This window comes from Nitrospirota bacterium (assembly GCA_040752355.1).
GTDB lineage: Bacteria > Nitrospirota > Thermodesulfovibrionia > Thermodesulfovibrionales > Dissulfurispiraceae > JBFMCP01.
The window spans coordinates 1-44,984 of sequence record JBFMHE010000027.1 but is presented as its reverse complement, the minus strand read 5'-3'; the positions used below and the strand labels follow the sequence as shown (position 1 = coordinate 44,984).

38 protein-coding genes are annotated in these 44,984 nt (G+C 59.6%); 15 read left to right on the top strand and 23 right to left on the bottom strand.

Annotation, left to right across the window (positions count from 1 at the left end):
• The 5 genes from AB1805_15735 to AB1805_15715 all read left to right on the top strand — a co-directional run.
• Positions 1-443, top strand: a 443-nt coding sequence (locus AB1805_15735) for a chemotaxis protein (GenBank protein ID MEW5746882.1), incomplete at its 5' end; no start/stop codon positions are given.
• A gap of 18 nt (positions 444-461) precedes the next feature.
• Positions 462-1,337 carry a protein-glutamate O-methyltransferase gene (locus tag AB1805_15730; GenBank protein ID MEW5746881.1) on the top strand — a complete coding sequence of 292 codons (876 nt, stop codon included), beginning with the start codon at positions 462-464 and terminating at the stop codon, positions 1,335-1,337.
• The gene (locus tag AB1805_15725) at positions 1,334-1,855 is read left to right on the top strand and encodes a chemotaxis protein CheD (GenBank protein ID MEW5746880.1); all 522 of its coding nucleotides are present in this window, start codon (positions 1,334-1,336) and stop codon (positions 1,853-1,855) included. Before AB1805_15730 ends, AB1805_15725 begins: the two co-directional genes overlap by 4 nt.
• A gap of 2 nt (positions 1,856-1,857) precedes the next feature.
• Positions 1,858-2,934, top strand: coding sequence for a chemotaxis response regulator protein-glutamate methylesterase (locus AB1805_15720; GenBank protein MEW5746879.1), 1,077 nt, complete (start codon positions 1,858-1,860; stop codon positions 2,932-2,934).
• Between the two features lie 88 nt (positions 2,935-3,022).
• Positions 3,023-4,156 carry an HD domain-containing phosphohydrolase gene (locus AB1805_15715; protein MEW5746878.1) on the top strand — a complete coding sequence of 378 codons (1,134 nt, stop codon included), beginning with the start codon at positions 3,023-3,025 and terminating at the stop codon, positions 4,154-4,156.
• Between the two features lie 10 nt (positions 4,157-4,166).
• Here AB1805_15715 and AB1805_15710 read toward each other — a convergent pair whose 3' ends face one another.
• The 8 genes from AB1805_15710 to AB1805_15675 form a co-directional block, all read right to left on the bottom strand.
• Entirely contained in the window at positions 4,167-4,868 is a 702-nt protein-coding gene (locus AB1805_15710; GenBank protein MEW5746877.1) for a hypothetical protein, read from the bottom strand.
• A gap of 77 nt (positions 4,869-4,945) precedes the next feature.
• A complete protein-coding gene (locus AB1805_15705; protein MEW5746876.1) occupies positions 4,946-6,208 on the bottom strand; it encodes a glycosyltransferase in 1,263 nt (420 codons plus the stop codon).
• Between the two features lie 36 nt (positions 6,209-6,244).
• Positions 6,245-7,471 (bottom strand): glucose-1-phosphate adenylyltransferase, encoded by a 1,227-nt coding sequence (locus AB1805_15700; protein MEW5746875.1) that lies wholly within the window; start codon positions 7,469-7,471, stop codon positions 6,245-6,247.
• Between the two features lie 157 nt (positions 7,472-7,628).
• Positions 7,629-10,640 carry a malto-oligosyltrehalose synthase gene (gene treY, locus AB1805_15695; protein ID MEW5746874.1) on the bottom strand — a complete coding sequence of 1,004 codons (3,012 nt, stop codon included), beginning with the start codon at positions 10,638-10,640 and terminating at the stop codon, positions 7,629-7,631.
• A 34-nt stretch (positions 10,641-10,674) separates the two neighbouring features.
• Entirely contained in the window at positions 10,675-11,886 is a 1,212-nt protein-coding gene (locus tag AB1805_15690) for a glycosyltransferase (protein ID MEW5746873.1), read from the bottom strand.
• A gap of 36 nt (positions 11,887-11,922) precedes the next feature.
• Positions 11,923-12,615 (bottom strand): DUF5752 family protein, encoded by a 693-nt coding sequence (locus AB1805_15685; protein MEW5746872.1) that lies wholly within the window; start codon positions 12,613-12,615, stop codon positions 11,923-11,925.
• Positions 12,616-12,618: 3 nt separating this feature from the next.
• Positions 12,619-13,866 (bottom strand): glycosyl transferase, encoded by a 1,248-nt coding sequence (locus tag AB1805_15680; protein ID MEW5746871.1) that lies wholly within the window; start codon positions 13,864-13,866, stop codon positions 12,619-12,621.
• A gap of 42 nt (positions 13,867-13,908) precedes the next feature.
• Complete coding sequence (locus AB1805_15675) at positions 13,909-15,312, bottom strand: radical SAM protein (protein ID MEW5746870.1); 1,404 nt, start codon at positions 15,310-15,312, stop codon at positions 13,909-13,911.
• Positions 15,313-15,390: 78 nt separating this feature from the next.
• Between AB1805_15675 and AB1805_15670 the strand changes: the two genes are divergently transcribed.
• Positions 15,391-16,773, top strand: coding sequence for a glycerate kinase (locus AB1805_15670; GenBank protein MEW5746869.1), 1,383 nt, complete (start codon positions 15,391-15,393; stop codon positions 16,771-16,773).
• 202 nt (positions 16,774-16,975) lie between these two features.
• On the top strand, positions 16,976-17,176 hold the full coding sequence (locus tag AB1805_15665; protein MEW5746868.1) for a cold-shock protein: 201 nt from the start codon (positions 16,976-16,978) through the stop codon (positions 17,174-17,176).
• A 122-nt stretch (positions 17,177-17,298) separates the two neighbouring features.
• Here the strand turns inward: AB1805_15665 and AB1805_15660 are convergent, their stop codons facing one another.
• From AB1805_15660 to AB1805_15610, 11 genes are all read right to left on the bottom strand, one after another.
• Entirely contained in the window at positions 17,299-18,207 is a 909-nt protein-coding gene (locus tag AB1805_15660) for a cysteine synthase family protein (protein MEW5746867.1), read from the bottom strand.
• Between the two features lie 75 nt (positions 18,208-18,282).
• Entirely contained in the window at positions 18,283-19,266 is a 984-nt protein-coding gene (locus tag AB1805_15655) for a hypothetical protein (GenBank protein ID MEW5746866.1), read from the bottom strand.
• Positions 19,267-19,277: 11 nt separating this feature from the next.
• The gene (locus AB1805_15650; GenBank protein ID MEW5746865.1) at positions 19,278-19,934 is read right to left on the bottom strand and encodes a molecular chaperone TorD family protein; all 657 of its coding nucleotides are present in this window, start codon (positions 19,932-19,934) and stop codon (positions 19,278-19,280) included.
• A 95-nt stretch (positions 19,935-20,029) separates the two neighbouring features.
• Positions 20,030-20,827, bottom strand: a complete 798-nt coding sequence (locus AB1805_15645) for a 4Fe-4S dicluster domain-containing protein (protein ID MEW5746864.1) — start codon at positions 20,825-20,827, stop codon at positions 20,030-20,032.
• 18 nt (positions 20,828-20,845) lie between these two features.
• Positions 20,846-23,425 (bottom strand): molybdopterin-dependent oxidoreductase, encoded by a 2,580-nt coding sequence (locus AB1805_15640; protein ID MEW5746863.1) that lies wholly within the window; start codon positions 23,423-23,425, stop codon positions 20,846-20,848.
• A gap of 400 nt (positions 23,426-23,825) precedes the next feature.
• Positions 23,826-25,163 (bottom strand): sigma-54 dependent transcriptional regulator, encoded by a 1,338-nt coding sequence (locus AB1805_15635; protein ID MEW5746862.1) that lies wholly within the window; start codon positions 25,161-25,163, stop codon positions 23,826-23,828.
• Positions 25,160-26,662, bottom strand: a complete 1,503-nt coding sequence (locus AB1805_15630) for an ATP-binding protein (protein ID MEW5746861.1) — start codon at positions 26,660-26,662, stop codon at positions 25,160-25,162. Before AB1805_15630 ends, AB1805_15635 begins: the two co-directional genes overlap by 4 nt.
• The gene (phnD, locus tag AB1805_15625) at positions 26,659-28,365 is read right to left on the bottom strand and encodes a phosphate/phosphite/phosphonate ABC transporter substrate-binding protein (protein MEW5746860.1); all 1,707 of its coding nucleotides are present in this window, start codon (positions 28,363-28,365) and stop codon (positions 26,659-26,661) included. Before phnD ends, AB1805_15630 begins: the two co-directional genes overlap by 4 nt.
• A 186-nt stretch (positions 28,366-28,551) precedes the next feature.
• Positions 28,552-29,493, bottom strand: coding sequence for a sulfurtransferase (locus AB1805_15620; GenBank protein ID MEW5746859.1), 942 nt, complete (start codon positions 29,491-29,493; stop codon positions 28,552-28,554).
• Between the two features lie 71 nt (positions 29,494-29,564).
• The gene (locus AB1805_15615) at positions 29,565-32,042 is read right to left on the bottom strand and encodes a methyl-accepting chemotaxis protein (GenBank protein MEW5746858.1); all 2,478 of its coding nucleotides are present in this window, start codon (positions 32,040-32,042) and stop codon (positions 29,565-29,567) included.
• Positions 32,043-32,129: 87 nt separating this feature from the next.
• Complete coding sequence (locus AB1805_15610; GenBank protein ID MEW5746857.1) at positions 32,130-32,933, bottom strand: substrate-binding domain-containing protein; 804 nt, start codon at positions 32,931-32,933, stop codon at positions 32,130-32,132.
• 358 nt (positions 32,934-33,291) lie between these two features.
• Between AB1805_15610 and AB1805_15605 the strand changes: the two genes are divergently transcribed.
• From AB1805_15605 to hgcB, 5 genes are all read left to right on the top strand, one after another.
• A complete protein-coding gene (locus tag AB1805_15605) occupies positions 33,292-33,672 on the top strand; it encodes a metalloregulator ArsR/SmtB family transcription factor (protein MEW5746856.1) in 381 nt (126 codons plus the stop codon).
• Positions 33,673-33,699: 27 nt separating this feature from the next.
• Positions 33,700-34,779, top strand: coding sequence for an ACR3 family arsenite efflux transporter (arsB, locus tag AB1805_15600; protein ID MEW5746855.1), 1,080 nt, complete (start codon positions 33,700-33,702; stop codon positions 34,777-34,779).
• A gap of 68 nt (positions 34,780-34,847) precedes the next feature.
• Positions 34,848-35,570: a YfcE family phosphodiesterase gene (locus tag AB1805_15595; GenBank protein ID MEW5746854.1), complete on the top strand. Its 723-nt coding sequence runs from the start codon at positions 34,848-34,850 to the stop codon at positions 35,568-35,570.
• Positions 35,571-35,688: 118 nt separating this feature from the next.
• Positions 35,689-36,732 (top strand): mercury methylation corrinoid protein HgcA, encoded by a 1,044-nt coding sequence (gene hgcA / locus AB1805_15590; protein MEW5746853.1) that lies wholly within the window; start codon positions 35,689-35,691, stop codon positions 36,730-36,732.
• Entirely contained in the window at positions 36,729-37,031 is a 303-nt protein-coding gene (gene hgcB / locus AB1805_15585; protein MEW5746852.1) for a mercury methylation ferredoxin HgcB, read from the top strand. The genes hgcA and hgcB overlap by 4 nt, the downstream gene beginning before the upstream one ends.
• A gap of 32 nt (positions 37,032-37,063) precedes the next feature.
• On the opposite strand, the gene AB1805_15580 is transcribed toward hgcB, so the two are convergent.
• Positions 37,064-37,627, bottom strand: a complete 564-nt coding sequence (locus AB1805_15580; protein ID MEW5746851.1) for a PEP-CTERM sorting domain-containing protein — start codon at positions 37,625-37,627, stop codon at positions 37,064-37,066.
• Positions 37,628-37,968: 341 nt separating this feature from the next.
• Here AB1805_15580 and AB1805_15575 point away from each other — a divergent pair, with 341 nt between their 5' ends.
• Positions 37,969-39,387 (top strand): phospholipase D-like domain-containing protein, encoded by a 1,419-nt coding sequence (locus AB1805_15575; protein ID MEW5746850.1) that lies wholly within the window; start codon positions 37,969-37,971, stop codon positions 39,385-39,387.
• Here the strand turns inward: AB1805_15575 and AB1805_15570 are convergent.
• Positions 39,384-39,563, bottom strand: coding sequence for a hypothetical protein (locus tag AB1805_15570; GenBank protein MEW5746849.1), 180 nt, complete (start codon positions 39,561-39,563; stop codon positions 39,384-39,386). The genes AB1805_15575 and AB1805_15570 overlap by 4 nt on opposite strands.
• 19 nt (positions 39,564-39,582) lie before the next feature.
• Between AB1805_15570 and AB1805_15565 the strand changes: the two genes are divergently transcribed.
• Positions 39,583-40,434, top strand: coding sequence for an endonuclease/exonuclease/phosphatase family protein (locus AB1805_15565; protein ID MEW5746848.1), 852 nt, complete (start codon positions 39,583-39,585; stop codon positions 40,432-40,434).
• A gap of 52 nt (positions 40,435-40,486) precedes the next feature.
• Here the strand turns inward: AB1805_15565 and AB1805_15560 are convergent, their stop codons facing one another.
• Positions 40,487-42,202, bottom strand: coding sequence for a metallophosphoesterase (locus tag AB1805_15560; protein ID MEW5746847.1), 1,716 nt, complete (start codon positions 42,200-42,202; stop codon positions 40,487-40,489).
• Positions 42,203-42,660: 458 nt separating this feature from the next.
• Here AB1805_15560 and AB1805_15555 point away from each other — a divergent pair, with 458 nt between their 5' ends.
• On the top strand, positions 42,661-44,559 hold the full coding sequence (locus tag AB1805_15555; GenBank protein MEW5746846.1) for a GGDEF domain-containing protein: 1,899 nt from the start codon (positions 42,661-42,663) through the stop codon (positions 44,557-44,559).
• Between the two features lie 24 nt (positions 44,560-44,583).
• Here the strand turns inward: AB1805_15555 and AB1805_15550 are convergent.
• Positions 44,584-44,984, bottom strand: a 401-nt coding sequence (locus AB1805_15550; protein MEW5746845.1) for a PhoU domain-containing protein, incomplete at its 5' end; no start/stop codon positions are given.

The window sequence follows — 44,984 nt, the reverse complement described above, 5'->3', positions numbered from 1 at the left end:
TGGCGGAGGCAGCCGGCGAGATGCTCCAGAAGCTGGTCCCCGACATCCAGAAGACGGCGGAGCTGGTGCAGGAGATCACGGCGGCAAGCAGCGAACAGAACGCCGGGGCCGAGCAGATCAACAAGGCGATCCAGCAGCTCGATCAGGTCATCCAGCAGAATGCAGGGGCGTCCGAGGAGATGGCCTCGACCTCGGAAGAGCTCGCCTCCCAGGCCGAGCAGCTCCAGAGCGCCATCGCCTTCTTCAAAGTCAGTGATAGCAGCAGGGGTGCGGCACAGCTCCGTACTGTTGAGGGTGCACCGGCAAAGAGGGCTGCTGCCAGGGCTAAGATTGCCTCTACGGGATACACCGTGAGGCCGGTGAAAAACTCCGGAGTAGCACTGAGCCTTGGAAACGGCAACGGCTCAGGCGCCGCACAGGACGACGAGTTCGAACGGTTCTGAAGGATAACGGCGAGGACCATGGAAACAGAGAGCACTCATCCCGTGCGGGGCATCGGTACGGCAGCCATGTCCGAAAAGGACTTCAAGCGGCTCAGCGAGTTCATTTATGGCGAGTGCGGCATCAAGATGCCGCCGTCGAAGAAGACCATGCTGGAGGCCCGCCTCCAGAAGCGGCTGCGCAGCCTGGGCCTGCGCAGTTTTGCCGAATATTGCGACTACCTCTTCAGTCCCGAAGGAGTCGAGCGCGAGATGGTCTCCATGATCGATATGGTCACCACGAACAAGACCGACTTCTTTCGCGAGCCCACCCACTTCGACTATCTCACCAGGACGGCCCTCCCCCAGTTGATCCGCTCCGAGGGCGCCGGCACGGAGCGCACGCTCACGGTCTGGTCCGCCGGATGCTCCAGCGGTGAAGAGCCCTATACCCTCGCCATCGTGCTGAGCGAGTTCGCCGAGCAGTACCGCGGATTCTCCTTCACGATCCTCGCCACCGATATCTCGACCCGGGTGCTCGAGAAGGCAAAGACCGGCATCTACGAGGCAGACCGCGTCGAGCCCGTTGCGCCCGCCCTGCTCCAGAAGTACTTCCTCAGGAGCAAGGACAGGAGCAAGGGGCTGGTGCGCGTGGTACCCGAGCTGAGAGAGACGGTGAAGTTCCGGAGACTGAACTTCATGGACGAGGACTTCGGGTTCCGCGAGCCTATCGATGTCATCTTCTGCAGGAACGTAATAATCTATTTCGACCGGCCCACCCAGGAGCGGCTCCTGAACAAGTTCTGCCGCCACCTGGGGCCACGGGGGTATCTGTTCATGGGCCACTCGGAGACGCTGAACGGCCTCAACGTGCCGCTCGTCTCGGCGGCGCCGACTGTCTACCGGAGGCAGGGATGAGCCCCCGCCCCGAGCCTCCGGCAGCGGTCTACCTCAAGCCAGGCGAGGTGCATATCGCCCAGACGCCGACGGTGGTGACGACCGTCCTCGGGTCCTGCGTATCGGTGACGATGTTCGCTCCGGCCGCCGGGATCGGCGCCATCTGCCACGGGCTGCTGCCCGCGTGCAGGGAGAAGCGGAGCTGTGACGGCAGCTGCACCGAGGGATTCAAGTATGTCGAATGCTCCATCCAGCGCATGGCGGAGCGGTTCAAGAAGCTCGGCATCCCCCCTCACGAGATCGAGGTGAAGCTCTTCGGCGGCGCCGATATGATCTCCGCAAAAGGAAGGGGCAATGCAACAAACGTAGGCAGGCAGAATATAGATATCGCTTTGCAGGCCCTCGAGGGAGAGGGGCTGACCCTCGCCACCTACGATGTCGGGGGGAACGGCGGCAGGAAGATCCACTTCTACACGCATACGGGCGAGGTCCTGCTGAAGCGGCTGCAGCAGACCGACCTCCCTGACGCCGCCTCGTGATTATGCATAAGGGTGCGCGAAAGATAAAAGTATTGATTGTAGACGATTCGGCGGTAGTGCGCCAGACGATGGAGGATGTCCTGTCGTCGGACCCGCAGATAGAGGTAATGGGCACCGCCGGCGATCCCTTCATCGCCGCGGACAAGATCCGCGCCGCCGTGCCCGATGTCATTACTCTGGACGTAGAGATGCCCCGCATGGACGGCCTCACCTTCCTGCAGAAGATCATGAGCCAGCACCCCATCCCCGTGGTCATGTGCTCGAGCCTTACCGAGAAGGGCTCGGAGACCATGATACGGGCCCTCGAGTACGGTGCAGTGGACATCATCCAGAAGCCCCGGATGGGCACCAAGCAGTTTCTCGAGGAGTCGCGCATTGCCATCTGCGATGCGGTGAAGGCCGCTGCAATGGCCCATGTGAAAAAGATTTCGGAGACCGCCCATCAGGTCACCCCCAAGCTGACGGCCGACGCCGTGCTGGCGAAGCCGACCTCGAAGGCGATGATCCAGACCACGGAGAAGGTGGTGGTGGTCGGGGCCTCGACCGGGGGCACGGAGGCCCTCAGGGCGTTCCTTGAGGCCATGCCCCCCGATGCACCGGGAATCGTCATCGTACAGCATATGCCGGAGCGGTTCACCGCCTCCTTTGCCCAGCGCCTCGATACGCTCTGCAGCATTACGGTCAAGGAGGCCGAAGACAACGACACGGTGCTGCGGGGCCGGGCACTGATCGCGCCGGGCAACCGCCATATGCTGCTGAAGCGGAGCGGGGCGCGGTATTTCGTCGAGATCAAGGAAGGCCCCCTCGTCTGCCGCCACCGGCCCTCGGTGGATGTCCTGTTCCGGTCCGCGGCCCGGTATGCGGGGAGCAATGCCGTAGGGGTGATCATGACCGGCATGGGGGATGACGGGGCGCGGGGAATGCTCGAGATGAAAGAGGCGGGGGCCTACACGATTGCCCAGGACGAGGCCTCCTGCGTGGTCTTCGGCATGCCGAAAGAGGCGATCAAGCTCGGCGCCGTCGATAAAGTCGCCGGACTCGACGAGATCCCCCGGGAGGTCATCAGGCGAGGCGCCTGAAGCGCTGCGGCGAAGCAAGGCGACGACGCCTCACCGGAGACAGGGCCGACCCGGCAGGCGGGGCGGCGTATTTATTAAAGAGCCGGTTATGGTATATAGTATAGGGGATGTCATGGAAGGAGAGGTCGTTCGGATGTCATCGCATAGCGCGGGAACGGTACTGGTCGTCGATGACGACCCCTACGTCCTCAGCACCGTAGCAACGCTCATCGAAGCACACTGCTATACCGCTATCGCCTGTATCAATCCCAGGCAGGCGCTCACCCTCTGCAAAGACCATCCGGTCAATGTCGTCCTGACCGACATCAGGATGCCGGTCATGTCGGGGCTCGACCTCCTCGAACAGCTCCACCGCGTCTACCCGGATATCCCCGTGATCCTCATGACGGGATATGCCGAGCTCAATACCGCCGTCGACGCCATACGGAAAGGCGCCTTCGATTTCATCATCAAGCCCTTTGCGACCGAGTACCTCATGCATACCATAGGAAAGGCCCTCGAATACGGCCGCCTCGTACAAATCGAGAGGAACTACACGCTGCAGCTCGAAAACATGGTGGAACAGAAGACCCAGGAGCTGGCGAGGGCGCTCACCGAAGTCCGCGCCCTCAACAAGGAGATCATCCAGCGCCTGACCGCGGTAGCGGAGTACCGTGATACCGACACGGGCACCCACATTTCGAGAATAGGGCTCTACTCGAACAAACTGGCCGAGGCCCTCGGCATGACGCTGAACTTTGTCGAGACCATCTCCTTCGCCAGCGCGATGCACGATCTCGGCAAGATCGGCATCCCGGACAGCATTCTCCTGAAGCCGGACAAGCTGACGAAGGAGGAGTTCGAGCTCATGAAGTCCCATACCACCATCGGGCATGACATGCTCGCCAACTCGTCCCACGACAATATCAGGATGGCGGCCTCCATCGCCCTGAACCACCACGAGCGGTGGGACGGCACCGGATATCCGCGGGGGTTGAAGGGAGAGGATATCCCGGTCGAAGGGAGGATCATCATGCTCGTCGATCAGTACGACGCGCTGCGGAGCAAGCGTCCCTACAAGGCGCCCCTCAGCCACGGTGAGGCCTTCGGCATCATCACGGAAGGCGACGGCAGGACCCTGCCCTGCCACTTCGACCCCGCCGTGCTCAGGGCGTTCACCGAGGTCGCCCCTGTCTTCGACGACATCTATCGCCTCTCCGAGGGAAGTATCCAGGAGCAGTAACCGGTCCGGCTTACATATGCTCGATATCGTCGTCCTCCCGCTCCTCCCTGAACACTTTGCTCTCGAGGTAGGATTTGGCCAGCTCTTTGCCCCCCAGGCCGAAGGCGAGCGCAAGGGCGAAGACGACGCCGCCGAAGAGCACGGCAAAGGCTATGGCGACGGTGGTCCGCCCGATCCCCAGCTGCTCGAGGGCTACGGCGAGCGAGAAGAGGAGGATCGCCATCCTGACCAGCCTCCCGATCATCCCCGCTGTCCGCACCCCTGCATTGACCGAGGCGATCAGCGCGGCGCGTCCGAAGAAGTTGCTGAACAGGTATCCGAAAAGGATCAGGAGGAAGGCGACGAAGATGTTCGGGAGATAGAGAAAGAACTTCTGGAGCACCGTCTCTATCGCCGGGACATTCAGGGTCCCCATCGCCACGATGGCGAAGGCGAGGAGCACGAGGCTGCCGACGAACTGCGCCAGGATGAGCGAGAAGGGCTCCCGTATGCCGCTCCTGACGATGATCCTGTTCACGCCCGACCGCTCCGAAAACTTGTCGATATTGAGCGTCCTGAACAGCCGGGCAAGGAGGAACTGCGCCGCCCAGGCCGCAAGAAACCCGATGATCAGGATGAAGAGCGCAGAGAAAAGGTTAGGAAGGAACTGCATGATCTTGGCGCCGAAGGCCCTGACCGGCTCGATGAGCACTCTCTCAACCACGTCTCCCATTATCGCCTCCTCTCCCTGCTATCGACGTATCGGTACGTCCCGCTCTGCTGAGCGGTGCCGCGCCCCCGCGTGCCCCGTCAGCCCCACCCCCTCGCGAACGCCTCTTTCTTCTGCTCGAACACTGCGCGCAGGGCCTCGATCTTCGCCTCTACCGCCCGTGCATCGCTCTCGAGCGTCTCGAGCACGAAGGATGCCGTCCTCCCGATGTAGAGGGGGGTGAGCGACTTGAGCAGATGACCCTTGTTTATGACATTGCGGTGCTCGGCGAGGGCGAAACTGTAGACGATATCCGCCCAGAGCTCATCGGGGATGTGGAACCGGTCTCTGGACGAGGTGTCGACCTCCGTGAGAAACTGCATGATACGCCCGCTGAGCACCCCTCTCCATACCCCCGCAAGCTCCTCGACGCCGAGGCGGAACTTGTCGATCATCCGGTCGACATTGACCGCAATGGGTTCGAGCCCCACCGTATACTGGAACCCGAAGGTCGGCACCGGCTCCGAGCCGGTCACCCGGGACCAGACAGAAGCGTAGGTCTCCATGAGGTCGAAGGCAGAGCCGACCACCTGGTAGAGCATGGCGCTCAAATCGGCGCCGGGGTCTTTCGGGTCGTGTATCTTTGCGCCCAGGAAGGACTGGCAGACCCGGAACCCGTTGGCGATGGCGGTCGTGGTCATCCAGATGTCGATACCGTACCGCGCCACATCGCTCTCCCACACCTCTTTGGAGAGATAGAAATCGACGAGCCGGCCGGACATGCCGAAATCCCCTCCGATGGGCTGCCGCACCCGTTTTCCGTAGAGGGCGCTGGTAAGAGGGTAGACGATGCTGTTCGTGATGGTGCCGTCGTACTTGTGGCGGTGGTAGAGGGGAGCCACGTAGTCGAACTCTCCCTCGATCATCGGCTTGAGCAGGAGCTCGATCCACTCGGGGGCGATGCTCCTCAGATCGGAGTCCATGACCGCACAGGCCTTCACCTTGAGCGCGCTCGCGATTTCGAAGATCGTCCGGAACGCGCTCCCTTTGCCGGGGACTCCATGGTACGGGGTTGCTATCTTCAGCACCGGTTCGACGCGGTGAGCCAGGAGAATGGACTGGAGGTCTTCGATCGTCGTCTCCTCGACGATCTCCATGGTCCCGTCCGTGGAGCCTCCGTCCGAGTTGATCAGCACCGCCCTCCTCGTCGGAAAGTACTTGGCCAGCCCCGCCTGCACCGCCCGCACCACATGTCCGATGGTATGGGCGTTATTGTAGCTCGGGATGCCGACGGCGATCTCCGCCTCGCCGATCTCCCGTATCCGCTCCTTGATCTCCTTTCTCAGTAAGGCGCTGTCTGCCATGGATCGTTCCTGTGCGGCATGATGGTGCAGGAGGAGCTACTTTCGCGGCGACTTTATCAGCAGGCCGCCTTTGGGGACGACAGCGATGCCCGAGGGGTCGATATGACAATGGAACCGGTCTTTATCGCGGTCGAAGCCGATTTGCTCGTGCTCTTTGATGACATTCAACTTATCGACAATGACCCGGTGCAGACGGCACCCTTCCTTGAGCACCACATCATCCATGATAATGCAGTCCTCGATGCTGACATTGTTCTCGATGATGACGCCGCTCCGGATGACGGAGTTGCGTATCTTAGCCTTGTGGATGATCACCCCCTCCGCGACGACGCTGTTCCGTATATCGCCCCGGAGGATACGCGATGCTGGCCCTTCGTGGATGATGGGGTGAATCGGCCAGCGCCTGTTGTAGAGCTGGAAGGTCGGCGTCTCGCCCAGCATGTCCATATGGGCGTCGAAAAAGGCGGGGATGGTCCCGACATCGCGCCAGTAGCCCTTCTCCTCGTAGGGCATGGTCCCGGGGATGGTGTTCGTAGCGAAATCATAGGCGAAGACCCTTCCTGTCTCGAGGAGGCCGGGGATCACGTGAGCCCCGAAATCGTGCTGCTTCTTTCGCTGCGCCTTGGCGAGCGAGTCGAGCAGCACCTCGGTGCGGAAGATATAATTGCCCATCGAGGCGTATGCCCTGCCGGGGTCGCCGGGCATGGGGGTCGCTTTCTTCGGCTTCTCCTCGAAGCCGGTGATGCGGCGGTCGGCGTCCGCCTTGATGATGCCGAAGGAGGAGGCCTGATCGAGCGGCACCGGCCGGGCCGCCACGGTGACGACCGCATCGTTCGCGAGGTGGAAGTCGATCATCTGGCGTATGTCCATCCGGTAGATATGGTCCGCCCCGAAGACGACCACCAGCTCCGGGTTATGCTCGCGGATGAGGTTGATGTTCTGGAAGACCGCATCCGCAGTCCCCTGGAACCACTCGGGCCCCATCCGCATCTGCGGAGGAACGACGGTGACGAAGTGGCTGCCGATGATCGAGGACAGGACCCAGTTCTGCCGCACATGCTCGATGAGCGACTGCGACTTGTACTGCACGAGGAGGTAGAGCGAATAGATATGGGAATTGATGAAATTGCTGAGGGCGAAATCGACGATGCGATAGCGGCCGCCGAACGGCACCGACGGCTTGGAGCGAAAGGCGGTGAGCGGGAAGAGCCGCTCTCCCTTGCCGCCGGCCAGAACAAAAGCGAGAATCTTCGGATGGGCCATATGATCCACCATGGGGGTTAAGAGCGTCTAACGGAATGAGCAGAGGGAGTCGGATGAGGCACAGTATGCTCGCTCAACTCCAAACCTTTAATTTATCAGGGGCTCTCAGGCATTGACGTTCAGGATGTCCCGGAGTTTCCCCTGCGCGTTACTTAAATTATACACTCCTTTCCAGGAGGGCCACAGGGAAATGTGCGAGCACGTCGCGCAGGAGCAGCGCTGCGGCGCCGTTGTGCTCGCGGGCGCGCACGATCTCGCCGGTGAACAGGTTCCGGTACGGCGTCTCCCCCTTGTCGAAGGGGAGCACGACCGCGGTCTCCCCCCACACCCTCTCGCCGAGGGGCGGGCCTTTCCCGGGGGCCGCCAGCCGGGTGACAAAGCGCGGGACTATGGTAAGGGCGGTCAGCGTCTCGAGCCGTCGGGCAAAGGCGCAGAGGTGGTCCGCCCTCTCCCCTACGGCATGGAGGGCGACATACTCACCCCGTGCGAAGAGGTCACTCCGGTCCCGCCGGTAGGTGAGCGCCTTGCGGGTGACGAAGAGCTTCACCCGCCCGTCCTCGACAGAAGCGAGCAACTCCCCGAGCAGCCCGGGGATATCCTCCTCCTCTCTCGCTTTCAGCTCCGCGAGCATGCGCGCCCGCACCCCGTAGTCGACCGGCCGGCGGTTGTCGGGGTCGACGAGGCTGAGGGCCCAGAGCTCGGTGCCCTGATAGAAATCGGGCACGCCGGGGGAGGTTATCTTCAGCACGGTCTGTGAAAGGGAGTTGAATATGCCGTATGCGGCAATCACCTTCTGGAACGCCTCGATATCCCTCCTGAATTCGTTGTCCGGGGCATTGTCCATCGTGGCGTCGACGAACGTCATCAGGGCGTCCTCGTAGGGTCCGTTCATGTTGATCCAGCTCGAATTGACCTTTCCCTCCCGCACCGCCTTGAGCATGTATTCCTTGATGCGCGCCGTGAACGCCCCGTAGCCGGCCTCATCCAGCGTGCCGAAGGGCCAGGCCCCGACGAGGGTCTGGTAATACAGGTACTCATCGTTGGGGTCCGGTACCGGTCTGCCCTCGGCGACGGGCTTCCTCTTTCTGTTGAAGCGCTTCCACCTCACGAGCGCTGCCCGCCACTCGGCGGGGATCTCCGAAAGCACGTTGATGCGCGCCCGCACGTCCTCGCTCCGCTTCGCGTCGTGCGTCGACGACGCGATCAGCGCATGGGGCCAGTACTTGATACGCTCCAGGTTCTGACCGTGAAAGGTCTCGAGGGGGATCCCGAAGCGGTCCGGGCTGCCGCCCACCTCGTTAAGGGAGACGAGGCGATTGTAGACATAGAACGACGTATCCTCGAGCCCCTTCGCCATGACCGGGCCGGTCAGCTGCTGGAACTTCGTGACGAAGTAGAGCCATTCCTGCTTCTGCTGCTCGGTGAAGTCTTCGGGAAACCTGAGCAGGAGGACATCCCTGAGAAAATCGTAGATGTATTCGCTGATCGCACGGTTCTTCCGCTTCGCCTTGGCTGCCGCGATCTCGATGTACCGCCGGTCCGTTTCGTTCACCTCGCAGGTGTTCGTATAGGTCCGGTAAACGGGAAAGAACGCGATCACCTCCACGATGGCGCCGATGAGGCTGTTGAGGGTGAAATCCCTGGTGTGGCGGTCGCTTTCCGCAAGGGAGTTGAGGCGATAGCCGAGCGTGTTCACCTCGCTCGACATCGCGACCTGCATGATCAGTTTCTTCTTTTCGTAGACGATATCGGGAAACGATTTCCGTTCCTTGATGAACCGCTCATACAGGAGATCGAAATCCCGCGCGTGCTCGGTCGCGACGAAGATGCCGTTGAGCGAGTTCATGAAGACATATCCCGTGGTGCTGAAGATCGGCCAGTCCTCGGGCATGCGCTCTCCCTTGGTCAGGATCTTCTCTCCGACGATGTAGAACGGCTTGTAATCGGGGCGCTCGCGCAGGATCTCCTCGTAGCGGCGCAGGGGCTCGTTCGCGGGGCCGGCCTCGTGATTATCGAGCGAGAGCGGGAGCGGAGCTTTCGGGTCTCCCAGCAGCGCGCCCCTCATATTTATGAAGCAGCCTTTCTGGAGCCAGCGGAAATATTCCGAAGGGTTATAGAGCCCGTCGGGGTGATCGACGCGGAGCCCCGTCACCTTCCCGCTCCCCACGAGCGCGAGGGTGAGCCGGTGGGTCTCGTTGAACACCCGGATGCTCTCCATTCTCACCCCGGCGATCTGGTTGATGTCGAAAAAGCGGCGGTAGTTGATCTCGTCGGTCGCCACGCGCCAATGGGTAAGGCGGTACGGCTGCTGTTCGAGCAGCGCGTGAAGCGGGTCGAAGCTCGACGGGTCGCCCTTCTGTCCGTTGAAGAGCCGGACCGTCTCATCGATGAAGCGCCGGATCGCTTCGCTCCGGGAGTAGAGAGTCCAGAGCCGCTTCTTGACGATCTCTTTCTCCCGGTAGAGCTCGTCCACCTTCTCGTCGCTCTTCTCGTCGTACGAGGGGAGGTGCTGCAGGGCGGTCGCGATGCTGAGGAGCTCGATGAGGTCTTCGTCGTCCTCCGCGAGCCGCTGCTTCAGGTCGTCGAGGCGATAACTGATAATGAAGAGACAGGTCCTGGTGTTGAGCGGAAACTTGTTTTCGTAGTAGGTGACGAAGAAGGCGCCGTGGTCGAAATGGAGCAGCAGCTCCTGCCGTTCGAGGACCCTCCCGTACTGATCTCCCAGGAAGGGCAGGAGGACCTTGCGGTAAAGCTCCTTTTTTACGGGGTTCCAGTCGATATCGTAGAACTCCGCATAGCGCGAGCTCGGGCCGTTCTCGAGGATATCCATCCACCATGCGTTCTCCTCGCCGGTGACGCACATGTGATTGGGAACGATGTCGAGGAGTTGGCCCATCCCGCGCTCCTGCAGGGCCCGGACGAGCTCGTCGTACTCCTCCCCGGTGCCGATCTCGGGATTCAGCGTATTGGGATCGACGATATCGTAGCCGTGGAGGCTCCCCTTCTTCGCTTTGAAGTAAGGAGAGGCGTAGATATCGCTGATGCCGAGGTCGTAGAGGTACCCGACGATCTTCCGCGCGTCGGCGAACGTGAATTGATAGTTGAACTGGAGCCGATAGGTTGAGACGGGTATTCTCGTTTCGTACGGATCCGGCGTAGCGATAGTCATCCCTCCCGTATGATGAGACGGAAACGCGCGGATGTCAGACCTCGATGACCGTCTTTCTTCCCGCTTCGAGCGTATACCACACCGAAAGATAGTCCCGTGTCTGGCGCGTTATGAGGAAATTCTCGCGCACATACTCCCTGCTCCGCTCGCCCATGCGCCGCGCCATTGCCGGGTTGTTCAGGAACTGCCGTATCCGGAAAGCGGCGCCTTCGACCGAATGGACGAGGAACCCGGTGACGCCGTGGACGATCTGGAGCGGAATGCCGCCCACCGCGCCGCCGATGATCGGCTTCCCCTTCCACATCGCTTCCGAGACCGTCAGGCCGAACCCCTCCTTGAGCGACTTCTGGAGGATGACGGTGGCGCTGCGCTGCAGCGCGTTGATATCGAGGTCGCTGAAGGGAGGCAGGAGCAGGATATAAATGTCCGGGTCGTCCGCAGCATACTCCCTCACCTCGTTGAGCACCACCTCTCCTTCGGGGTCGTCCGTGGCGGGGCTGCCGGCGAGGACGAGGATGCAGTCGTTGTATTTCTTGACCATGCGGTAGGCCTGAATCACGCCGATCGGGTCCTTGAACCTGTCGAAGCGGGAGACCTGCAGGACGATCGGACGGTCCGTGGGTATCCCGAGCCGGTCGAGGACCAGGCGGATCTCGGTGGCGTCCATCTCCCTGTTCTTATCGCTGAGAGGGTCGATGGACGGCGGAATGATGAACTCATCGGTGCCCATCGCCCATGCGAACCGCGCGACCGAAAAGACCGCGGCGTCGTACCGCCGCGCGTAGCGGACGATGCCGTCCACAACCTCGCGCACCGGGTTCGACACATCGATATGGCACCGCCAGATCCACCACCCCTCCCGCTTGAAATCGATGAATGCCGCCGGTTGCGGATCGTGGATGATGACGGCATCGGCGTCGAGGTCGAGCCGTTCCGCGTTCCTCCTGTTGACATCGGCGTAGTGCTCCCACATGGTCCCCGTTATCGTCTCGGGGGTGCCCTGAAGGGCGTTATGCATCTTCTTGGTCATATCGAAGAAGCTCGCGTCGCCCTCGATCACCTCCCAGCGGGCGTCGATGCCGATGGCAGTGAGGATCGGGAGCATCCGCTGCAGTATCTCGGCGACGCCGCCGCCGGCGCGGGTCGAGTTGACATGCAGGAACGACCTGCCCTGCAGCTCCTCCCCGAGCTGCTCGAGGAGCATCAGGTCAGCCTTGGGCGCTATGCCGGCATACTGGTCAAGCATGGTAATCCCTCCTTTGTCGTGCCCCCTATCCCGCGCTTACCGGGCAAGCGCAGGGGTCTCCTTCAGCGCTCCGTACATGCCTCTCCTGACCTCTTCCTCGACCGCCTCGATGATGTGCTCCCGTATCCCCTCGATGGAGTGCATGAAGAGGTCGACGGAGCGCAGCCGCTGCGCGAGTTCCTGCTTGCCCAGGACCTCCTCGAACCACTTCGCGAAGTCGTCCATCCTGCTGCCGAGACGCGTCCTCGCCTCGTAGAAGTGGTAGTAGATGGAGCTGCCGTCGATGTAGCGCATGGCGATGAGGAACTCGGCGAGGTTCTTCGCCCGTATATCTGACGGGAAGATGAGGGTGACGGTCTGGTTGAAGAAAAACTCCTCTCCCGGCAGCACGTCGCCGGGGTCCGGGAACGTACGGAGATAGCGATCGACGACCTCCACCAGTTCATGACGGAGCGCATCGGTGGTGTCGAAGGCGAACGGGTCGATATTCGAGAGCTGCTCCGAGAGCGCCCGCTCTTCCAGGACTATCCCCGCCCACTGGGCGAAGTCGTTCGTATATTCGAGGATGTGGCCTTTCAGGAAATACTGGTACACGTGATGGAATATGGATTCGGTGTTGATCACGGCGAGTACGTCCCGCAGCTCCCGGAGGTTCTTCGCCTTCCTCCCGGTTGCTTTCAGGATGGTAATGCACTGCCTGAACTCGAAGGGTTTGGTTGCGGTCTCCATGCCCTACCTCCTGGAGGCAAGCTGTTCTGTAGCAAGTGCGACGGCCGCATTATCCTCCTCTACCGCCCGCTTGAGCCGGTAGAGGATATCGGGGATGGCCGCAGTCACCCTGTCCCAGCTCGAAATGAGCGGAACGCCGAGAGGGTCATCCATGATGATCCTCGCCGCTTTCTTTATCCCCTTGGTAAAGGTCTCCACCGCGAGGCTCTCCTGGTGCCGGTCGAAGAACAGCCCGTTTATCGCGGCGTCGTCTTCATAGCGCTTGAGCATGTCCTGCGCTGTCGTGGCGTAGGTGGCGAGCAGGGTCTTGAACAGTCCCTCGGAGAAGACGAGCCCCTCTGCGGCGAGCGTCCTGAAGACGGATTTGCAGATATCGACCGCCATCTTGTGGAGTCCCTGCGTCTCGTCCTCGGGCGAGAGCTTCTGGTGCTTGTGCTCGTAGTTCTCCGCGAGATCGGCCTGGCAGACCCTCCGGATCGAGGTATTCCGGTAGACCTCGGCGAGCACGCCCATTTCGAGCCCCCAGTCCCCGGGGAATTTGCTGACCCGCGCCAGGTTGCTGTCCATGGAGAACTCCCCGGCGAGGGGATAGCGGAAGCTGTCGAAAAAGACGAGGAGGGGATGGTGGCCGAAGATCTTCTGGAGGGAGCGTACGAGCGGGGTCACGAGAAGCCGTGTCATCCTGCCGTGCATCCGGTCCGTAACCCTGCTGTAATATCCTTTGCAGAAATCGTAATCGAGGTTGGGATTGACCACCGGGTAACAGAGGCGGGCGAGCAGGTTCCGGTCATAGGTAAGAATGTCGCAGTCGTGGAAGGCGACGGCATGGAACTCCTGCTGCGAAAGCACGTAGCCGCAGGCCATCCATACCGAGCGTCCTTTGCCGTGCTCTCCCGTAGGCAGCCCCTCGGACTCTATCGCCTTGTAGACCGCATCGATCCTCGGTCCCGTGTTCCAGATGATCCGCGTCTTCTGGGGAAGATCGGAGAAGAACTGCTGCGCATGGGTGAACTCCTCCTCCGTTGCCGGCCCGAGAGTGACGATGATCTCCTTGATGTAGCCGGCCGAGGGGAGCTCCCTGAGTATCCCCTTGAGCGCCTCTCCCTGCAGCTCGCTGTAGAGAGAAGGCAGCACCAGGGCGATCGGCCGTTCCCGGCAATGCCACGCCAGCTCCGATTCGATGCGCTCGAGAGCGACCGCACCGAGCCGGTGGAAGGTGGCGACGACGCCCGTCTGGTAGAAATCCGTCATGGCCCTCTCCTCGTGCGAAGAGCATGTTGCAGTGCCGGTCAATTACTCGCTGCACGCCGTGAGCGGCGGGGGAACGGTCCGGAGATGCTCGATATACGACCGGGCCGCCTCCATCGCGCGCTTCACCGCGCGATTGCCGTAAAGCCCCAGAATCGTATAGTGGAGGTCCAGGCGGGCCAGGCGCCGCAGGATATAGCCCCATGAATAGAACCGCTCCATGGCCCGCAACGACTCTATCTGGAGCGTTTCGGGCCGCATCTGCGCGGGGAGGAAGACGACATGATGCATATCGTACTTGCTCCAGTCGGTATGCAGGAGCCTGCCGGTCCGCGCCATCTCCTCGAAAACCGGCGTCCCGGGCACGGGGGTGAGCGGCATGAACTGCACCGTATCGATCCCGAGATCGACGGCGAACTGTACCGTATGCCCGATCGTCTCCGCCGTGTCCGTATCCGCGCCGAGCACGAACATGCCATGGATGGCGATACCGTGCGACCTGACCGCCTTTATGCAGGACACGATCTCATCGAGGGTCTGCCGCTTGTCGTAAAGGGCGAGCGTCCGGGGGTTGACCGACTCGAACCCGATATAGAGGGTGTGGCATCCCGAGTCGGCCATCAGGCGCAGGAGCTCGTGATCCTTTGCGACATCGGTGCGCACCTGCGCCGACCAGTCATGACGCAGCCCCCCCGCGATCATTCCCTTCAGTATCGCCTTTGCCCTCGGTCTGTGGGCGGCGAAGTTATCGTCCACGAAAAAGAGGGTCGCCCTGCTCCGCTCCACCGCGCCGCGGATATCCTCCAGTGTCTTCTCGATGGACCTGAACCGGTATTTCCTGCCGAACATCTGTATCACCGAGCAGAAGGTACAGCTGAAAGGGCATCCCCGCGACGTCGACAGCGGGTAGATATGCGTGGGCTTCCATCCATGGATGAGCGAGAGGTCGGGCGCGGGCAGGCTGTTCAAATCCGCGAGCAGGGGGCGCGGCGGCGTCTCCACCACCCTCCCCGAAGCGTCCTTGTATGCTATGCCGTGAATGGCGTCGAGCGCGGGCGTACCGTTCTCGAAGAACGCGAGCAGCTCCGGGAGCGTTTCATCGCCCTCGCCCCGCACCACGCAGTCGGCGTGCCGGAGCGCCTCCTCCTGCATGAACGAGGGATGCGGCCCTCCCATGACAACCGGGATGCCCCGCTCCCGTATGCTGTCGGCGATGCGGTATGCACGCGGGGCGGTAGAGGTGATCGTCGATATGCAGACGAGGTCGGAGCGGTGAATGAAGGCCCAGTCCGGTTCCGCGATGTCCTCGACGAATACCTTCACCGTGTACCCCTCGTTGCGCAGGAGTGTCGCCAGCAGGACAGCGCCGAGCCGCGGAATGGGAAATTTGCTGAATATATGGAGTCCCGGAGGTTTGACCTCGAGAAAAGAGACCGTCTCGATAGACATATTAAAAGTATAGCAAAACGATGAAATAGTGCAATTGGCTCCTGTCATGTGCGGCGCCGTTGCGTGTATAATTGAGTCATGACCCATCGCCCGCCGCGGGACATCCTTGCCGATCTCTTCCATGCAGCGCTGCATGCGGTCGATCCGTACGAGGCGGTGCGCCGGTACGAAGCGACCCTGCGCGCTGCATACAACGGCGGCGGGTTCGAGCGGCTGGTGGTGATCGGTTTCGGCAAGGCGTCCTGTCCCATGGCAAAGGCTGTCGAGGATATGCTCCCCGGCCTCATCACCGACGGCGTGGTCATCACCAAGTACGGCCACTGCCTCGCCCCGTTCATACCAGGGGGGATCGGGCCAGGGGGGATCGGGCCAGGGGGGATCGGGCCAGGGGGGATCGGGCCAGGGGGGATCCGGGTCTTCGAGGCGGGCCACCCGGTCCCGGACGAAAACGGCGTCCGCGGCGCCGAGGAGATCATCTCCCTGCTCCAGCGGGCCGATGAAAGGACGCTCGTCCTCTGCCTCATCTCGGGCGGCGGCTCGGCGCTCTGCGTCGCGCCCTACGACGGAATGGGGCTCGCCGAGAAACAGGCGGTCACCGACCTGCTGCTCAAGGCCGGCGCAACCATCGACGAGCTCAATACCGTCAGGAAGCATCTCTCGCGCGTAAAGGGCGGCCGTCTCGCCGAGCTCGCTGCGCCGGCCCGGGTCGTAACCCTCATCCTCTCCGACGTCATCGGCGACAAGCTCGATGTCATCGCCTCGGGTCCGACCGCTCCCGACCCCACGATCTACCAGGATGCCCTCGCGGTGCTGGACAAATACATGCTCATGGAGCGGTCGCCGCAGGTGGCGCTCGAGATCATCTACCGCGGGGTGTCGGGGATCTGGCCCGAAACACCGAAAGCGGGAAATCCCCTGTTCGGGCGCGTCGAGAATATCGTCATCGGCAGCAATAAAAAAGCCCTCGACGCCGTCGCGGAAAAAGCCGCCGCGCTCTCCCTCGAGACCGCCCTCCTCTCTTCGGAGCTCTCGGGCGAGGCGCGGGAGGCGGGCCGCCGGCTCGCGAGAGCAGCGCGGGAAGCGCAGGCGTCCCTGCGCCGCAGCGGCGCGGACTGTCCGCTCTGCCTGATCTCGGGCGGCGAAACAACGGTGACCGTCACCGGCAGCGGCCGCGGCGGCAGGAACACGGAGCTCGCCCTCGCCTTTGCCATCGAGGTCGCGGGCGTCGAGGGCATTACGCTCCTTTCGGCCGGGACGGACGGCACCGACGGCCCGACCGATGCTGCCGGAGCGGTCGTCGACGGCGCCACCGTGTCGAGGGGGCTGTCCGCAGGGCTCGACGCCGGGACCTTCCTCGGGAACAACAATTCCTATACGTTCTTCAAGACGACCGGGGAGCTGCTCATCACCGGGCCGACCGGCACCAATGTCATGGATCTGCAGCTCATTTTCGTTCGCTAACCGCCCTCAAAACAGCCGCCGCACCGCCGTTACCCCTCTTCGAAAAATTTCTCGAAAATTTCTTGACCTCCCCTTTTTTTTGTGCAATACTTTATCTGAAACTCAGAGTCTTTATCGTTTACCGCAGGGTTTTCAGCCTTGCGGCAGTAGGGGTGCAGCTCTGCAATCCTAAGAACTCATGTCAGCAAGGAGGAAGTGCAGTATGATGAACGGGACGGTGAAGTGGTTCAACGATGCCAAGGGGTACGGATTCATCACCAGTGACAACGGCGCCGATGTATTTGTCCACTACTCGGCGATTCAGGGCAATGGATTCAAATCCCTTGCCGAGGGCCAGACGGTGAGCTTCGAAGTCATCGACGGTCCCAAGGGCCCCAAGGCGGCGAATGTAACGAAGAGCTGATACGCCGCCTCATCCTCGCCAGAAATCGCCACAATCTGTTGAACCGAAGCAGACCCCTCAGGGGTCTGCTTTTTTATGGGGAGACGTCCTGCGCCGCAGTAAAGAAGAGAATCAGCCCGCTCTCAGGGAGGACACTTGCCGCAGACCGACGTGAACAGGGCCGTCGAGAGATACCGGTCCCCGCGGTCGGGAAAGAGGACGACGATCACACCCTCCCGCAGCTCGCTCGAGCGCTTCTGGGCGATATGCATTGCAGCGCCGCTCGACATGCCGACGAAGATGCCCTCCTTGATCGCGAGCATCCGCGTGGCATCGAAGGCCTCCTCGTCGTTCACCACATGCCGCTCGTCGAGCTGCAGCGGAGCGAAGATCTTCGGCACGATCGCTTCGGACATATTTTTCAACCCCTGGATCCGGTGCCCCTTGACCGGCTCGACGCCGACGATCGCAACACCCGGATTATATTCCTTGAGCCGCTTGCCGGCGCCCATCAGGGTGCCGGTCGTGCCCATCCCTGCGATGAAGTGGGTAACGCCGCCCCCGGTCTGCTCCCATATCTCTCTCCCCGTCGTCTCGTAGTGCGCCTGGATGTTCGCAGGATTGTCGAACTGGTTGGGCATGAAGTAGCGGTCGGGCGCCTCGGCGAGTATCTTGTGCGCAAGCCGGATCGCGCCGTCGGTGCCCTCCTCGGACGGGCTCAGGATGAGCTCTGCGCCGAAGGCCTCGAGCGCCTTCCGCCGCTCGACGCTGACGCAGGCCGGCATCGTCAGCTTGACCCGGTACCGCTTCGCCGCGGCGATCATCGCGAGCCCGATCCCGGTATTGCCCGAGGTGGCCTCGAGGATTATCTTGTCGCGCGTGAGCCTTCCTTCGCGCTCCGCGGCCTCGACCATATACAGGGCTACGCGGTCCTTTACCGACCCCCCGGGGTTGTTCCCTTCCAGTTTGGCGAAGAGCCTGACCTTCGGATTGGGGTTCATGCCCTCTATGCTGACGAGCGGGGTACTGCCGATGCAATCGAGAATTCCCATGACGCTCCTTGCCGCTGTTTATTCCCTCGATTGTACTATGCTGAAAAAGGGAATTGCAATAAAGAGGGCGCGGCGTTAAGAGCCTGTTTCTCCAGGGGCAGAGGTGCCCCGGCGGTTGAATCCCCGTGCAACGTGAAGCGCGCCGCAAGAGCAGAACGCTTCGCACAGCCCGCAGCCGCTGCAGAGAGCGCTGGTGAAAATCAGGGCCGGGCCGGGTCGTCCCGATGCACTCCTCAAGGCTCCGGTCGGACACATCCCTACGCAGGCGAAGCACTTCGTGCAGCTGTCGCCGATCAGAACCGAATAGTAATACGCGTTCAGCACCTCCCGGGCGTGCTCTTCGGGAAGCACGCCCACCGCCCTGTTCAGCATTTCCCGTTTGAGGGGCACCGCTTTGGCCGAATATGCCTGCTCGCTGCCTCCTGCCGCTTCCTCTTCGAAAAGCCCGGCAGCATGCACGAAGGTAAGATCCCTCAGCGCCCTGAAGAATCCCCGGCGGTCATAGGATACCTCCCGGTACTCCAGGAGCGCGGCATCGCCGACCAGCACGATCTTATCCATAAGAACGAGCGATGTCCTTTCACGGACAGCCTGCAGTCTCCCCTTCAGCGCCGCACGTATGAAGCCGTTCCCGCATGCCGCGCACCCGGTGAGATTGATCTGGAGCGGCGCCTTCATGAACACTGCAAGGGCGATCAGATGCTCCTCCGATAAAAAACCCATGCAGAAGGTCCTCTCATGGGCAGGGAGATCGGGCCGCGCCTTACAGCCCAGGACAGGAACCGGTATTTTCCTGAGCCTGTTCACGAGCGAGTAAAAATCGAGGCCGGTTACGGTAAAGCAGTCCGAAGGGCACGCCGCCGCACAGAGCATGCATCCCGTGCACGCACGCTCCTTCACCCGGAGGGCGTCACCTATGACCAGCGCCCCGGAACGGCACTGTTCGCTGCACCGGCTGCACGAGCACTCGTTGAAGCGCATTCTCAAGCACCGTGACCGGTCGACCGCGATGCGGCTCTCACCATTCACTACGCTGTCAAACACTTTTTCCTTGAGCACCGTTTGCCTCTCTACGACTTTAACGCCTCCGGCGCAGTGCTTACCCTGAGCTCATGTTCGATAAAAACGGCCAGGCACTCGGCAAGGGAACGATAGAAGGTATTCTCCGTGCCATCCTTTATGCGCCCGCAAAAGCGGGGAACCCACGCGCCGAGAAATCTTTTCAGAAAGCGCTGCTGTTTCTCCGAGAACTGCCGGGCGGTCCCGGTCTCGGCATTCTCCAAAGCCCTCACCTCGTTAAAGGCAAGATAATACATGAATTCGAGCTGAACAGTAAGGTGATCGGGCAGCTCCTTGAAGTCCTCATCCATGGAGAGCCCTTCCGTCCGATACATCCTGACCGCTTCGACTGTGGAATCGGTCATCACGCCCTTCCCTTCATCCAGATACACTGAACCGTAAGGGGGGGCCTGCAATCCATACGGCCCGATAAAGAGCCGCGCATACTCGACCAGCAGCTCCCCGTGGTCATACCGTGCAAACGCTTCGCCCATGGCAGCAGCATGCACGGCTGCCTGAGGGCAGATCCGGTTCAAAAGCCCGGCAAGCGTAGTAAAAAGATCCTCCTGCAGGAAGAGCTCCTTTGACGGCTGATAGAAACAGGCCGCGAGCAGCCGATAACAGTCGCGCCTCCCCCTCTCTTGCATGATGAATTCCTCATCACCCATGGACACCTCGCGCACGCGTTTTTTTCACGATCCCTCTCTCAGAGAATCCGGGGAGCGGGGCTGCAGCGGCGCCGACCCGCTCCCCGGATTCGCGATTATGCTCTTTTCGCTTCGGCCCTGAAGCTCCTGATGTAGTAGATGTTGGGCCTCGTGCCCTTTTCGCCGCTCTTCAGGCGCTCGCCTTTATTGTTCTTCAGGGCAACCGCCCTATGCTTCTGCAGCAGCCTGCCAGCCTCGCTGCTCTTATCGTCGAGGTCGCCGAATATCCTCGCCTTTGCAGGGCAGGAGACAACACAGTAGGGCAGTTCGCCGTTCTTCACCCGGTGCTCGCAGAAGATGCACTTTTCCACGACCCCTTTTCTCCGGACGCTGTCGTAGTCGGGGTGTTTATAAAGCGTACGGTACGGCGGCACCTCCCCTGCTGCCTTCGCTACTTCAGCTCCGGAGGCGGTGCAGCCCTTGATCAGCTCTTTGCCATCCCTGTACATTGGGTGCACCTCATCGGAGAAATCGTTGAAGCTGATGACGCTGTAGGCCGCAGCGCTCTTTTCCACATTCTCCGAGCTGTAGGGGCATGCCCTCTGGCACCTGCGGCAGCCGATGCAGCGCTCGTCGTTGTGCATGGTGATGCCCTCTTTTGTCTTGAACATGGCTTTCGGCGTGACCGGGCATGCCTTGACGCACGGCGCGTCAGTACAGTGGTTGCAGAGCACCGGCATCGCCGTAAACTTCACGTTGGGAAACTTCCCCTCTTCCTTCATGATAAAGTCGGCCCAGTTGAAGGTCTGTCCCTTTGCCCTGTCCTGGGTGTTGTTCTCGGTTTTGCAGGCCACGGCGCAGGCGCCGCAGCCGACACACTTCTGCAGATCGATTACCATTCCGTATCTAGGCATCTATCGTCTCCTCCTTCCCTATACCTTTTCGATCCTGACGCCGGTGAAGCCGCCGTTCCGCGCCGTGCTTCCGCTCAGGCGGTCGTAGTCGTCGGGCATGAGCTCGTTGTTGTTGCCTCCGCGGGGCGTGAACGCATGGTAGTCCTTGGCGGCAACGCGGCCGTACGCCCAGTGGCCCTGGCCGTAGCATTTTGCCACGGTCCCCGGGCGGACACCCTCCCAGAGCCGCGCCGTAGCGACGATGCTGCCCGTCGGGGAGGTGAGCTTCACCGTATCGCCGTTCTTTATCCCCAGCCTCTTGGCGTCGGCAGGGTTGATCTTCACCACGTCATCCCAGCTCACATCGCCCACATCGACCTTCTTGAACTCCTGGTACCAGGTCGCGTTCTGGCTTCTCCCCTCCCTGTTGAGCCTCGATTTGTAATCGATAAAGGTGAAGGGATACTCTTTCTCGTCGCCCCACCTCCTGGGCGGCTCATAATGGGGAACGAAGGCCTGCTCGCCCCGGGCGATGTAGTTGCATGTCTGGAGCACCTCGTCGATGGTAGTCTTGTGCTTTTCGGCGTGCTCGGCAAGGGCCTTCTTCAGGGTCTCGCTGTAGAACTCGAACTTGAAGGTGACCGTACCCTCTATCGTCTTCTTGCCGTCCTTCTCCACCTCTTTCCCGAACTTGCCCCAGAGCTTCCTGAACTGGTACGGTTCGGTGTTGTAGATGCCTTTCTTCTTGAAATCCTCCCAGCCATCGATCCTGTCGCCCTTGAGGGGCTCCTTCGGCTTCCAGACCGCGCTGCTGCTGATCTTTGCGGCAATTTCGGCGAACTGTTTTGCATCGGCCGGCGTCGCGCCGGTCTCGGGGTCCTTGAACTCCTTCGAGAAGTAGTCATAAAGGTTCGGGAAGCCCTTCGCCTTCAGCTTCTCGGCGAGCAGCCACATGATCTCGGTCTCGTCGTCTTTCGTGTCCCACATCCTCTTCACCACCGGCTGCTGTATCGACATATGGGCGTGGAGATTCGCCATGTTCGTGATAACGGAAAGTTTCTCCGCAGGCGCAAAGGTCGAGGGCAGGATGAGGTCGGCGAACTGGCTCATCTCCGACGGGTTGGTGACAACGTGGACGAAGAAAGGCATCTTCGCCATGGCCTTGTCCCACCGGTCGGCGCCGGTGCAGGAGAAGTTGAAGTTGTTCCAGGTCATAATCGCCATCTTGATATCGTAGGGCTTGCCCGCCAGAAGGCTGTTGGCGATATTGTTGGTGACCACGCCGTTGCCCGGCTTCGCGCCCATCATGGCGGGCATATCCTTGCTGCCCCGTCCGTCGATCTTCTTCTCTTTGCCGAACTTCTTCGCGGTCTCGTCGAGATACGCATCGAATTTGGGGAACTTGTTGGAAGGCACCTTGACCGCTCTCAGGGTGCCGCCTTCGTTGTCCACGGAGCCGAGGAGCCCGTTGAGCGCGTGCACCGCCATCGAGGCGTAGGTGCCCCGCGGGAACATCGCCGCACCCGGGCCGAGCCAGACAGCGACGTTCGGCGCCGCCTTGCCCATGCCCTTCGCGACCCTTATGATCTGCTCTTCGGGAATCAAGGTCACCTTTGCGGCCCACGCGGGCGTCCTGTCCTTGAGCTCGATATTCCACCACTTCACCAGGCCATGCGTATATTTCTCCTCGAACGCCGACTCATCGACGGTCTTCCCCGCCTTGAAGAGGTTCTTCTTGTCCTTGAAGTCGCCGACGAACTCCCTGTGCCAGAGCCCCTCGGTGAGCAGCACATGCGCGATGGCTGTTGCGAGGGCGCCGTCCTCTCCCGGTTTGATCGGGAGCCACTCATGGGCCTTCGCAGCCGAGGCCGAGAGCCGCGGATCGACCACCGCTACCGTGGCCCTGTCGAGGAGGTCGCCGAACTTGTTGATGGTATTCGGCACCTGCCGGTTCGAGCTGAGGGGGTCGCACCCCCAGATCATGAGGTACTTCGTCCGGGCCAGATCGTAATCACGATAGCCGAAAAAGCCCTCCGTGTACCCGGGGCCCATCTTTTCGGCCTCGGCACAGATCGCGCTGTGGGAGAAACTGTTCGGGGAGCCGAAGACCTTGCCCACGGTGCCGTAGGCGATATCGGTGGAAGTCGGCGAGTAGCGGCCCCTCACGTACATGAATTTATGGGGCTCGCTGTTCTTCCTGAGCTCCATCATCTTATCCGCTATGGTATCCAGGGCCTCGTCCCAGGTGATCGGGACGAACTTCGGATCGACGCCTCTGCCCTTCTGCGGGTTGGTCCTCTTCATCGGCACCTTGATCCGGTCGGGATCGTAGAGCTGCTGGAGCATGAGGTGCCCCCTCGGACAGCAGTAGCCGTTGTTCGCCTTGCTCAGCTGGTTGCCGCGCACCTTGACCGCCCTTCCGTTCTGGACGAAGAACTCAACCGGACACCACTGGGTACAGCCCTGGCAGGTCGAGGGTATCCATCTGCCCGGCTCCTCGCCCACGGCCGCCTTGCCTTCAGGGGCTTTTGCAAAGGCGTTCAACGTCGGCGCGCCTACTGCAGCGACTGCTCCGAGAGCAGCACCCGCCTTGAGAAAATCCCTTCTCTTGATCTTCATCATTCCCTCCAATCGTGATTAGTGATGCGCTCCGGGCATCGCCTCGTGCCATGCCCGATCTGCAACTCTTCTTTCCTTTCACATATGGTTAAGATCGAAATAAACCCTATAAACTTAAACAATATTCATGCCCTCTATAAGCTATTGATATTGTTTGCTTTAGAAAAACATTCTGTTACCCAAACGTAACAACATCATTACACTGAATACGTTTTACCGTTATTTTTCAATCAGAAACAGCCTATGCAGGGACAAAGCCCGAATTGTTACAAAAAAGTAACATTTTTGGGCAATCATGATAAGGCAGACAGGGGCAAAGGTGCAACGGCGGGCAGATGAAAGGGAGTGATCGGGTGTATCGTACGTCCAAGCGCGCCCTGAGGGGAGGGGCGCTCCTCTATCAGCTCAACTCGTAGGCGTTCATCTTTTCCCAGAGGGTCTTTCTGCTGATGCCGAGCATCTCGGCCGCCCTGGTCCTATTTCCTCCCGCTTCCCTCAACACCCTGCTGATATGCTCCTTTTCAGCCCCGGCAGTCACTGCTGAGAGAGCAAGGCGCCTCTGGGGATGAGCGCCCTTCACGAGAGGAGCGGGCAGGTCCTCCTTCCCGATGGTATCGGAAGCCGACAGGGTAATGCACCGCTCGAGAATGTTTTCGAGCTCCCGTATATTGCCCGGGTAATCATAGCTCATGAGCGCATCGAGCGCGTCCTTTGAAAAGCGGACGGGGCTCCGCCGCCTGCTTTTGCATTGATTCATGAAATGGTCGATGAGATAAGGAATATCCTCCCGCCGCTCCCGCAACGGAGGAATGGTTACGGGTATCACATTGAGCCGGTAGTAGAGGTCCTCCCTGAACCGCCCGCTCTTCACCTCCTCCTCGAGATTCTTGTTCGTCGCGGCAATCACCCTCACGTCCACGGTGACCGTTTCGGTACCGCCGATCCTCTCGACCGACTTCTCCTGCAGCACCCGCAAGAGCTTCGATTGTGCGGCAGGCGGAAGGTCGCCGACCTCGTCGAGAAAGATGGTGCCGCCGCCGGCGAGCTCGAATCTGCCCGGCTTCTTCCTGATCGCGCCGGTAAACGCGCCCTTCTCGTGCCCGAACAGCTCGCTCTCGATAAGGCCTTCCGGGAGGGCTGCGCAGTTGACCTTTATGAGCGGTCCGTCTTTCCGCGCGCTCTGGTAGTGGATCGTCGTTGCCACCAGCTCCTTACCGGTCCCGCTTTCGCCGAGGATGAGCACGGTCGAGTCGGCGGCAGCGACCCTATCGATGAGCGAGAGGACTCTCTTCATCGCCTCACTCTCACCGATTATGTTCGGGGAGCGGTAGCAGCGGCTGATATCCCTCTTCAGCCGTATGTTCTCCTCCCTGAGCCGCTGCACCTCCAGCGCCCGCTCGATGATCAGCAGGAATTCATCGAGAGAGAAGGGCTTCGTTATATAATCGAAGGCGCCGAGCTTCATCGCTTCAACGGCGTCTTTGATGGTCCCGAAGGCGGTCATGATGATGACCTGAACCCTGCTCGTCTCCGTAACCTCCTTGAGGACATCGAGGCCATCGAGGTCCGGCAGCCTGACGTCGGTAATGACGATATCGCAGGGGGCGTCCTTAAACGCATGCAACGCCGGGGTCCCGGCATCGAAGGACGCGACCTCATAGCCTGCCGCCCTGAGGGCATCCTCAAGCGTAACCCTCATCAATTTGTCGTCCTCAATGAGAAAAACCGTCTTCTTCATAGCGGCGTCTGCTCCGGAATACGTACGGTAAACGTGCTGCCTTTGCCGACTTCGCTCTCGACGGAGATGTCTCCCTTGTAGTTCCTGACGATCTCGTAGGTCAGCCAGAGGCCGAGCCCCGTGCCCTCGCCGGGGGGCTTGGTCGTGAAGAAGGGATCGAATATCCTGCCGAGATGCTCCCGGGCGATGCCGCAGCCGGTGTCGATGACCTCTATCGTAACTGCTCCGCTGTCCCTGCGGCCCCTGACCGTGAGCGTGCCCCCCTGCTCCATGGCATGGACGGCATTGATGAAGAGATTGAGCAGCAGCTGCTGCAGGTCGTGCATATCGAACAGGAAGTGCAGGTCGGCGGGCACCTCATTGACAAAGACAACCCGGCCCTTTATCAGCTTGTACTCAATGAAGGAATAAACACTCTCCACGGCGTTCCTCATGGCAACAGCAACGGGGGCATGCTCCGCTTTCCTCGACATCCAGAGCAGCTTGTTAACCGTGCTCTCTATTCTTCCGAGCCCCTCGTTGATAAGGCCGAGGTACTTCTCCCTGAACGCCGGATTATCGTTCTGTTTGAGTATACCGAGGCAATTGAAGAGCCCGCCAAGGGGGTTGTTGATCTCATGCGCGACCCCTGAAGCGAGAATGCCGAGGGAGGCGAGCTTTTCGGACTGGACCATCTTCTCGTGCGCCTTTTTAAGCTCTTCGTTCGCCTGCTTTATTCTCTCGATCATGCTGTTGAACCGCTCGCCGAGCACGGCGAGCTCGTCATGCCCCTTTACTTCGACCTTGGCGTCAAGGAAATCGGCTCCTGTCCTCTCCATCGTGCTCGCAAGGTGGGTTATGGGCCTTATAAAACGCCTGCTCAGAAGAAGGATCATTGCAAAACCGGTCCCGATCAGGACGAGCGTGACGACGACGATAGTCCTCACCATACCCGCGATCTCCTGCTCCACCGCCTCAAGGGAGAGACCGAATTTCAGGGTGCCCCACCGCTTATTGCCGATCAGCAGGGGGACGCCGAAATCGAGGGCGTCATGGCCCTTTGCGGAAGACTGCTGTACGACGATCCGGCTTGCCTGCACCGCCTTCCTCGTAAGGCTGTCGGTATAGCGCTTGCCGTATTCGGTAATATCGTTATGGGAGATCACCTTTCCCTCCTCGTCGAGGATCGCGATATACAGCAGGTCCGCATCCTTCCGGCTGAATATCTCCATAAGGTAGTTGTCGATCAACCCGCCCTCCTCGACGAGCCCCAGCTTCTCGTAGATGAGGTCGTTGATAATGGGGATGGCGAGGGTCTCGCCGAGCAGCCGTCCCTTCTTCTCGATCTCCGCGTACATGAGATATTTTTCCCTCTCGACCGCCACATATCCCATAACGGTCATGAACAGGATGATCGCGACCGCGGTGATCAGAATGAACTTCGACTGGAGCGTAAGCCGGCCGAGGCGGCGTCTGAAGACGCTCCCGGTGTCTTTCGCCGCAGCAGCAACAGGATTCATAGCCGCACGTTCGGATGGCAGCTTCTTCCGCACGATTGGGGAATCGCATTGATCCGCTCCCGTATCCCCAGATAGTCGTTATCCGAGGCTTCGACAAAGCCGTATCTCAGGTCATCATCGAGCCGGTCCGTTATCGCCTTGTGGCGGCTGTTGCGCGGATCGAGCTCGAGCAGCGCTGTCTTGATAGCGCCGATGGCCTGCAACGGCGCTGCAGGTCCTGCAACGAGCGGCCCCGTCGGCACGGTTTCGGACTCGGCTATTGCTTTAATGCCGAGCTTCGCATATTTCTGCGCAACCGAATCCCTCACCGAGCCGGCATGGTATTGCCCTTTCAACACCGCCTTGACCACGGAGTCGTGGTAGTCGAAGTTGGTGTAGCGTTCGAGATCCTTGAGGTGTATCCCCGAATTCGCAAGAAGATAGCGGGGAATAAGATTGCCCGAGGTCGACTTGACAGCGGCAAAGGCAACCCGCTTGCCCTTCAGTTCGGAGATGGCAGCTATATCGGCGTCCTTTTTCGTGACAATGACGCTCCTGTAGGTTGCGCTGCCGTCGATGCCCTTCGGTCTCAGGATGCACGAGACGCCGTACCGTGCGCGGGCTTCGAGGTAGGTGAGCGGGCCGAGCAGGGCCACGTCGATCTCCCCATTACCGAGCCCCTGCACCGTCTCCTCGTAGGTCCTCTTGAGAACGAGCTCATAGATATGGGGAGTTCTCTTCGCAAGATAATCGAGCAGGGGCTGATATTTCTCATAGAGGATGCGGGGGTTATCCCTCGGGATCACCCCGAAGCGGATCGTCCGGGAGCTGCTCATCCGCAGCGTATCATTCGCATCGGCGGCAAGGGCTCGCTCCATCTTCCGGATCGAGTCGTAGGCGCTGTCCGCCATCTTCACGAACCCGTCTATCATCATCGCGTCGAGAATCGCCTTCCCCTTCGGCGTCTTGTGCATGGTCAGCAGGACGTTCCGTATCTTTTCTTTCAACGCAGGGTCGATGTCGCGGGAGACGACGACGGGCGGGATGCCGTAGGGAGGAGAGCGTTTGATGACTCTTACCTGTTGTGCGTAGGGAGACCCCTTTTTCAGCATGTAGTCATAGACAAGGCTGTCGACCGCGGCGGCATCCGCCAGCTTTTTTGCGACGAGCTCGACCGACTTATTGTGGCTGTAGCTGTAGTTGTATTTTTTGAAGAACTTTTCGGGGGCCGTGCCCATGGTTTTCAGCAGGTAGACGGGATAGAGATATCCCGAGTTGGATTTGGGGTCGGTAAAGGCGAAGGTCTTGCCCTTGAGCCCGGTGAACGAGCGCAGGGCGCTGTCCTTATGGGCGATTATATAGGAATGGTAGACCGCCTTGCCGTTGACGCTCGGCGCTGCCAGAAGCTCTACGCCGAAGTCCTTCCGGTTCATGACATATGAGGCGGAACAGACAAAAGCGATCTTCACGTCGCCCCGCTCGATCAGCGCATCCATCTCGCCATACGTGCGGCGGTGCACCATCCGCACCGGCTTCCTGATCTGCTCGCCTATGTAATCGATGATTTCCTGGTAGTACTTGACCGTATCGACCGGGGTGATCATCGAGGAGACGCCGATCTTCATCGGCTCTTTCTGGCGGGGAGACCCCTCGTGCGGCAGGAAGACAATCAGAAACACTGCTGTCAGCAACAAAGAAACTATGGCGGGGAATCTCGCTGCCATCACGCTGCTCGCCTCATTTTTCCTGGACTTCCTGCCTTCCTGGCGGGCGCGCCGGAGCTCGGGCATTTTTTATTGTACTCTTACGCCGCCCTCCGTAGCAAGGGCGCCCGGCGCCGAAAACACGAACGAGGAAGGGGACGCCCCCTTCCTCGTTCGTTGTACTTACTGTCCGGCGCCGGGCGACAGCTACTTCTTCTCCTGCGGAGGGGCCTCCCAGAGCCACACCTGGCCTTCGGCAGGCAGGGAAAGGATCGTCGACCACTCGATCCATCCGCCGTCATACGCTTTCACGTTTTTGTAGTCGAGGAGGTGCTTCAATGTCATGTAGGCATGCGCTGCGCGGTCGCCGCTATGGCAGTACTCATAGATCGATTTGTCCGGGGTGATGCCCTTCTCCTCGTACATCTTCCTGATCTCCTCCACCGGCTTGAAGACATGCTCCTCTTTTTTGTTCGCCTCCGAACCGGTGACATTGATCGCCTTCGGGACGTAGCCGCCCCGTATGGAGCGGATATTCTTGGCGTTGTATTCGGCTGCCGGCCGTACATCGAGGAGCACGACATCGGGCTTCGCGCCGTTCACCACATCCCTGTAGATATCGCTCCAGGTTATTATCATGTCGCGCCTTATCTCCTCATTTCTGACGTTGTACTTCGTCTTTTTTACGGAAACGGCGTCCTTGTCGAGGGAATAGCCGAGCGCCTTCCAGCGGACCGATCCGCCGTCGAGGAGCTTCAGCTTGCCGACAGGGTGCCCGTAGTACTCCATTATCACAAGGAACCTGCTCGCAAAGAGACCGTAGGTGTCGTCGTACGCCACTACCGTCGTCCCCTTGTCGATGCCGAGCCTCGACATGAGCTGCTCGAACTGCTCCCGTGTAGGATAGAGGGTCGGCGGTACGGCATCGGTGTTGCCGAGATCGAGGTACCGCTTGACCTGCACGGCGCCGGGGATATGCCCCTTCCCGTACGTATCCGGCTTGTTCGACACATCGACGATGCGGATGCTTCTGTCGCCGAGGCGCTCCTTCAGCCATTCGGCGCTTACCAGCATACCGGCCACTGCAGATGATGCGGTCAACAGAACGGTTGCTGCAACTAGGAAAAACACATACCGTGCGATCTTCATTCTTTTACTCTCCTTTCGCAGAATACGTTTACCCTTAAGGAAGCAAGAGGCGCATGATCCGGCGGTACCACTCACGCTTTAAACCACGAGGAGGTAGAATCAAGCTCGCCTGCATGCCGGGAAAGCTCGTCCGATGCCCTTCTTATTTCGGCAATGGAATTGCTCAGATTCCTTGTTATCACTGCAATGTTTTCCATATTGTGCGAGACCTCCTCGGATGCCGAAGACTGTTCCTCCGTTGCGGCCGCAATCCTCTGGACCATATCCGAAACCTGTCCCACGTAACTCACGATCTCATCCATCGCGCTCAAGGTGCTCTTTACATTCCCAAGCACTCTCTCGATCGAAGCCCTCTCCTCTCTCATGAAGCCGACCGACTTGCTCACCTCTTTCTGCATGGTCCCTACGGTGCGGCCGATATCATCCGCAGCGACCGTTGTCCTCTCTGCCAACTGCCGTACGCTGTCGGCGACAACAGCGAACCCGCGCCCCTGCTCTCCTGCCCTCGCTGCCTCGATCGCGGCATTCAGCGCCAGGAGATTGGTCTGATCGGCGATCTCTTTGATGAGGACTACAATGGTATTTATCTCATCGGATTTCTGTCCCAGGGCTTCCACCATTGCGGCAGACTCCTTGACGGTATCGGCAAAGCTCACTAACTCGTTCATGGTGGTATCCATCGACTCTTTTCCATGCTCCGCAGTGCCCTTCATCTTCTGCGCCGCTTCTGCCGTATTCGCTGCGTTTTTTGCAACATCAAGAGTAGTCTGGGACATTTCGGTCATCGCCGCAGCGGACTGTTCGGTCTGGGATGCCTGTTCCGTCGCCCCTTTATCAAGCGTTTCCGAGATAGAGGCGAGCACCTTCGAGTTTGTCGCAAGATCATTGATGATCTCCCGTATATGCGTGGTCATCTCTTTTAACCTTGTTGTAGCCTGGTTGAAATGGGAGGCAAGGGTTCCGAACTCATCTTTTCTCGATTCATCGAGCCGGACGCCCAGATCTCCGTTCCCGAACGCCTCAGCCATGGTGGTCAGCTCTTTTACAGGAGCGGTTATTGAGCGCTCGAGCATCTTGCTGAAGAGCACGCCGGCGACAAGCACTGCGATAACAATCACGATTACTCCCATGACAAAGGTCCTCACGATCGCATTTACCGATCTCACCGCTTTCTCCTGTTCGCCCTGCGCTGCGGTAACGCCCCTCCTGCCCTCTTCCCGCTGATGGGCTATCAGCGTCTTAAGCTTCTCATTGAGCGCTACGGCCTGCTGGGTGACCGTAAGGACATTCCGGAGCTCTTCTACGACGCCCCCCTTCGCCAGCAGCAGTCCCCTGATCTCGCCCAGAGAAGCAGAGACTCCCTTTATGAGGCTGGTCTCCTCGGCCCGCTTTGCCGACGACAGCAGATCGCCCACCCTCTTCTGGACGGCGCCGATGGTGTCGAACTTTCTTCGCATCTCATCCGTCACCCGGTCCAGCTCCTGAAGGATCCTTGCGCTGAAGAGCTCCTTTGTCAAAACCTTGATATCGTAGCCGAGCGAGAGGAGCTCGCTGTTCAGCGCCAGCATATCCGTAGCGGCGTTCGAGCTCTTGAGGGAGTCGCTGAACTTCGCATTCTCTGCGTTGAACTGCTCTGCTGATTTCTCATCGATCTCGGCAACGATAACGGTCAACTGGGAGAGCTTCTGCATGACAAAGGTCATCGTCGATGCAAACTTCTTCTTGGCCTCTTCATCCGGCCTGATCAGAAACGAATTTTTAAGCTCGATCAATCCCTGCGGACCGGTAACGCTCCTGGATACATCCGCAATCCCGTCGAGCAGTTCCTTGACCGCGCCGCTCCCGCCCTCCGACCTGACCAGGGCGCTCTGGGTTATCCATCGCGCTGCTCCGTTGTACTTGCTCTGTGCGACCGTTACGGCGGTCTTATTCTCGGCAGCGGCTATCTCCGTTATTGACTGTTTGAGATCCTTTATCGCGTTAACGACGATCTGGACATTCTTCACTCTGTGCGTGATTTTATCTCTGTTGTCATGCGACGACAAAACCTGCTCCATGGAGCTCTTCTGCCCTTTCTTTACCAGAGCATCCATGTCTCTTAATCGTTTGGACACGTCCTGCAATCGCGCCCTCATCAGGTTATCGGCAGCCCTTGCGCTATCCTCTGCCTTGACCCTGAACTCTGTGGTCTTGAACATCTCACTGGTGATACTCTCAAGCTCCCCTGTCCGGCTTTCCGATCCTCCTTTCAGAGCAGCGAGCTCTCCGGAAACCCTCTTTACATCAGCAAGGGTCTTTTCCGCCTCTGCCCTCGTTGCAGTGAAATCGCTGATCGAGGACGAAGCAGCGACTTTGAAGAGGTTTGATGTATGCTCCTGGAGCGTCCGCTGGAGCTCGACGGTCTTCAACTGATAGGGTGTCGAGCGCTCGGTCAGCAGCGAGAGTTTGTTCTGGACGAATTTTATTCCCACAAGACTGGCAACGCCTATTACCGCAAAGCCTGTCAGGGTCGCTCCGATATTGAGATAAAGCTTCTTCCGTATGGTCATGAACGCCCTCCGCTTCTTCCAGAGCCAGGGGAGACAATGCTCCTGCCCTGCAGACTGCTGCCGGGCAGGAGCATTGCCATGCAGGCTTTAATCCTTTATATACTTCTTCCCCTCACCCTTGAAGAAGTCGAGCACCTTTTTGACCGCAGGTGACGGTTCGCCCTTCGTAATAAGCATGAGGGGCCTGCTGATTTCCTGGGTCTCAACGATCTTTACCTTCTCCTTGTTTCCCGGGAGGTTGATGAATCCCATGCTGACTGCGCCGATGCCCTCGGGGAATTGCGCTACGTTGTCGATCTCTTTTCGTGTCGTCTCAACCTCCAAAGCGCCCGTTACATATGGTTCGCCATCCATAATGATCTTCTGGAAGACCTTTCTCGTTGCAGAGCCGAGATGTGAGGTAATAACCATGACCGGCATATCCTGACCGCCGACTTCCTTCCAGTTGGCGATCTTTCCGGTGTTGAGTCCTTTCAACTGCTCCTTCGAGAGCTTTGCTACGGGATTTGAAGGATTGACGATGACCTTGATACCATCGGAAGTGATGACATTTTCCTTCAGGCCTGCCGGAGCATCCTTTCCGGAAGCAGCCTTCATGCTCGCAACTGCGTCGGCAAGCTCTTCAGACGCCATGGAAGCATCGCACTTGCCGTTGACAAGGTCCTCGAGCCCGTTGCCGGTCCCGTTGCCGACAAGAATCAGCTTGATTCCCGTCGCCTTCTCGAGGGCCTCCCTCCCCGGCTCCATGACCCTCTTCTGTACGGTGGTCGAGCCATGCAATTTGACCTCTTCCGCCTGGGCTGCAGTCCCTCCTCCGAACAGCAATACCGCTATCACTGCACCCGCTATTGCCCCCCCTGCGACCGGAACACTCCTGAGCACCTTTCTCATGCCATCCTCCTGTCTCTCATTTCTACTGTCCCTCGACTGCGTTCAGAGCCGAAGCCGTGCCAATGAATCCTTGTTCAAACGGCACCCCGCAAAAATACGGTTTGGTTTATATATCCAAGCCCTGTCGCTACCGTGCGGCTACATGCCGCTGAAACAGACGTGGTCAGTATTTCTTCGGCGCTTATTGCCAAAACTTTAAGCTATAACCAAGAGTAAAGGCGTGCGTAACAGGGCTAAAGGGGAGACCCTGCAATAGTTATCCCTGCCCCCGGTTGACAATACCGTCCGCTCCGGTTATATTATATAAAAAAGTTTTTATGTATAGTTCCCTCTGCGTTTAGGAGAAGCGCAAACTGCCGTGCAGGACTTAACGGACATTTTTAAAGCCCTCTCCGACGAGACGCGGCTCAGGATCGTGAAGCTGCTCGAGCACGGCGAGCTCTGCGTCTGCGATATTGTCGCCGCAATCGATACGATTCAGCCCAAGATATCGTTCCACCTCAAAATCCTGAAGGAGGCGGGGCTGATCAGGGACCGCAAGCAGGGCAAATGGATTCACTACAGCATCGACGACTCAGACCTGTTCAAACGGTTCCTGGTCCTTTCGGTGATTGAGAGAATTTCGGACAATGATGTTCGTGAGGACAAAAAGAGACTCGAAGCATTCCTCAAGGGCAAAGACGCAAAGGGAACAGTCGTCCCTATAAAGAGGAAAACCGCATGCTGCGGGAGAGGCTGAGGGAATACCGGCAAGGGGTGAAAGGCGATGGCTGATACCGTGGGGAGAAGGCTTTCCTTTATAGACCGTTATCTGACCGTCTGGATATTTGCGGCAATGGCCCTCGGCGTCGGCGTGGGGTATTTCATTCCCGGAACAGAAGAATTCATAAACCGCTTTCAGGTAGGCGCCACCAACATACCCATTGCCGTCGGGCTTATCCTGATGATGTATCCGCCGCTCGCGAAGGTCAAATACGAGGAGCTCGGCGAGGTATTCAGGAATAAAAAAGTCCTCGGCCTCTCACTTATCCAGAACTGGATAATAGGTCCCATATTGATGTTCGTCCTTGCGATCGTCTTTCTCAGCTCCTATCCGGAGTACATGGTCGGGCTCATCATGATCGGCCTGGCCCGCTGCATCGCCATGGTCATTGTATGGAACGACCTCGCCTGCGGCGACCCGGAGTACGCTGCGGGCCTGGTCGCCTTCAATTCCCTGTTCCAGGTGCTCTTCTTTTCCGTATATGCCTATGTCTTTATCACGGTCCTCCCGACCTGGTTCGGGCTCGAAGGAGCAGTCGTCGAGGTGACCATCGGCCAGATCGCCGAGAGCGTCTTCATCTATTTGGGCATTCCCTTTATCGCCGGCATGCTCACCCGCTTTATGCTGCTGAAGACGAAAGGACGGCAGTGGTACGAGCAGGTGTTCATCCCGAAAATAAGCCCGGTTACTCTCATCTCGCTGCTCTTTACGATCGTCGTCATGTTCTCCCTGAAGGGCAATTACATCGTGAGACTTCCCCTTGATGTCGTCCGCATCGCCGTTCCGTTGCTCGTCTATTTCGTGGTCATGTTCCTGGCCTCGTTTTACATGGGACATAGGATCGGGACCGGTTACGAGAAGACCGCGACGCTCTCGTTCACGGCGGCGAGCAATAACTTCGAGCTCGCCATTGCGGTGGCCATAGCGGTGTTCGGCATCAATTCAGGGGCGGCCTTTGCTGCGGTCATAGGTCCGCTGGTCGAGGTGCCGGTCCTGATAGGGCTCGTCACTGTAGCGAAGTATTTCCAGAAACGGTACTTCACGGTGGACTATTGCAGAGTAAAGGATACGGCCCCTCTCTGAACTGCACCTATGGATGACGAGCGGAAACAGGCGTGCACGGCAGCTCGCGGGAGCGGGCCGGAGGGACAATGAGGATCGGGATTATGGGAGATATCCACGGAAACCTGGAGGCGCTAAAGGCCGCCTATAAGGAGGCCGTTGCCCGCGGCGCCGAGAGGATATATCATCTCGGCGACCTCGGGGGATATGCACCCTTCGTAAACGAGGCAGTGGACTTCCTCATCGAGCACGAGATCAGCGGCGTGCAGGGCAACTATGACGAAACGGTGGGAAACGACCGGGAGCATTGCGGATGCGCATACGAAGATCCGGTTCAGGCCGAAGTGTCGTCTTTGGGCTTCGAATGGACAAAAAAGCACGCATCTCCAGAAAGCAAAGAGTACATGAGAACGCTGCCGTTTGAAATATCCTTAACGGTCGGCAGCAAAAAGGTAATCATTTTCCATGCAACCCCGAAGAAAAACAATCTCTACTGGTATGAAGAGCGGCCGGAAAAGTTCTTCGAGGAGATGGCGGAGAAGGCGGATGCCGACATCCTCATTTACGGGCATACCCATAAACCGTACCGGAAAGATATCGGGGGCAAGGTCTTCATAAATGCCGGAAGCGTCGGGAAGCCGAAGGACGGCGACCCGAGGACCTGCATCACCATGGTCGAGATAGCACAGGATCAGGATACGGTAAAAAGTGAATTTGTAAGAGTCCCCTATGATGTCGAAAAGACCGCTTCAGCAATTATAGAACGAGGCTTGCCTCCCTATTTTGCGGAGAGGCTAAGGCAAGGGAGATAAGAAGAAGGGGCGTGGTCCGGATATGACTGATATAAAGCTGCAGCTTACAAAGAAAGAGGATCGTGGCGCTGGGTCGACATCGTGCTGCACCGGAGCGCAAAAGAAGAAACCGGAATGGATGATCGGTACGCTGACGACCCCGGCGGGGCCCGTTCCGCGGATATCGGGCGAGTGGTCGCGGACGGATTATTGGGGGGAGGTGAAATGCAGGACCAGCGCCTACAGGAACGACTATACAATCGATCCGGGCCTCTACGCAATCGGCACGCCGGATAACAGCTCGGAAGTCCTCGCAAGCGCCAATTACAAGCTCAGCTTCGACATGCTCCGCCGCGCAGTGAAGGGATCGAATGCCTGGATCCTCGTCCTCGACACGAGAGGCATCAACGTGTGGTGTGCCGCCGGAAAGGGCACGTTCGGGACAGAGGAGCTGATACGACGCATTGCGGTTACGGGGCTCGAAAGGGTCGTCGGGCATAAGAGAGTCATCGTGCCGCAGCTCGGGGCGCCGGGGATCAGCGCGCATGCGGTGAGCAAGAGATCGGGATTCAGGGTCCTTTACGGACCTGTCGATGCGAAGGACATCCCCGCCTATCTCGAGGCCGGCTGTAAGGCCTCGCCAGAAATGCGTACGGTCCGCTTCACCTTCCTGGACAGGCTGGTCCTCACCCCGATGGAAGTCATTCCCGCGATGAAGAAGTTCCCCTGGTTCGCCCTGCTCATCCTCGTTCTCTTCGGACTCCGGCCGTCCGGCATCCTCTTCAGCGATGCCCTGGCAGGCGGGCTGCCCTTCCTGCTGCTCGGCGTGCTGGCAGTTGCAGCCGGCGCTTTTTTCACCCCGCTCCTCCTCCCGTATATCCCTTTCAGGTCATTCGCCGCCAAAGGCTGGATCGCGGGAGTGGTCACCGTCTTCCTTTCCGTGAACGCAAACCTCTTCGATGCGTTCCATCAGATGGACCGCATACTGCTGGCCGCCGCATACCTCTTCTTCCCTCTCGCCGGCTCCTACATCGCGCTCCAGTTCACGGGCTCGACCACCTTCACCGGCATGTCGGGGGTCAGGAAGGAGCTGAAGGTCGCGCTGCCGCTCTACATAGTTTTTTCGATCGTCTCGTTCGTTCTCCTGCTCGTATTCAAGCTCGATCAATGGAGGATACTATGAAATACCTTCTGGATGTCGCAAGCCTCGAACTGTCTCCCGAACATTGTACGGGATGCGGCAGGTGCACCGAGGTCTGCCCGCACGCGGTCTTCGTTATTCGCGATAAACGAGCGGTCGTCACCGACCGGGACCGGTGCATGGAATGCGGCGCCTGTGTGAGCAACTGCCCGTCCGGTGCGCTGCGCGTGCAAAAAGGGGTAGGCTGCGCCGCTGCCCTCATCAACAGCATCATCACCGGCGGCGAGCCTTCCTGCGGCTGCAGCGGCAGCAGCGATACCAAGGGCGGCAGTTGCTGCTGATACGCAGCGGCTGAAGAGAATGCGTCAGTCTGCTATTTTCTGAATCGGCGCAATGCGAGGCCGATACCGGCGAGGCCTGCTCCGAACAAGAGCAGCGTCGAGGGCTCGGGAACAGGGGTGATGTCGAGGGAGACCACCACCGACCCGCTGTTGTCGTCGACCCAGGCGTCGTTCGAGTAGTCGTCGTTGAACCCGAGCCATACCTTTCCGGTGAGCCTGTTGAGGAACTCGACGCCGTCACCCACCACGAACAGCCCGCTGCTGTCCTGCTTCACGGTGCGCGGGAAGGCGTTCGGGTCGTCTGTCCCGATGTACCCTATGAGCTGGCCGTGCTGCCCGTTCCGGATCCATTCATCCCAGGTCAGCCCCGGCTGCGCACTCCCCCGGGGGCCGGAGAGCGGGGCGTCTTCGTTCCAGTCCGCCCAGGTCCAGCCGCCCGAGATATGATCGATGGCGACTGCATCATTGGGCCTGGCGACGATCCCGGTGTCGGTCCAGAGCGGGTCGCTTCCCACCGTGATCGTAACCGGCGCCGGCCACGCAGCCGAAACAAGAAGGCAGAGCAGCATAAGGGTGAGCATTAGTGATCGTTTCATGGTCTTCAGTACCTCCCCTGATAGTCATTGCGCGTCTCTGCTGCGGAAAGCCCCTCCTGCGCACCTGCGTTCTCAGCGCGGAGAGATTATGATGAGGGCACTCTTTTGTCGACAGGCCTGCACGGAGAGAAGACAGGAGGAAGAGCACGAGAAGAAAGCCTCTCTTTAAATTTGACCATAAAAAAGAACGAAACGCAACACCCCGACCCGGCGCGCCGCTGCGCGGTCTCCCTCGCACGCGAGAGGCGGGCGTGGCTGTATTGAGTTCCGCAGGGAAGAGCAGTATAGTTTGAGAAGGAGTCCCTCACCATACTTCAGGCGGAACCGCCAGGAACGACCACGTGCGCACCCCATTCGTTAAACAGGATGCGGCGAGGAGCATCCTCGCCGCCACGGTTATACCTCTTTTGCTGCTTGCCGCTTCGGGATGTGCAACCCTGCCCGATGCAGAGGCGCTCTTCGACCGACTCCCCGAATTCGAGGGTCTTCCGCTCATTGTCGGTGCGCAGGGCCCCTTGTCCCCGAAAGAGCGGCGGGCCGCCCTGCAGCAGCTCCGCAAGGAGGGAGTGCCGACCGATATCCTGGAGCGCCACATCAAGGTGATGGAGCTGGTGAGCGGCAGGGTGCTCGTCAGCGGCAACAGGGCGACCCTGCTGAAAGACGACCCCGTCACCTTCGACGCGATGCTGGACGCCATAGCGGATGCAAAAGACCACGTCAACCTCGAGACCTTCATTTTCAGCGACGACGAGGTGGGCAGCGAGTTCGCAGATCTCCTGCTCGAAAAGCAGTCCGAGGGCGTCCAGGTGAATCTCATCATCGACGGCCTCGGGTCGTTCAAGACCCCTTCGGAGTTCTTCGCACCGTTGCGCGCAGCCGGGGCCAGGACGGTCGAGTTCAACCCCGTCAGCCTGCGCAATCCCGCCGGGCTCCTGCGGATCACGCACCGGGACCATCGGAAGATCCTCGTGGTGGACGGGGAGGTCGCCTTTACCGGCGGCACCAATATAGCGGATATCTGCGCCCAGCCGTCCTTTGCATTCGGGATCGCCTCGAGGGGCGCGCCTCTCGAAAAACGCGATACGAACGTGCGGATAGAGGGTCCGGCGGCAGCGGAGTTCCAGAAGCTCTTTCTCGATATCTGGCGCGAGCAGAACGGCCCGGAGCTGCCGCTGAGGCGCTACTTCCCCCAGCCGGAGCATAAAGGGAACGACCTGGTCCGGGTGATCGACAGCTCACCCCGGCGCAAAGGGTACGGGACCGCCCACCTCCTGTACCTCTCCGCCATAGAGCACGCCGCATCCTCCATCCGTCTGACGAACGCCTATTTCATCCCCGACCGGCAGCTGCTGAAGGCGCTGAAGGAAGCGAGCGCGCGGGGGGTGGATATCAGCCTCATCGTGCCGGGCGTCACCGACAACATGATCGCCGTACACGGGGGAAGGTACTACTACTCCGCGCTTCTCGACGCAGGGGTCAAGATCTACGAGCGGCAGGGCATGATACTGCACGCCAAGACCGCGGTCATCGACGGGGTGTGGTCCACGATAGGGTCTACCAACCTCGACCATATCAGCCTCGTGAGAATGGATGAGGTGAACGCGGTGATCCTCAGCCGGGAGTTCGGGGCCGAGATGGAAGCGCTGTTTGCCGGCGATCTCAGGGAGTCGAAGCAGATACTTCCCGAGGAGTGGCAGGCGCGGCCGCTCCTCCCCCGGCTCGTGGAGTGGTTCAGCTCTCTCTTCCTGCGCGTGCTTTAGAGCGCGGCCCGTGCGTTCTCCCCCGGCGAACATGCCCCTCCCCTCCTGGTGTATAATAGAAAGGCAATGTCGCCGTACCGCACGATTTCGCAGTCATCACCTTTCCCGAGCAGGACCTCGTAGATGCCGGCAGCCCTGTTGACCATCCTCCTCCTGGCAAGCTCCTTTTTCACCACAGCCGGTATCCAGGATCTGATGCCTGCCAGGGAGCCCGTGGCGCTCGGTCCGCAGGAGGCATGTACGGAGCGGTGGACGTGCCGCGATCCCGCCCCGCTTGCCGCTCTCTGGGAAGCGACCGCGCAGGGAGAGCGTCCCCTCCGTATCGCCTCTTACAATGTCCATAAGTGCACGGGGATGGATTTCCGGAGAGATCCCGAACGCATCGCGGCGGTGCTCCGTTCGCTCGACGCTGATATCATCTCGCTCCAGGAGGTCCTCTCCGACCCGGGTGACGCCGCCTCGGCCCAGGTGCGTTACCTTGCGGAAAAGACCGGCATGCACATGGCGGTCGCCGGGCCCACGAAACGCAAAAAGGACGGCGACTACGGCAATGCGCTGCTCAGCCGCTTCCCGATCACCGCAGTGCGGTTCCACGATATCAGCCTCGGCGCGTTCGAGCCGCGAGGCGTGATCGACGCGGACATCAAGATCGGTGACCTGACCGTGCGCGTGGTGGCCACGCATCTCGGCCTCTGGCCGGTGGAGCGGAGCCGCCAGGTGGACCGCCTCCTCGAAATCCTGCCGGAGCGTCCCGAAGCCCCGCTGATCGTTATGGGCGACATGAACAGCTGGCTGCCCGGCAGTCCCGTGCTGCGGCGGCTGCATGAGCGGTTGGGAAAGCCCGTTGCCGCGATGCGTTCCTACCCTGCATCGTTCCCCCTCCTTCCCCTGGACCGGATATGGGTCCTGCCCTCGGAGCGTCTGCATGCAGCGGACGTCCCGGCATCCCGGCTGCTCCGCATCGCCTCCGACCACCTGCCCGTGGTCGCTGCCGTCTATCTGCGCGAAGTATCGTTAGACGCGAACGCCGCAACTTCCCTTCGGTAAGGAGTCCGCAGAGCTAACCACGGACTCCTTACCCGACCCTCCGACGGGGGTCTCATTCCAGATCCCGGACAGCGGCGAATTCGCCATCGAAATTGATCACCGCCCACACGGTCTTTGTGCTCGTGTCGACGCCGTAGGTCCCGAGCTCATAACCGGGTCTCCAGGGGCCTTTGGCGAATCTCTTCCTGAAATAGCCGAAGTTCATATCCACCGCCCTGACCCAGGCGCCGTCGGCATTTTTTGCCGCGAGGCGGAAACCGCCGTTGCCGAGGTGCAAACCGTTGCGCCTTTCGTCCTCGTAGGTCATGGCAAGGGTGTAAACATCGCTCTCCTTGCTCTCGGCTGCATCGGGCATCAGCCCGACGAGATCGAGCCCTCGGTTCGGGTCATCCCAGAGGCTCAGATTGTCGGCCATACCCCACAGGCTGAGGACATTGCTTGCGATGTTATCCTGGGCCGGGCGGACGGTCCATCCGGTATTCACGGTCTTTGTCAGGAGCCGGCTGAGATAATCGGTTTCTGAATTGCCGTTTACGCCGTCGAGAATCTTGGCAGTCGTTCCTTCAAAACGGTCCTCCACGATGGTGTATGGGGCGCCCTGAGCGACCTCGAATTGCCTGCCATTCAGACTGTAGCCGAAGGTCTCGCGCAAATGGAAAGGGAATGTACCGGGAGGGGTTATGAGATCGATATCACCGTAATTGCTGCCGTGGCTCGACGAATAAAAGTCCACGTAGACCCGGGGACCGTCAACGGTAACGATATAGTAGCCGATGGTGAAGAGCTCCTGCTGGAGCGGCGTTTCCCTTCCGTCATCGCCCGGTCTCGGGATGTAGAACTTGTAGCTGTTCGAAGAGCAGATGAGCTGGCCCACGCTGGACAGGCCGTCGGAGGTCCTGACGATGGAGCGGTGGTGCATATGGTCGTGGCCGCTCATGTGCAGGCGCACGCCGCTATCGCAGAGGCTCTTGATGAATTGATCACGGGCAGCGGCATTCGAGGTGAGGCTCGATCCGAAGAGGACATCCTTGTGGTTCTGTCCGATCAGGTTCTTGTGCGAGAAGACAAAGGCGTGGCTGTCCGAGGGTTTGGACCGAAGCATCGCGTCGACCCAATCCACCTGATCGACGGCGTTGTTATTAGTGCTGTTGTTGAAACTAGTGCCATCCGCTCTCGTAAACTGATCGATCAGTACGCAGCGGACATTCTCATAATCAAAGGAATAGGTCAGCCCTCTCAATCTCTCACCGAGAGGGTCGGTAGCGGTGGAGGGCATGACAGGACTCTGGAAATTCTGGGCGCCGAAAACGTAAGACCCAAGGCCCAGCGTCTGCGGGAACAGGAAGGGAATCTCCGCTGCCGCGGTCTTACTGCCTTCGTGATTGCCGCGGACCGGGAAGAATCCGATACCGGCATCGTACAGCGCCTGAGCGGCGCTCGCCCTGGTGGGAAGGGAGCGGGGGCCGGCAGAGGTACCATCCGCCGTTTCCTTATCGACCAGGTCGCCTACCTGAATGACGAATCGCACGTCGTGCTGGATGAACTGCTGGTTCAGTGCGTTGATGATCGAGACCGCGCATGAAGCGGGTTCGCCTCCTGCGTTGAAGCCCGTGCGCCACTGGGTATCGGCCATAACGCCGAACCTCCAGGCATTACCGGAAGCAAAAGCGCTCCGCGGAGTAAACAAGGGCGCGTTCAGGCCGCCTATGGCCATGCCTGCGAGACCGATGCCCCCGATCTTCAGAAAATCCCTTCTGCTCATGCTCATCGTTCTTTTCCTCCTCGTTTCTATTCAGGATAGGGTGGTGCGAACTCCCCCGATGGACCGGAACCCGCGTCATGTGCCCAGCGCTGTAGTTCACGGCACCGATAACGCTCCCCTGATCCTGCAGGTGACAGGCCCCTGCCCGTTCTCCTGCATCTACTCGGGATACGGTACCACGCTCCCTGTTGCAGGATGATGACGGCGACGTTAAAAAAATGTCATCGGTACTCCTTATGCTTCACCGGGGATGCAGAGGCGGTTGATCGGCTCCTGCCATGGGCGGTCATGAGGTATTGAATGAAAGATCGGCTTGCGGTCGCTGCCGCGCTGTGCTAGGGTAAGGGCGCCGTGCTTGGCCGGAGAGAAGAAAGGCGACGTCGGATGCCCGGGCTCTTGCACGAGCAGACAAGGAGACCTGAATGTACAATCCGGAAAAAAAGTTGCCCTCTGAATGCGGGGGAATGTTTACCATCGTCAGGAAGGAGGACCTCCTTTCCCCCCATCGCGAAGAGCTGTTCTCGCACCCGGACAGCGCCGAGTGGACGGTCCTGATCGACAAGAAGCCCTACATCACCCATACCCATGACTTCAGGACACGGATGTATGTCGCTGAGCTGCTCACCGGCAAAGGCACGCATATCCGCAGCGTCTACCAGCCGATCATCGATCTGAAGGAAAAGCGGGTCTTCGGTTTCGAAGGGCTCTCGCGTTTCACGCTTGCCGGGAAGGGCTATTCACCGCTGAAGGTCTTCGAAGATGCCTTTGAAATAGGCCTTTTGGGAGAGCTCGAATGGGCCTGCCGCGAGACGGTGATCAACTCATTCGCACAGCCCGAGAGCGTCCTCTTCGTCAATATCTCCCCCAACACGAAGCACTCGGAGAACTTCGGTGCAGGACTCACCGCGCGGTTCATCGAGAACGCCGGGCTCACCAGGGACCGCGTGGTTCTCGAAATCACGGAATCCGCGAAGCTCTTCGATATCGAGGAGGCAAAGGAGATCGTCCTGTATTACAAGAATGCCGGGTTCAGGCTCGCCCTGGACGACTTCGGGATGGGGTACAATTCATTGGGTCTCCTTTTTGCACTCGTCGATTTCGTGGACTTCGTGAAGATCCCGCGCGAGCTCGTGCACGGCATCAGCAAGAGCAACCTGAAGCTCGACATGATCCGCGCCATCCGGGATATATGCTTCACCAACGGCAAGTACATAATCGTCGAGGGCGTGGAAATGTCCGAGGACCTCGAATATATCGTCGATCTCGGCATCGATCTCGCCCAGGGCTACTTCTTTGCAAAGCCCCTCGAGCCCAACTGCCTCGCCGATACGCACCTGGTCGAGAGGGTCCTCGATAAGATGATAACGTTCAAGAATACGCATACCGTCAATAACGGCAGAAAAAATCTGAAGAGGAGAATCCCCGTCATCGTCCTCGACACATCGATGAAATTCCGCGAGCTGGAGAAGCTCATCCATGACCTCCTGACCAGCAGCTCGATCATACTGCTCGACACCCCCGAACGTCCTTACGTGCTCAATACGCTGGAGTACCTCGAGTTCATATCCGATACCGTGATGAGGGATCTGCTCCACTTCCGGTCCTTCGACCAGATCGCAGCGGCTCGTTACCAGTGGCTGAAGCACCTCGACGATTCCCTCGTATATCCCCTTGAAGCCCCGAGTGTCTTCGATCTCTACCTCTTCTTCGAAAGCAGCAGCCGCGATATTGTCGTTATCAGGGAGGGAGGCAGGCCGGCGTACTACGCCACGCGGGACAGCGTGTATAAATCGATGAGCGACATGCTGTATTTCGACCGCGTCTCGGTCAACCCGCTCACCGGGCTCCCCGGCAACAGGGCGGTAGAGAAAAAGATCGACGGCATGCTCAAGTCCGGAACGCCGTTCTGGGTAGGCTATGTCGATTTGGACAACTTCAAGGCCTTTAATGACCACTATGGCTTCGCCTCGGGCGATGTCATGCTGAAGCGCGTGGGCTCCTGCATGGAACGCGAAATCAAGGAGCGCTTCCGGAACGACGGCTTTGTCTGCCACATCGGCGGCGATGACTTCGTCTTTATCGTGCCTGATACAGGCCGCAAGAATCTGGAGGAATTCGTTGCACAGTTTACGAAGCGGTTGAGCGATTCCATTCTCTCTCTTTACAGCGATGAGGATAAGGAGCTGGGCTACTTCGAGGGGGTGGACAGGGATGACACTATGAAACAGTTTCCGCTTGCGTCCGTGTCCCTGGCCGTCACCTCGAGCAGTGACAAAGAGGACTACCTCGCCATATCGAAGCAGCTTTCACACCTTAAGAGGGCGGCCAAGCTGCAGCAAGGCAGCGCATACATCATCGACTGAGCCTTCCTGGCCGGGAGACGGTGACTACTTCGCGGTCTCTTCCTCGGGGTGCTGCATGTGGCGGATGATCTTGCCTGCCACCAGGTAGATGACCATCTCGGCGATATTCGTCGCGTGGTCCGCGATGCGCTCCAGATACTGGGCCACGAAGCTGATCTTCATCGCCCTCGTCGCGGTGCTCGGGTCCTGCACCATGAAGAAGAGCAGCTCCTGCAGGATCTGGTGCTTCAGATCATCCACTTCATCGTCCCGCATGATCACGTCCATCGCAAGCCGCTTGTCCCGCTCCACAAAGGCATCGAGGGCGTCCCTCGTCATGCCCTGCGAGATCTGGCTCATCCGGGGAATATCGATGTAGGGCTTCAGCAGCGGCTCCTCGTTGAGCTCCAGGGCGCGCTCCGCTATGTTGACGGCGAGGTCTCCCA

Coding starts and splice junctions, on each gene's coding strand:
- AB1805_15730 (MEW5746881.1), top strand. CDS start 462: ATGGAAACAGAGAGCACTCATCCCGTGCGGGGCATCGGTACGGCAGCC.
- AB1805_15725 (MEW5746880.1), top strand. CDS start 1,334: ATGAGCCCCCGCCCCGAGCCTCCGGCAGCGGTCTACCTCAAGCCAGGC.
- AB1805_15720 (MEW5746879.1), top strand. CDS start 1,858: ATGCATAAGGGTGCGCGAAAGATAAAAGTATTGATTGTAGACGATTCG.
- AB1805_15715 (MEW5746878.1), top strand. CDS start 3,023: ATGGTATATAGTATAGGGGATGTCATGGAAGGAGAGGTCGTTCGGATG.
- AB1805_15710 (MEW5746877.1), bottom strand. CDS start 4,868: ATGGGAGACGTGGTTGAGAGAGTGCTCATCGAGCCGGTCAGGGCCTTC.
- AB1805_15705 (MEW5746876.1), bottom strand. CDS start 6,208: ATGGCAGACAGCGCCTTACTGAGAAAGGAGATCAAGGAGCGGATACGG.
- AB1805_15700 (MEW5746875.1), bottom strand. CDS start 7,471: ATGGCCCATCCGAAGATTCTCGCTTTTGTTCTGGCCGGCGGCAAGGGA.
- treY (MEW5746874.1), bottom strand. CDS start 10,640: ATGACTATCGCTACGCCGGATCCGTACGAAACGAGAATACCCGTCTCA.
- AB1805_15690 (MEW5746873.1), bottom strand. CDS start 11,886: ATGCTTGACCAGTATGCCGGCATAGCGCCCAAGGCTGACCTGATGCTC.
- AB1805_15685 (MEW5746872.1), bottom strand. CDS start 12,615: ATGGAGACCGCAACCAAACCCTTCGAGTTCAGGCAGTGCATTACCATC.
- AB1805_15680 (MEW5746871.1), bottom strand. CDS start 13,866: ATGACGGATTTCTACCAGACGGGCGTCGTCGCCACCTTCCACCGGCTC.
- AB1805_15675 (MEW5746870.1), bottom strand. CDS start 15,312: ATGTCTATCGAGACGGTCTCTTTTCTCGAGGTCAAACCTCCGGGACTC.
- AB1805_15670 (MEW5746869.1), top strand. CDS start 15,391: ATGACCCATCGCCCGCCGCGGGACATCCTTGCCGATCTCTTCCATGCA.
- AB1805_15665 (MEW5746868.1), top strand. CDS start 16,976: ATGATGAACGGGACGGTGAAGTGGTTCAACGATGCCAAGGGGTACGGA.
- AB1805_15660 (MEW5746867.1), bottom strand. CDS start 18,207: ATGGGAATTCTCGATTGCATCGGCAGTACCCCGCTCGTCAGCATAGAG.
- AB1805_15650 (MEW5746865.1), bottom strand. CDS start 19,934: ATGGGTGATGAGGAATTCATCATGCAAGAGAGGGGGAGGCGCGACTGT.
- AB1805_15645 (MEW5746864.1), bottom strand. CDS start 20,827: ATGCCTAGATACGGAATGGTAATCGATCTGCAGAAGTGTGTCGGCTGC.
- AB1805_15640 (MEW5746863.1), bottom strand. CDS start 23,425: ATGAAGATCAAGAGAAGGGATTTTCTCAAGGCGGGTGCTGCTCTCGGA.
- AB1805_15635 (MEW5746862.1), bottom strand. CDS start 25,163: ATGAAGAAGACGGTTTTTCTCATTGAGGACGACAAATTGATGAGGGTT.
- AB1805_15630 (MEW5746861.1), bottom strand. CDS start 26,662: ATGAATCCTGTTGCTGCTGCGGCGAAAGACACCGGGAGCGTCTTCAGA.
- phnD (MEW5746860.1), bottom strand. CDS start 28,365: ATGGCAGCGAGATTCCCCGCCATAGTTTCTTTGTTGCTGACAGCAGTG.
- AB1805_15620 (MEW5746859.1), bottom strand. CDS start 29,493: ATGAAGATCGCACGGTATGTGTTTTTCCTAGTTGCAGCAACCGTTCTG.
- AB1805_15615 (MEW5746858.1), bottom strand. CDS start 32,042: ATGACCATACGGAAGAAGCTTTATCTCAATATCGGAGCGACCCTGACA.
- AB1805_15610 (MEW5746857.1), bottom strand. CDS start 32,933: ATGAGAAAGGTGCTCAGGAGTGTTCCGGTCGCAGGGGGGGCAATAGCG.
- arsB (MEW5746855.1), top strand. CDS start 33,700: ATGGCTGATACCGTGGGGAGAAGGCTTTCCTTTATAGACCGTTATCTG.
- AB1805_15595 (MEW5746854.1), top strand. CDS start 34,848: ATGAGGATCGGGATTATGGGAGATATCCACGGAAACCTGGAGGCGCTA.
- hgcA (MEW5746853.1), top strand. CDS start 35,689: ATGATCGGTACGCTGACGACCCCGGCGGGGCCCGTTCCGCGGATATCG.
- hgcB (MEW5746852.1), top strand. CDS start 36,729: ATGAAATACCTTCTGGATGTCGCAAGCCTCGAACTGTCTCCCGAACAT.
- AB1805_15580 (MEW5746851.1), bottom strand. CDS start 37,627: ATGAAACGATCACTAATGCTCACCCTTATGCTGCTCTGCCTTCTTGTT.
- AB1805_15565 (MEW5746848.1), top strand. CDS start 39,583: ATGCCTGCCAGGGAGCCCGTGGCGCTCGGTCCGCAGGAGGCATGTACG.
- AB1805_15560 (MEW5746847.1), bottom strand. CDS start 42,202: ATGAGCATGAGCAGAAGGGATTTTCTGAAGATCGGGGGCATCGGTCTC.
- AB1805_15555 (MEW5746846.1), top strand. CDS start 42,661: ATGTTTACCATCGTCAGGAAGGAGGACCTCCTTTCCCCCCATCGCGAA.